The 57,671-nt window shown below is 36.0% G+C and carries 29 protein-coding genes (1 of these 29 running past the window's edge); 1 reads left to right on the forward strand and 28 read right to left on the reverse strand.

The annotated features are described in order from the left end of the window. Positions 1 to 144: 144 nt before the first annotated feature. The 18 genes from PL77_RS22710 to PL77_RS22800 all read right to left on the reverse strand — a co-directional run bounded on the left by PL77_RS22710 (position 145) and on the right by PL77_RS22800 (position 35,400). Positions 145 to 990, reverse strand: coding sequence for a DUF4437 domain-containing protein (locus PL77_RS22710; protein WP_044210656.1), 846 nt, complete (start codon positions 988 to 990; stop codon positions 145 to 147). A gap of 497 nt (positions 991 to 1,487) precedes the next feature. Then, positions 1,488 to 2,501 (reverse strand): L-glyceraldehyde 3-phosphate reductase, encoded by a 1,014-nt coding sequence (mgrA, locus tag PL77_RS22715; protein ID WP_044210707.1) that lies wholly within the window; start codon positions 2,499 to 2,501, stop codon positions 1,488 to 1,490. A gap of 200 nt (positions 2,502 to 2,701) precedes the next feature. Beyond that, a complete protein-coding gene (locus PL77_RS22720; RefSeq protein ID WP_156152498.1) occupies positions 2,702 to 6,751 on the reverse strand; it encodes a hypothetical protein in 4,050 nt (1,349 codons plus the stop codon). 234 nt (positions 6,752 to 6,985) lie between these two features. Then, entirely contained in the window at positions 6,986 to 8,320 is a 1,335-nt protein-coding gene (locus PL77_RS22725) for a hypothetical protein (RefSeq protein ID WP_044210658.1), read from the reverse strand. Positions 8,321 to 8,403: 83 nt separating this feature from the next. Continuing rightward, positions 8,404 to 10,056 carry an Ig domain-containing protein gene (locus tag PL77_RS22730; protein ID WP_044210660.1) on the reverse strand — a complete coding sequence of 551 codons (1,653 nt, stop codon included), beginning with the start codon at positions 10,054 to 10,056 and terminating at the stop codon, positions 8,404 to 8,406. After that, the gene (locus tag PL77_RS22735; RefSeq protein ID WP_044210662.1) at positions 10,046 to 11,824 is read right to left on the reverse strand and encodes a RagB/SusD family nutrient uptake outer membrane protein; all 1,779 of its coding nucleotides are present in this window, start codon (positions 11,822 to 11,824) and stop codon (positions 10,046 to 10,048) included. The genes PL77_RS22730 and PL77_RS22735 overlap by 11 nt, the downstream gene beginning before the upstream one ends. A gap of 4 nt (positions 11,825 to 11,828) precedes the next feature. Then, a complete protein-coding gene (locus tag PL77_RS22740; protein ID WP_044210665.1) occupies positions 11,829 to 15,038 on the reverse strand; it encodes a TonB-dependent receptor in 3,210 nt (1,069 codons plus the stop codon). A gap of 395 nt (positions 15,039 to 15,433) precedes the next feature. Next, on the reverse strand, positions 15,434 to 15,886 hold the full coding sequence (locus tag PL77_RS22745) for a hypothetical protein (protein ID WP_156152499.1): 453 nt from the start codon (positions 15,884 to 15,886) through the stop codon (positions 15,434 to 15,436). Positions 15,887 to 16,204: 318 nt separating this feature from the next. Continuing rightward, positions 16,205 to 17,113, reverse strand: a complete 909-nt coding sequence (locus PL77_RS22750) for a T9SS type A sorting domain-containing protein (protein ID WP_044210669.1) — start codon at positions 17,111 to 17,113, stop codon at positions 16,205 to 16,207. Between the two features lie 20 nt (positions 17,114 to 17,133). After that, positions 17,134 to 18,627, reverse strand: a complete 1,494-nt coding sequence (locus PL77_RS22755) for an SUMF1/EgtB/PvdO family nonheme iron enzyme (RefSeq protein WP_044210670.1) — start codon at positions 18,625 to 18,627, stop codon at positions 17,134 to 17,136. A gap of 294 nt (positions 18,628 to 18,921) precedes the next feature. Continuing rightward, positions 18,922 to 19,749: a T9SS type A sorting domain-containing protein gene (locus tag PL77_RS22760; RefSeq protein ID WP_044210672.1), complete on the reverse strand. Its 828-nt coding sequence runs from the start codon at positions 19,747 to 19,749 to the stop codon at positions 18,922 to 18,924. 94 nt (positions 19,750 to 19,843) lie between these two features. Further along, positions 19,844 to 21,364 (reverse strand): SUMF1/EgtB/PvdO family nonheme iron enzyme, encoded by a 1,521-nt coding sequence (locus PL77_RS22765; protein ID WP_052444654.1) that lies wholly within the window; start codon positions 21,362 to 21,364, stop codon positions 19,844 to 19,846. Positions 21,365 to 21,996: 632 nt separating this feature from the next. Further along, the gene (locus PL77_RS22770; RefSeq protein ID WP_044210674.1) at positions 21,997 to 24,420 is read right to left on the reverse strand and encodes a hypothetical protein; all 2,424 of its coding nucleotides are present in this window, start codon (positions 24,418 to 24,420) and stop codon (positions 21,997 to 21,999) included. A gap of 106 nt (positions 24,421 to 24,526) precedes the next feature. Further along, entirely contained in the window at positions 24,527 to 26,356 is a 1,830-nt protein-coding gene (locus PL77_RS22775; protein WP_044210676.1) for an alpha-L-fucosidase, read from the reverse strand. 288 nt (positions 26,357 to 26,644) lie between these two features. Then, the gene (locus PL77_RS22780) at positions 26,645 to 28,168 is read right to left on the reverse strand and encodes a T9SS type A sorting domain-containing protein (RefSeq protein ID WP_044210677.1); all 1,524 of its coding nucleotides are present in this window, start codon (positions 28,166 to 28,168) and stop codon (positions 26,645 to 26,647) included. A 527-nt stretch (positions 28,169 to 28,695) separates the two neighbouring features. Next, positions 28,696 to 29,937, reverse strand: a complete 1,242-nt coding sequence (locus PL77_RS22790) for a glycosyl hydrolase family 28-related protein (RefSeq protein WP_052444655.1) — start codon at positions 29,935 to 29,937, stop codon at positions 28,696 to 28,698. A gap of 63 nt (positions 29,938 to 30,000) precedes the next feature. Next, positions 30,001 to 33,033, reverse strand: a complete 3,033-nt coding sequence (locus PL77_RS22795) for a glycoside hydrolase family 2 TIM barrel-domain containing protein (protein WP_044210681.1) — start codon at positions 33,031 to 33,033, stop codon at positions 30,001 to 30,003. Positions 33,034 to 33,993: 960 nt separating this feature from the next. Beyond that, entirely contained in the window at positions 33,994 to 35,400 is a 1,407-nt protein-coding gene (locus PL77_RS22800) for a sulfatase (RefSeq protein ID WP_082026694.1), read from the reverse strand. 817 nt (positions 35,401 to 36,217) lie between these two features. On the opposite strand from PL77_RS22800, the gene PL77_RS22805 reads away from it, so the two are divergent. After that, positions 36,218 to 38,437, forward strand: coding sequence for a TonB-dependent receptor domain-containing protein (locus tag PL77_RS22805; protein WP_044210683.1), 2,220 nt, complete (start codon positions 36,218 to 36,220; stop codon positions 38,435 to 38,437). Between the two features lie 127 nt (positions 38,438 to 38,564). On the opposite strand, the gene PL77_RS22810 is transcribed toward PL77_RS22805, so the two are convergent. The 10 genes from PL77_RS22810 to PL77_RS22855 all read right to left on the reverse strand — a co-directional run. Continuing rightward, complete coding sequence (locus PL77_RS22810; RefSeq protein ID WP_052444656.1) at positions 38,565 to 39,272, reverse strand: SGNH/GDSL hydrolase family protein; 708 nt, start codon at positions 39,270 to 39,272, stop codon at positions 38,565 to 38,567. 12 nt (positions 39,273 to 39,284) lie between these two features. Further along, positions 39,285 to 40,889, reverse strand: coding sequence for a sulfatase (locus tag PL77_RS22815; RefSeq protein ID WP_052444657.1), 1,605 nt, complete (start codon positions 40,887 to 40,889; stop codon positions 39,285 to 39,287). A 65-nt stretch (positions 40,890 to 40,954) separates the two neighbouring features. Beyond that, positions 40,955 to 43,696, reverse strand: coding sequence for a sugar-binding domain-containing protein (locus tag PL77_RS22820; RefSeq protein WP_044210684.1), 2,742 nt, complete (start codon positions 43,694 to 43,696; stop codon positions 40,955 to 40,957). Between the two features lie 11 nt (positions 43,697 to 43,707). After that, complete coding sequence (locus PL77_RS22825; protein ID WP_044210686.1) at positions 43,708 to 47,025, reverse strand: DUF5107 domain-containing protein; 3,318 nt, start codon at positions 47,023 to 47,025, stop codon at positions 43,708 to 43,710. A gap of 442 nt (positions 47,026 to 47,467) precedes the next feature. Continuing rightward, the gene (locus PL77_RS22830; RefSeq protein WP_044210695.1) at positions 47,468 to 48,733 is read right to left on the reverse strand and encodes an MFS transporter; all 1,266 of its coding nucleotides are present in this window, start codon (positions 48,731 to 48,733) and stop codon (positions 47,468 to 47,470) included. A 1-nt stretch (position 48,734) separates the two neighbouring features. Continuing rightward, entirely contained in the window at positions 48,735 to 50,276 is a 1,542-nt protein-coding gene (locus PL77_RS22835; protein WP_052444658.1) for a glycoside hydrolase, read from the reverse strand. Between the two features lie 6 nt (positions 50,277 to 50,282). Beyond that, positions 50,283 to 51,863: a glycoside hydrolase gene (locus PL77_RS22840; RefSeq protein WP_044210718.1), complete on the reverse strand. Its 1,581-nt coding sequence runs from the start codon at positions 51,861 to 51,863 to the stop codon at positions 50,283 to 50,285. 5 nt (positions 51,864 to 51,868) lie between these two features. Beyond that, entirely contained in the window at positions 51,869 to 53,446 is a 1,578-nt protein-coding gene (locus PL77_RS22845) for a RagB/SusD family nutrient uptake outer membrane protein (protein WP_044210697.1), read from the reverse strand. A gap of 12 nt (positions 53,447 to 53,458) precedes the next feature. Next, positions 53,459 to 56,485: a TonB-dependent receptor gene (locus PL77_RS22850; RefSeq protein WP_156152500.1), complete on the reverse strand. Its 3,027-nt coding sequence runs from the start codon at positions 56,483 to 56,485 to the stop codon at positions 53,459 to 53,461. Between the two features lie 15 nt (positions 56,486 to 56,500). Next, on the reverse strand, positions 56,501 to 57,671 hold the 3' portion of the coding sequence (locus PL77_RS22855) for a hypothetical protein (protein WP_156152501.1). The gene runs 257 nt beyond the window's last position; 1,171 of the gene's 1,428 nt are visible here — the last part of the coding sequence; its start codon lies beyond the right edge, outside the window — the gene reads right to left on this strand; the stop codon is at positions 56,501 to 56,503.

Raw genomic sequence — 57,671 nt, forward strand, 5'->3', positions numbered from 1 at the left:
CTGAAAGTAGATCCTATAATTGCTTGTAGAAATACCGATTGAAAGTTGACGATAATATTTAGTTTACAATGTAAAAAGATTATATCAAAATAAAATAGACATGTTGCCGAGTTTTGATTGTTCCCACTCGACAACATGTGTTGGTTACTTTATTTCAAATTCACTATTCGTACGGATATAGATCGTTGTTTCTTTATTAGTTGAAATTTGATGAACTCCAACTCCTTCTGAACCAAAGTAACTACCCGTTTCCAACGTTTTATTGGATGTCTCTTTAGTAGTTTTATATTGTAAATCACCAGAAATTACAATTCCCTTAAAACTATTATTACTCATGATTTGCCCCTTGAAATGAGCAGGGAGTTTGAGCATGGATCCACTAAATTGGCTGTCTTTTTCATCCCATAAAAAAGCCATTTTCACGTTTTGACCTGTAGTTACCCAAGTTATATCTGTAGCATCAAGCCACACTACATTTGATTCTTCGATATTGACAGGGTGTTCTCCACTTTCAAATGCCTCATCAGCGGGGTGAACAAGGTATGGGCCTTCTTCAATTTCAATGTATGCGAAAGTATCTGTTCCTTTTGCAGAAGTGATATGTACATCTCCTTTTGGTTGTGTCCAGAAAGATCCAGTTGGCATCCACATATTTTCGGCATTTGGATCATCATTATGGATCAAACCACTAATCACTACACCTCTGTAAGATACATTGTGAATATGCGGTGGAGATTGGAAACCGTCTGATGGTTTTAATAAAAACCCAGTGGCACTTTTACTATTTCTATCTCCCCAAAGTGTACCGGCTTTAGGAGCCAAATCTCCTCTTTTGGGATTTAAATGGGTCCATTCCACTTCCGATGCCAAGACTAACTCATAGGTTGCATTCGATTTAACTTCTTTTTTTTGAGCGTCAGTTGAATTGTTGTTGGTGCAAGAGATAATAGTTAATAAACCAATAATTGCACTTAGACCTAGTGTCCTCATTTTTTATTTAATTATTTAATTGAAAGTAAGTACCTCCACAAAAATAGATAGAACTAACTAGGTCTATTTCTGATTTGGCACTTGTAATAAGTAGATCAACGAAACTAAATAGTACAAAACGGTTTTACAATAACGGGCAAAAAGGATAGTATATTGAAATACATAAAAAAGAATGAATTTATATATTTTTAACGATAAATTTCATTTCAGATAACACTGCTTAACATTGATCACAACGCTTATAAAAAAAACTATATCGACATAAAAACAATCAATTTTACATCTTATCAATCATAGAGTATGTTTGTAATGTAATCAGGAAATAAAATTGAAATACTGAATTACAAAAATTTACACCTAAGCTTAAAAAAATTGTAATTAGTTATATAAAATAGTTTGCTTTAGCCTAATAATCCATTATCATCAAAATAAAATCCCACCATGTTCTGGTGGGATTTTTTCACCTTTAAAATAAGCTCTGATATAAAAATTGAGGCTTATTTCAATATTTGTGCTATGGTCTGCTTTTCTTCTGCTGAAAAAGCCAACTGATCTAAAGCCTTTACATTTTCCTCCAATTGACCTGGAGAACTTGCTCCTACTAATACTGTAGTTACTGCCGGATGATTTAATAACCAAGCAATGGCCATTTGAGATAACTTCTGACCTCTTTGTTCTGCTATTTGGTGTAGTGCTTTAATTTGATCCAACTTAGACTCCACTGCTTCCAAATTGAGATAGGTATTGTCCTTTTTAGCCCTTGAATTTTCAGGAATACCATTGACATATTTATTGGTCAACATGCCTTGTGCCAAAGGAGAAAATACAATTGAACCAACATTCAATTCTTCTAACTTTGGTAAAACCTCTGTTTCTACTTCTCTTTCAAACATTGAATATTTAGACTGATGAATCAGCAATGGCACTCCCATGTCTTTCAATAATTCTGATGCTTTTTGAGTCTCTTCAGCACTGTATCTTGAAAGTCCTACATATAAGGCTTTACCTTGTTTTACAACTTGTGCCAATGCACTCATCGTTTCTTCCAAAGGTGTTGCTGGATCTGGTCTATGATGGTAGAAAACGTCTACATAATCCAATCCCATTCTCTTCAGACTTTGATCAAGGCTTGCAATCAAGTATTTCTTCGAGCCCCAATTTCCATACGGGCCGGGCCACATATCATACCCTGCCTTTGAAGCAATAAAAAGTTCGTCGCGGTAAGGGAGGAAATCCTTTTGAAGAATTCTGCCAAAATTCTCTTCTGCTGAACCATAAGGAGGTCCATAATTATTTGCTAAATCAAGATGGGTAATTCCAAGATCAAATGCCTTTCGAAGAATATTTCGAGCATTGCCAAAATCATCATTAAAACCGAAGTTATGCCAAAGCCCTAATGAAATTCGAGGGAGTAAAACACCACTTCTACCACATCTTTGGTATTGCATTGTTTCATACCTTTCCTCTTTTGGAAAATAAGGTGCTACAGGAGCTTTATCAAATATGTTCATTTCACTATCATTTTTGTTTTGCATGAATATACAAACAGGCAACCAATTATTAATTGAGCGTAGTGAATTATAGAAAAAATTATGAAACGCTAACCTATATTAGAGCAATATCACCCCTATCGATCATCAATAATGGAAAGCTCTTAAAAAAACATTTCCCAAAAAACGCCACATCTCTTTTTAGAAATGTGGCGAACTTTTTAAAGCTTTATTTTCTTAAACCATTGCCCTTCATTATTTATTATCCTTATGATAAGGATGGTATCAGGAAGTTGATTTATAGTTTTTTGATAACCATTCATCTTTCCTCCATAAATCACTTTCCCTTGAATATCATTGATCATTAATGTACAATCAGACAAGAATTTTTCTGAAGAAATCTGTAGAGAATGATTTGCAATTCTACGTAATGAAATGTCAGAGAAAATAGCTGGAACAACAGCCGTAGGTGTTTCTGTTCTTGCAAATAAGAAAGTGTAAATTTCTTCTGAAATACCATCCTCAGCAGTAACAGTAATGATGGCTGGTGCACCTAATCGAGAAGCTTGCAGGACATTTAGATTACTTCTTTCATCTTCTAAAGTCACTTCTACGACTGGAGCCTCAGCGTATCCTTCTAATATGTAATCAGTTGAATCCGTCTTGAACACTTCCAATGGTGTTCCATCAATCATAACTGAAGCAAGGTTTGTATTAGTGGATGGAAGACGTACAGTGAGATGAACCGTATATACCGACTCCGGTGCATAAGGATCTTCAGGTTGTACCCTGATGATCGTCTTACCATAAACTGACGTTGCTTTCTCAATGATCATTGTAGCTTTACTATCGTTGACCTCGGCGGTAAACTCAGGTACTTCTGTGGTTCCTAATTCCAAAACTACATCATAACTGAATACTTCAGGGTCGAAGTTTTCTAATTCCACTCCATTCAAAGCAATGGAACGAAGACTCCCATCTTCTGATTGTTTCGGTAAGATCTCAAAAGAGAAATTGATCACTGTTTTAGCGATACCGTCTTGAGCAATAATTTCAATAGTGGTCACATCCGTAAGGTCAGTCGCATGCGTGATATTTAGCTCGGCTAAATCAGATGATTTCACTACCTCAATCGTTGGTACATCAACAGTTCCAAATCTTAAACCGATCGTATAATTTTCTTCTCCTTCTACATATTCTGTAAACTCTAGCCCATTAATAGTAATACTTTTGAAAGAAGCATCGGTAGACGGAGGGTCAATTACAAACTGTACAGTATAGGTTACCTCTGTACCATCTTGAGCTGTCACTACCACTTTTGCTTCTCCTGGTAATTCAGTGGCCTGAGTGGTCATCATTGTCGCTGACTCATCTTCCTTTTCAGCAGAAACTTGAGGAATTATTACCGAACCAAATGGTAAATTAACAGTATACGATAATTGCTCTTTATCAAAGTCCGTGATTAATCCTTCTGCATCCAATGTACTTAAAGTCGCAATATTTGAAGGTGTAGACCAATCTAATTTTAAGTTATATACCTCTTTAGTCGTACCATCCTGAGCAGTAATTTCTATTTTCATATCACCTGGTAAGGCGACTGGAGGAGTAATCACAACCGTTGAGTTGGGATCTGTCTTATCAACCTCTACGGTAGGAACTACATCAGTACCAAATAAGTAAGTCAAAGTATATTCTTTTTGAGCAGGATCAAAATTAGTTAATGGATAGCCATTCACTTTGATACCTTCAATTGAAGTTACAGTAGAAGGTGCCAACTCTTTATAAGTCACATTGTATGTTTCTGTGGTTATCGCATCAGCCGCTGTCACTGTAACTGTAGTTGTTTCAGTAGTCAAGTCCGCTTGATTAATTGATAGTACGGACGCATCATGATTTGCAATCGCGGTAATTTTAGGAGCTACAGTAGTGCCAAATGGTACCATAATTTCGACCTCTGTCATATCTGCTGTAAAACCTTCTACAAGTTTATCATCAGATAGTAATGCAAGTAATGAAGCATCGGTATCAGCCACTGCTTCTGGCCCCTCTAAATTAGTAATATAATAAATGGCTTCATCTACCGGTCCTGCCCCACCTCCTGGAGGAATATCTTCACCAAATGTAAGTTCAAATCTGTTGTAAGAGGTATCTATAATTTTTTGTGTATTTGGACTATCATTAAATTCTTTTGCTGTAAAATCAAAACTATACTCTACCCATTGGTCCACATTGGTTTCATCCAATTTTAACCTAATGGTAGTCCACTCTCCATTGTTACCAAATAATCTTAACTGCAACACGTTTTGTGTCACCATGGGTGTTGTTGCTACTTGATAAACCTTAAACTTGAATTTCAAATTTCTGTCACCATATAAAACACTTTTATCTCCATTCAAGCTAAAAGCAGAAATACCTCTATGAGCGTTCGCTCTAGTTAACTTTGTCACTTTTGCCTCTGTAACTTCAGCAGTTATGAATGGATTATCCACCACTTCCAAAGTATTTGTTCTTGGTGCAATAGATATATTTGGATTATCTGTCCCATCAAAATAATAAGTTACGCCATTTTCAAAATCAGGCAACTCAACATCTATAGATGGTAGTTCTACATTTTCATCCGTAAAAGAAACTAAAGTTAAACCATCTTCATCTTCGATAGTAGCTTGAGTATCGTCATAAGATAAAGTCACTGATTTTGATAAATCTAATGCCGTATTCATCTCAATTATGATTTGCTTCGCTGTATTGGAAACATTGGCAATAGTTTGTTCAACACCCTCAACCTTCACTGTAAAACCTGTTGTTTCTACTAATTGAAGTTCACCAAACGACTGAATATCCAAGTAAATATTTTTAGCTTCATTATCTGTCGCTACTGTAGTTAGTATCTGATCAGCAATAATTTTTGGTCCTCTAAGATTATCTACATAACCTGTCATCCCTGTTGCTTTGTATTCCACATCAGCAGGGGCCAAGTAAATCATTACATCCTTAATTGAGCTTAAGTATTCAGTGGTATTTTCTGAAAGATCAAAAGTATATGTTGCCCATTGACCAAAGCAGGTCACTGTTCTATTTACTTCTCTAAATTCATCAATTAAGTCTCCATTTTCATCGTATCTCCTGAAACCAAGTGTAATATTTTTGTTCATCTGCTCTATCCCAACATCTTCCAAATACAAATCAAAAGAAAATGTTTTTGTCTCTGAAAAATCAAAAGCATACGTTGTCGGCAAATTCCATTCTAGATTTACCCAATGCGATTGTGCTCTTACAAACTTTCCTACTTGATCTTCAGGATCATTCGGATTTACAGCGTTTTTATCTAAAGTGTAATTTCGAGGATCTGGTAATGTTAGCAATGAATTTTCTCCAAATTGATAAAGCGTATATAAACTAGTTACCTTATTTGAGTTATTCAGAACTTCTTTTCCTTCAAATGGAGCTAAAGCAATACCACTTGCATTTGTAATTGTACCACTTTCAAAGCTGTACGTAATTAATTCGCCATACATAATTGGTGACTCCAAATACAAATCAATGCTTGTTCCATTAATCAACGTCTGATTTACGGCAAGTTCTTGTTGTGCTTCATTAAATACCTTAAATAGTGGGTTAAAAAATTGATCAATGGCTTCATGACCATTGAAGTCAATCGTTACAATATTACCCTCTAGTGATGTCTTTGCAGTTGTCGATATAAAATCTTGTTTTACCTTAGGTCCCTTTACCTCATTGATGTAAAATTCTACCTTATCTGCTTCCTTGTTTTGTGTATCAGGAATTAAATAAAAGATGACTTGATTGAATTCAGCAGAAGGATCTACCTCCGAAAAATCGAAAATATAATCTACCCACTCATTGACTTGAGTGATTTCTGTGGTTGCCGTAACCTGAGTTGCTTCATCGCCATTATTTCTCAAAGCACACATTAAAGTAGTAGCTGCTAGTGCTTCTTCTGTAGGAGGTGATACTAACATATTTAGAACCACTTCTTGAGAGGATGATAAGTCGATATTTCCTTCCAAAGCTACTCCAAATGTGGCATTGATTTGGTCATTTCTAATATGCTTAAATAATTTATGACATATTTCCCCGTTTGGGTCTCCCGACTCAGTGGTAAAAGATCCACCGTTGATCGCCGTAAGAGTACCAAGGCTTTGACCTGAGGATTGTAGATATGGATAGTTTGTCTGCGCTTGCACTTGTATCCCCAACGCTATACTAAGTGTTAAGCATAGTATCTTGATATAAGTAAAAAAATCTTTCATCCTTTGTTTCATATTTCGTTTTATAAAAAAACTAGAGTAGAAGCAGGATACTACGCCTACTCTAGTTAAAGTATACTTATTAAATTATCGTTCACTTTCAATCGACCCTTCTGCAAGTTTGATAAGATCGTCGTTCAAACCTCCTTCCAATAGCACGAATGTTAAACGTTAGCATCATCCGTGTTCTGGAGATCTTCAGAAATCACCCGATTTCTAAATACCATATTTGAAAACTTAGTTAATCAATTTTTCAGGCCCCATAAAGTCTTTCAAAAAGAATTCCTTCCCATTGATATTTTTTGCATTAAATGAGGGTCTTAAAATCATAGCAATTGAATTAAAATATTTCATTTGTGGTTTGTCACCTCTAAAATCAAAAGTTAATTCCTGCCACTGATCGGAAGTTGATAGCACTACGGTTTTTGATAATTGTTTAAGACTTTGTTGATCTTTCCTCAAACAGAACTCTAGTTTTACCTTTCCTTCGTTTTTTAAATTTTGAGGAATAAATACTTTCAATTTGTATACTTGTTCCTTGGTAATATCAATATCTGATTTCAAACTAAACAAGACTCCGCCCCAACCATTTTCTTTTAAGGTTACTCTCATGCCCATATCTTCCACATTACCCGGTAATGTAGCCCCTTTAGACAATGCGGTTCTTTGACCATGGAAATTATCTCTAACGTATTTATGGTTAAAATTTAGGTCACTGTACACTTCAAAGTCAATTGGCACATTATTTCTTACTACTCGATGCTTAAATGACTTCAATTCATTTTCCATATTATCCATGACTTTTCCTTTTTCATAAGATAATCTGATATCATCATTGGCACTTAAGCTCTTTTCCATATAAAGAATAATTTGACGACTGTAAGTTTCAGCTTTTCTGATGGAAAGCTCTTTATAACCATTCTTGATCACTTTAAAAGGTGATTTTTTTGTTTTTCCTTTTAAGTCACTGTGTGATAGAACATCTAGAATGATTTGTTTCCCTGATCTATCAGTAGATATATCTACCAAAACCTCATCAACAATAAAACCTGGAACGGTTACATTTGTCAGGAACATTTCCAAACCTTCGGCTTCTTTTTGATAGCTGCTAGGTTGAATAATAATAATGACCGACTTGTAATCAATTTCTTCTTGAGGATTAATCTCTACATGATAATCGTCCCACTTATCAAATGATTTTATTGGAATTTTTTTCAACTCCTGAAAATCTGTTTCCTTTCCATTCTTCCTTACTCCCACCAATAATGAATACTCATCTAAAGTGTTATGTGGTTTGGGGTTATAGGCAGAAAAGGTAATTGTCTTAGATTTTGAAAAATCCAAACTATAATTGAGATCAAACATAACTCCTCCAAAAGGTGAAGTACCTCTTTCAATGTAGATAACATTATTCTTTCCTTTGAAGGAAGTCAACTTATCCATTTGAGCACCCCATGCCTCAGGTTCTTTTACAATTCCTTTTTCTCCAAATATCTCTATTTGGGCATAACTTGCTCCACTCTTTAAAACTAAAATGAAGGCCAGTAGTAAAAAATGCAGTTGTATTTTCATTGAGTTATTGAACAAAAGTTTAAAGCTGTAGATCTAATTTAGTAGAGGGAGGTGCGTCAAAACACACCTCCTGTTATATCATTTTAGTCTCTTAGATAAGGACCTCTTAAACCTTCGATTTGGAACTTAATGCCCTTCGTTTCTTCTCCAAAAACACCATGAGCAAAAACAAGTTCTATGACCTGAATATCCACTCCATCTAAATAGACATCGTTGAAATCAAAAGTATATTCCTTCCACTCGTCAAATACCACATTCTCATTTGGTATTAATTTTAAATACCTCTTTGATTTATCTGCGGTATATAACGCCATACTCAAATCATATTTCTCAACCGTTACCGCTGCAGAAGGAATATTCAACCATAGCTTAAACTCTACATTATAATCCGTATTGACAGGCTTTGTCATTCTAATATCTATCAATGACCAACCTTCACCTGTTTTGGTTACTTCATAAATTGTAGCGTCCTCTCCCAAGTGGTTTTTACCTGATTTTGATTCTAGCGTAATGTCTCTTACTGAGTAAGTAATGTTTGGAATAACATCATCCTCTTGAGGTGTGAAGTAATAGAAAACCGTATTGACCTCTATAGTCTCCGTATCTATAAATCCTCCATCTTCCGCCACAAAAGTGATTGTCGCTTCTCCATTGCCTATTGCAGTCACTAAACCTTTATCATCAACCGTCACCACTGATTCATCCGATGATGTCCATGTTCCATTCTTATTGAAAGTATCTTCTGGCGTAAATACAGCCTCTAACTGAGCGGTTTGCGAAATAAATTGTAGAGGTCCAGTTAAAGGATTTCTTAATTGCATTCCTTCTGCCAAAATAGGATCTACAATTTTAACTTTAACCGCCTTTGATAACAATTTGTCATTAGAAACATAAACGTATGATTCTCCAATTGCTTTCCCTACTATTTTACCATTTTCAGGGTTGATACCCAACACTGTAGTATCTGACACAAAGTAGCTAAAGGTCGTATCATTAGCATCAGCCGGTAAATAGGTAAAGTCCAATGTAAACTCTTCCGTAAGTGTCTTTTCAAAAAGGTCTTGCTCAAAATTAATGGCATCAACAGGTTTGACAGGATGTACATTTAAACGGATAGCTGCTGAAATCGCCTCTTGGTCTTCCGTTCTAATCACATATCCAAATACATCGGTTGTATCTACTACTGTTGGTGTAGCCCATCCATCTTTTGTTACTTTTACCTTTGAAGGATCAAACGCTTCATACCAGAAAATGTCTAATTCATTTACATCATACGGAGTAGTATAATACTCTAATTTCACGGGTCTACCTACCACCACTTCTACCTCCAAAGTTTTAGGTCTGATAAGCTCAATTGTAGGATTTTCCTCTCCTATAATCACATAGGAAGTATCTGATAGATTAGATATTGTTGATGTGGCAATTACTTTTCCCCAACCTCTTTTCATTCCTGTTACCATACCAGTCGTTTCATCTACATGAACTGCACCGTCAGGAGATTCTACCGACCATACGATATCAGTTGCTTCGTCATATTCTGGAGCTTTATAAGCTACAAACTGCATTGACTCATTCAACGCCATTGCCGTAGGAACTTCCCAAGGGCTAACACTAATAGCCTCTTCTTTCTGAATTTGCTCTACTTTCTCTTCCTTACAGCCCACTACAAAGAAGAGTAATAAAATGCTTATTATATTGATTTTCTTCATCATTCTATCTCTTTTTCTAGTAACCATAGTTTTGTTTCCAATTTGGATGTAAAGCCATTTCTGGACGAGGAATTGGCCATATGTATTCATGAATTGGGTAAGGTAAAGGGATATATGTGACTTGCATATCTTCTTTAGGAGATGACGCTTTCCATTCAGGATTGTCACTAGAAGAATAATAAAAGTCCGTCGCATCAGCTAATTGCTTCAATCTATTGGTACGAACCAAATCAAACTTTCTTTTACCTTCGGCATTGAATTCTGCTCTTCTCTCTTTCCAGATTTGCTTACGGAATTCATCTTTCGTCATGCCTGTAGGTAGATCTGCCAATCCTGCACGTCTTCTCAATTGATTCACTTGATCGTACGCTTTAATTGTTGGTCCATTGACCTCATTGGAAGCTTCTGCATAAATCAACATTGCGTCGGCTACTCTATATAAAATAATGTTGATGTTACCATCTGCACGTTGGAAACCGGGTTGACCTTTATAGATTACAGGGTCTAAGAGCTTGTGAAATAATGGAATATTATAACACGAATCACCACTTGCATCCACTCCTTTGGTTAGCATACTAAACTCACGTCGTAGGTCCCCCTCTTCAAAAGACTTATATAAGTCTGGTGTAGGTATAAAAGTACCTGCTCCACCACCATGGAAACTCTTCAGGTTTACTCCCCAGAAATTCACGGTTTGATTCATCATTGCCTCAGAAGTTACAATTAAGCCTTCACCATTCGCTCCATTTCCAAATCCTGATAAATTACCGAACTCAACTAATGATTCTTTAGAGAAGAATTGTCGCCAAGGCTGCTCAAAAGGATTATCATAGGTCTCACTCTGAGTGAATATCTCATAGCCCGCTCTATTTTGTAAAACACTATCTGCAGCAGCCATTGCTAATGAATAATATTTGTGTTCACCTCTTAAAAGTTGACCATTAGAGGTGTATCTCCAACCTGCCATTGTCAAATACACATCTGCTAAAATGACAAATGCAGATGTTCTAGTGAATCTTCCTTTATAAGCTGAGCTATAAGTTTCAGGTAAATACTCTATCGCTTCTGTTAAGTCTCTAACAATGATATCCTCATACACTTCCATTACATCAGCTCTATCAACCGTTTCAAGTGCACTGAATTGGTTCATTGGAAGCGTAATCTTTGGAACATCTCCAAACATCCTCACCAAATGATAATAGTACAATGCTCTTAATACTTTCAATTCTGCAATAATCTCTTTCTTCTCAGTATCAGTCACCATTCCTTCCACTTTCAGAAGTAGTTTAAATATTCTTTTTTCTTCAAGAATCTGTATTTGCTCTTCCGTTAAACCATCATAATTGGGTGGATCTTTTTCGTCTTCCTCTTTTAGTAATTGTACCAACTCCTCTTCAAGCGTTTGCATCTGATGGATCACTTCTATGGAATTGTTGCAATCTGCCACACCTTTCCACAGAGGTGCCCAAATACCGGTATAGTAAAAAGGCTCATCAGGATTGGCTTTATGCAACAAGTAAGTATCCATTGGCCGTGCTAAATTATCTCTTGTGGATTGATCATCTGTACCCGTTTCCCACATCAAAAACCATCTACCATAGAGATTACTTCTTGATACCCAGTTTTCATAAGGTGCGGCAACTAAAGACACTGCCCCTTCATAAGTATTGGGGATGTCTGATTCTAAAACAAATCCTTTTGGATCTTCCTCCAAAAAAGAATCACAACTGATTATTCCGAGCGAAAAGAAGAGGAATAATAATGTCTTATAATATAGTAATGTATCTTTTCTCATGAGTTTATTTAATCGTTAGGTTTACGCCAATAGTATAAGTGATCGGTAAAGGATAGATACCATAATCATGTCCCATTTGAAGTGCATTGTGACCACCAAGTGAAACATCCGGATTATAACCACTATAATTTGTCCAAGTATAAATATCACTTGCCGAAAGGGTCACGTTACCACTGATTTTTGGTAAGTTGAATCGGTACATTAGGTCAATTCTTTTTAATCGAATAAAAGACGCATCCTCAATAAGCACATCACTAAACGGCAATGTAATTTGGTTATTACTGAATAGTGCCATGTGAGTGTTATTGTTTGGATTTTCAGGAGTCCATCTATTGTCAAATAACGCTTGCGTTGTATTATGATTTCCGCCCAAGAATCCTAATTGCCACATGGTAAGGTTGGCCATCTTTCTACCTTGCTCACCCATGATAAAAATTGCCAATGAAAAATTTCTGTATTCAAACTTGTTCTCAATAGACCAAACAAAATCAGGTTGTGCATTTCCAATTACTGTTTTATCGTTAATTGTCAATCTACCATCGCCATCAACATCTTTGTACTTTTGCTGTCCTGGGTGAATTGCCTGTCCTGCTTCATTCTCTTTCCAAGGCGTATACATATCCTGTAGATTTTTATAATTGTAATTGGCTTGTATCAAGTCAGATCTGTATTTACGAGCAGCTTCCTCATTGGTCATTCCTCTAAATTCTTTAAAGTCCTCGTATTGATAAATTCCGTCTGTTTGGTATCCCCAGAATGTTCCTAACTCTTGTCCTACAATCAAGCGTTGAGTATGTCCACCTGTAATCCAAGGATTACTATATCCAACACTCAATGTATCTACTCTCAGAGAGGTAATTGATGTTTTGGCTTGTGTGTATATAATACTCGATGACCACGTAAAATCACCAGCTTCAACGTTTGTAGTATTCAATGCGATTTCTAGACCTTCATTTCGAATAGATCCAATATTTACTAGACCAAACGTATGTCCAGTGTAACCCGGAACGTTGGTATCAATTAATAAATCATCTGTATCCTTAACATAATAATCTGCATTAAGTGAAATACGTGATTTGAATAGGTCTATATCAATACCAAAGTTTGTTTCCTTTGTTAGCTCCCATCTCAGTTCGTCATTTGTAAAAGTAGCTTCTCGTAATGCGTTGTACCTTGCTTTATCTTCACCGAAAATCGCATAACCATTACTGTAAACATCCAATGATTGACCAATACGTCTTGCTTGATTACCATTGGTACCATAACTGGCTCTAAGTTTTAGTAAGTTGATTTCCTCTACGTTTTTAAGAAAACCTTCATTATTCAGTTTCCAAGAAGCCGAAACAGCGGGGAAGTTTGCCCACTTATTCCCTTTGGCAAATTGTGATGCCCCATCTCTACGAATTGAAGTCGTTAAGAAATAACGATTATCATAACTCAAAATCGTTCTTGCTGTAAAACTTAGCATGGTACGTTTTCCATATCCACTTTCATTTGAAAGTTGATCTCTACCTGCACCCATATTATGGAATAGTAAAGCATCAGATGGAAAGTTTTGAGCCTCTTGTGAAGACCAGTTATCATGTGAACTTCTCACTGATGTCATCAATAGTCCATTAATATTGAACTTACCCAATCGATTATTATACCTTAATTGCCCGTCAGCATTCCAAGATGTAAAGCTTGAAAAACGTCTTTTTGCCCAACCGTTGATGTCATCAATTGAATTTCGCCCCTGTCCTCTATAAAAGTTGTTTTCACGATTACCGTTGTTGATACCATATCTTAATGTAGTTGAGAAACCTTTCCCTATATTATAATCCAATGAAAGGTTACCGACTAAGATATTTGTCAAATTTTGCATCGTATTTAAATCGACAAGTTCTAAAGGAGTAGTTCTAAATTCAATTAGATCACCATTCTCAATAAAATTATAACCTTCTTCATCCATCGTTGGCTGCATTCTTAAAGCTTGCATTACCACACTACCTTGCCCTCTAGAGGCATCAAATCCAGTACCTGTGTTTACTTGTCCTGCATCTGAATTGGCCATATAAAGACTTGATGAAATTCTTACTTTATTTGATAATTGAGAGTTAATATTTGCTCTGAATGTCATTCTTTCATAACCAGACTTTGGGATAATACCATGAGATTGATAATAATTTGCTGATCCCATGAAATTAAACTTTTTAGTACCCCCAGAGACACTTGCATTCATATCATAGATATAACCTGTTTTATACATAAGCTTTTGCCAATCTGTAGTAGGTAAGGCGTCATTTCCATAGTAAAGTGCAGAATCAGTATCTGATAATCTACCCGACTCATTTCTTAAAGTTATGAAATCCTTAGTATTAAGTACATCAATAAACATACTTTCGGGTAGTTTTTGAGCACTATATTTTGCATTGACTGTTGTTTTTATATCGCCTAGTTCTCCTTGTTTTGTGGTAATTAAAATTACTCCGTTTGAACCCATTGCACCGTACATTGCTGTCGACGATGCATCCTTTAATACTTCAATTGATTTAATATCAGCAGGGTTGATATCGGCTAAAGCACTTTGACCTCCGCCTCCATTTTGAGCAAACCCCATGTTATCATCTGAATTCATGATCACACCATCAATCACATATAAAGGAGCTGAATTACCACCTAAAGAGTTAAAACCACGAATACTAACAGAAGATGAGGCTCCAGGTTGACCACTGTTGGTCACTACTCTTACACCTGACATTCTACCCTGTAAAGAGTTTTCAAAAGAGGCATTGGTATTCCCTTCCAAATCCTTCGAACTTACTCTGCTGACTACACCGGTTAAGTCTTCTTTTTTGACTTCACCGTAGCCAATTACAATAACTTCGTCTAGTTCGCTTATTTTTTCTTTGAGGTAAATCTTCACCTCTTCTTTCATACTTTCTTTGATGATTTCTTTATGTTCCTCATAACCTATAAAAGTTATAACTAACACATCTCCCACTTTCAAACCTGAAAGGGAAAATTTACCGTCCATGTCAGTAATTGAACCGCCAATAATTTCAGTTCGACCTTCACTTACGACAGCAATTGATGCTCCCGGGATACTTACTCCATCTGTGTCATAAACAATACCATTAATAGAAATATCTTGAGCGTTAGCGAAGCTAGATATAAATAATGTTAATATTAATGGTAGTAAAAAATTAGTAAGTAGTTTTTTCTCTTTCACCATACTTTAAAAAACTTGAATAGATTTTGCTAATCGTTTAGCCAAAATTAGGTAACTCTATGGTAATTTTATTTGCTCTAATATATCATTTGTTTGCAAAAATAGGGTTTTGCAAAGTTTAAACATAATTAAACAATGTTTATTAATACGGCATTAACAATATAATTTGTTTCATAATTTCACTTTATGCTCAAAGTAAAGCATTAAATATTTTAAGACTTCACTATGAGTTTCTCTTAAATTATATTAAATACACGAACCAAAAAAGTTTCGACTAATGTTGGAAATAAAACACTGAAAAGTGTTATGCGACTGGTTTTACATGTTAATTTCATATAATCAGCCTTACGAAAGAAGGAACAAAAAACTGCTTCCTTGTTCCTTACTGCTTTTATCTTTTACCTCATATTATTGATGTTCTCATGAAACTTCACTTTCCATTTTATTTCAGAATTAGTAGTGGATTGAATCACTACCTTTGCTATATCTTTATCGATGTCGACCCATTTTGCCTGTCCTGACGAAGCTTCAATGCTTAAAACACTATAGTCATTTTTAGCAATAACCACTTCATAGCGATCATTACCAATTACAGCTGATGTACCTGACAAAGAAGTCTCTTTTTCATTCCATACACAATCTTTTAGGTCTAACATTCCTTGCATAACATGTCGGTTGGTAGAAATGAATTGTGGATGATTTTGCACGGTGTGAATACTCATCATTCTTGATTCTCCAGGTCTTAATACTTGAGTTAACTGAGAATTCCCTTTTTGTTTACCGATATACTTATCGTTCCAGAAATCATAAATATGATATTCTTTATTGGCTATTAAGTCTATGTTTTTCATAAGTTTAGTAATATTGAAAACTGCTTTTTTGAACAAGCTCCCAACTAGTATGTTATAATACAATACAAATAAGTGCACTGCTTTGTAAACTAAATTATCGTTTACTTTCAAACTTCCTTCTTCTTCATTTTATCTTGAAGCAAAAAATTCAAGGTTTAGAATTCAAAAGCTAAAGGCAAGAGTTTAGTAATTATCTTCTAAAATGCCGTTTATGTTGGGAAATTGCATTGCAACGTCCTCGCGAACCACAATACACTACCATTTATCCTTCATAAAAGGAATTAGAATAATTGATAAAAATTTAGTTTACAGTGTGATTCATTTCATTAAAACTAAAGATCCTACATTGGCTACTTTTAAAATATACATCCCTCTTTCTAAAAAAGGTAATGCGATTGTCATGCTTCCTTCTTTACTTTCAATGCTATCAAAATGGACGATCTGACCCGTAATCGTAAAAAGCTGAACTCTTGAATGATACACTTGGTCTACAAGAATAGTCAATTGTTCTTCTAAAGGATTGGGGTAAGCTACTAATTCTATTTCAAATGTCTTGCTTGTGGAAAAAGTCTTCATTTCTGAATAGCTTGTTGTTCCATCAAAATCAACTTGTTTTAATCGATAGTAAGACAAACCATTCAAAGGATATTCATCTTCTGTTTGATAAGCAATAGATGCATTAGAATTACCAACCCCTTTTACCTTCTTTACTACTTTCCAACTTCTCCGATTCAAAGACCTTTCTACCTCAAAATAATCATTATTGATTTCCCAAAGCGTTTGCCATTTTATAACGGCCTTTCCTTGAATATTTAGCACCTCAAAAGTTCCTAATTCAACAGGCAAGTCTCCAAAGTCATCGACCATTGTAGAGGCACTTGCATCACCTTTTGCATTTCCTCCATAGAATACACTCATTACGGTTACTCCAGGAAGGTGAAGATCTTCGTACGTATCAGACCCTGCCCCGGTGGCATTTCCACCGCCAAAGATGTCATGCTCGGTGGTGTTCTCCGTAAATGAAGGGCTATCATTTGTAGCTCCAATTCCATTGCCCCCATTAAATATGTCAACTGATGGTGAGCTTCCCATGTCTGCATATGAACCAGTATCGGTTCCATTTCCATTTCCTCCAGAAAAAATATCTTGAGAAAAACCAATCGCTATATTACAATTAACTAGTATAAATATACTCACCAATTGTAAAATTACTTTATAAGTCCTCATGGCTATCACTTTCAATAACCTTAATTTTTAGGAGCTGTTCTTACACCTCTACCTCCTACAAAATCTCTTGAACTAGTCGCAGTATCATAACTTTCTCCCATCAATTTTCTGACTGAAACTATCCCATGATCTTCAGTAGTATTAAAACTACCTCCTCTTAATCCTCCAACATCACCGACTGTCATCTGAGGCCAGCCACTTTGAGAGTAGTATCCAAAGTTATCCAATAAACCATCACCGTGAGAACCATCAAAATTTCTTCCTTCTTCTAATGATATACCTACAACCACTTCATAAGCACTACCTGTCAAATCCATAATACCATAATAGGATGCACCTGATTGGGCTCTACCCGAAGTACTTGTAGCATGAATACCTACACGAGTAGGTCCAGTTATAGCCCCGTTGCTTTCTGAGATTGTACAATTCCCTTCAGCGGCATATGTAGCTGATGTAATGTTCTCATTTTCAAGTGTACCTTCTGTAGCGTAAGCAGTTGTATTAATGGTTGTTGTTCCCCATGCATATTCATTGTTTACAGGGTCTAATGTTCCTCTACATGCCTTTTCATATTCTAACTCTGACATTGGTCTTAAACAGGCCCAATCCAAATAGTTATAAATATGAAAATGACTAGAATAAATAAGCGGTAAGTTAGGATTATCAGCACTATAAGTTCCGCCACTTTCACTAATTGTGTTTCTATTTGTACCGTACCACGCCGTCACACGGTTGTTATTCCCTACCTGATCAGAGGTCAAGCTATTCAAAAAGTCTACATATTGACCTTGTGTTATTTCATACTTCATGCAATAGAATCCTTGATAACCTTTAGGAAACGATGCATTCAAATCACCATCCCTGTAGGTACCTGCATTTGAAGAAGTATTGACATAGCATAAGTTTCCATATTCAGTACCCACTGTAATGGCATCTTCTGAAGTCACAACATAAGGTTTGTTTCTTATATTTATATCTCCATAATACATAAAGAAAGAGAAACTCTCATTACCTCCTGTTCCTAAAGAATACCTTCCCTGAGGTACATAAACCATTTCTATTCCATAAACAATTACTTCAAAAGTATCATCATCTCCTTGAGCATCTTCTCCGTATTGCCATTCCAATAAAACATTATAATTGGCTGTACTTTGTGTTTTGGCTGCATTACTATAAACAAATACTCCTTTAGAAAAGCCTGTTCCTGTATCATCATCACTCTCTGCCGTACCTCCACCAGTAACAGTGTGGCCATTCCCATAGCTTAAAGTAGCATGTTGCCAATAATCATTATTTGTATTTCTAAATTTGACAAACAGCCAAACAGCATCCCAATTATTTTGAGCACTTGAAACTCTCCATGAATTGTCCCAGGTCACATCAACATCAATCTGTACCGTTTTGTTAGAAGTAGATTTATTCGTTAAACCATTTACAGTAATCTGTAAATTATTTGCTTCTGTTATATAGGGTAGAAATAGTACTAAAAAATAAAAAGTAGTGTTTTTGTTCATAACGTTAATAAGTAATTAATTCATATAAATTGACTATTGAGCACTTATACATTATCATTTTATAATGTTTGTCAATAGCAATATCCTAAAACCTTTATTAATTGTAACTTATACATCTTTCAAAAAATTGCCCGCATCTTACTTATCAAAAAAGTGTCACTTTTTTAGCAAAAAATGCTAATAATTCTTTGGTAAAAAGGTACAATTCATAAAAGTCATTGCACTTGTATCAATACATATATCCTTGTTGGTCAAAGACTTCAGATAAAATATGTACTTGTATATGTGTTTTGATTATTTCATCAATACTAAAGAACCAATAGGTTGTACTCTTAATACATACATTCCTTTTTGTAATGAAGGCAAAGCAATCTTCACTTTATCCTTCTCACTCTCTATCATTTTAAAGTCAATCATTTGTCCTGTTATTGTAAAGAGTTGGATTCTGGAATGATAAATTTGATCGACAATAATGGTGAGTTGTTCTTGTAATGGATTAGGGTAAGCCAACAATTCTAGTTCACCTGATGAATTGGTAGAGAATACCTCTATTTCAGAGTAACTTGTTGTTCCATTATAATCAACCTGCCTCAGTCTATAATATGAAATTCCACTAAGTGGCGCCTTATCTTGGGTTTGATAACGAATTGTTGCATTTGAGTTACCGTATCCTTTCACCCTTTCGACGGCTTCCCAAGTTCTTCGATTGAAAGACCTTTCCACCACAAAATAATCATTATCAATTTCCCAAAGCGTCTCCCATTTTATAATGGCTTTCCCTCCTTTGTTTGCCACTTCAAAACTACCCAACTCAACAGGTAAATCAGCAAAATCATCTATCATCGCAGCCCCACTAGCATCTCCTCTTGAACCTCCTCCTCCAAAAATTAAGTTTTCAAAAGCAGATGCCGATTCTGAATAAGATCCTTCTGAATAACCTAACGAAGCCCCTCCAATAAATATATCTTCGGGGTCCGTGACTACTACCGAGGAAAGACTGGCCGAAGCTGTTCCCTCACTTTCACCTCCAGCGAAAATACTTACACTTGAAGGTGCACTTTCAGAGAAGCTGGAGAAAGAAATTCCTTCTCCGCTACCTCCTCCATAAATATTTTGGGCCATCACAACATCTATATTGCAATTAACTATATTATATATACATATAAATTGTATAAAGATCTTACCTATTCTCATCGTCATCACTTTAAGAATAATATTAATTACTTGGAGCTGTTCTTACACCTCTACCGCCACATTCTCTATCTCTAGAATCATCATCAAATAATTTAGCCGCATAATTCCTTGTGGAAACTAAACAAAATGTTTTGTTAAAAACATAGGCACCGCCTCTAGTACCATATCCATAATCTGTTCCGTCATCTCCTCCAGTATTTGGCCATGATGAGGTTGAATAATTACCTATATTATCTAATGCACCCGTACCATGTGTTCCATCAAAGTCTCTTGCTTTCTCCAATGACACGGGAACTACTAACTCTAATACATTATCCGACATGTTCATAATACCATAGTAGGTTGCTCCTGAAGAAACTCTATCGGAAGTAGAAGTTGCAAACACTCCCACTCTAAAAGGTTTTGGTGATGCTTCTGTTGTAGCACTAATGGCTACATTACCTGATGTAGTAGAGTAGTCTGAATCCGTCACTGTTACGTTTTCTGTACCGGCATTATCAAAACTATATTCACCAGCATCATTGATATCTGTTGTTCCCCAAGCATATTCACCTTGAACAGGTGTCTGAGTTCCTCTACATGCTTTTTCATACTCCAATTCCGTCATCGGTCTTAAACATGCCCACTCCAAATAGTTGAGTATCTTTCTGATGTTCATTTGTACCTGAGGAAAATAAGGAGTAGAAGAGGAATATGTTGATCCATCAGTGGTGAGGTTATTTCCATAACTTGAAGTTGCATTAATCAAATTGACATCCACTTGTGTACTTCTTAGCATATTTAAGAAATCAGCATATTGCCCTTGTGTGATCTCATATTTCATACAGTAAAATGCTGCATATCCTTTTGGAAAATCTGCAGGAATATCACCAATGATCAAACTTCCTGAATTACCCCCTTCGGTGTGATACAAACTACCATTCTCAGCGGAAACGGTGATTACACCTTCTGAATCTACAAAATATGGATTACTTTTATCATTTACATTATCGTTCGCATACATATAGAATGCTTGAGATTCAGTACTGCCACCAGTTCCCAAATAATAGGCTCCGCTAGGTACATATACCATTTCAATACCGTAGACTTTTATTTCAAAAGTATCATCATCACCTTGTCCATCTTCACCATATTGCCACTCCAACTGCACTTGATATTCTGCTTTACTTTGAGATTTATTGGCTGCACTATAAATAAAAGCCCCCTTAGAAAAACCTGTTCCAGTATCATCATCACTATCAATTGACGCAGTTGTGGCACCTATTGATGAATGACCACTACCATAACTTAATGTAGCATGTTGCCAATAATCTGTCGTAGTGTTTTTAAACTTAACAAATACCCAAACTGCATCCCAATTGTTTTGTGCACTAGAAACCCTCCATGAGTTTTCCCAAGATATATCAAATTGAATCTTAGCAGTCTTGTTGGAAGCATTTGCACTTTCTATAGACACATTCTCTATGAGTAAATCATTTGCATTTGTAAAAAATGGAAAAAGCAGTAAAAATATTAGAAAATAAAAAGTATTTGTCTTGTTCATGTTATTAAGTAATAAATCCAATTTTTGAAATGATCTCTAGTACTTTTAAATCATCATTTAACCCTGATTATGATGGCAATATCCAAAAACAAATATTAACTGTAAATTATACATCTTTCAAAAGTTTGTCCTCATCTTACACCTTTCAAAAAGACCTTTGGTGAATGAAATAGAGTGATTTTGCTTTTTTTAAATGTTTTAAGAATCAATTTTCTGCTAAAAAATAATTGAGCATAATAAAGTTTAACCCATGATAATTTTGAGGTAACGCTCAAATATTTCAATCAACCCACTCTACGTTTTGTTATGTGATGCAATTCTTGACGGAAACATAGATTCAAGCCAAAATAAAATGAGATAGGATTAGGATTTGTGAAATGAAAAATATGAATTAAATTAAATTGACTGACCAATTAATGTGACAAGCGTAAAATAGAACTTTTCATTGTTGGTATTTATAGTGCTCATAACTTAATATACAACCTTTAGCAAAGGATATTTTGTTTAACTTTCAAACAAAAAAACACGAGTCAAACATCTGTCTAACTCGTGCAATAAATAAGGCCGCAACACCAAATTTTAAATATGTAAAGGATTACGAAGAGCTATTACCTTTGTATGTTGAAATCAATTTAATTTGGCAATAACTTATCTGTGGGAACAGAAAATGTTGCTTCCCATGTTTGAGTTTCCGCATTATAGTCCACCTGATAATAGTCATTACCAAACCTTTCTTGATCAAATTCTATAACTTTACCTTCATGTTTAAACGTAATTTTAAAGTCTTTATAGTTGGTGAGGTTCGACACTGTTATGGGTACGTAAGCCAAACCGCTATTGATATTGGCCACTACTTCATTGTCTTTTGCCTCAATTTTTAAAGGATATTGTCTTACCAATTTCCCTTTTTCTACTTCTACCTTCACCCTATTTTGATCCGCTTCTCTGTGCATCAACTTCCAAGTATCTTCACCAGCAAACAAAGCCTTTCTAAACGGTTCGTTCCATCCATAGTAACTTTTTGCTTCTTGAGGAAAAATACACAATTGAATCACCATTTTGATCTTATCACCTTTGTTCAATTGCTTTATTTTTGATGGTAAATTCACCTCCACAAGCGTAACAGGTTCACGTGCTCTTGTTTTACTAGAAGAGAAAGTAGAGAAATGAGGTTTAATCTTTTTGCCTCCTACAGTCGCAGACCACTCTTTCAACACCACACCTTTATTTCCCCAAACACCGTAATTCTTGCTTTCCATGTTTTTGGCTTGATGCATACTGAACCAAGGATTTTCACCCTCTATCACAATATCTTGGTTGGTGTATTGTCCTTCTTTGTGTACATTATCCATTTCATTGATCATGCCATCAGCATTACCCCAAGCTATTTTTCTTTCTACAGAATAAGAGTACGTTTCAGAGCCAAACTGTGCCAATGCAAGACGTTCAAAATCCAATGTTTTATGCACTTCCACTTCCATTGTGAAAATCACTCTTAAATAGTCATCATTTCTCATGATATTGGAAGTCAAGCTATAAGAAGCCTCATCTTTGCTTGTGTAACCTGTATATGTTACTTCAGTTAAGTTCGGACAGTTACGAGTGTAATGTGTTTTGATTCTTTTGATCTTTAGTTTTTGACCTTTCTCATCATAAACACGCATAAAGTCACCTCCTCCCACATTAGGCGTCCAACTCCACTTTTTAGGACCTACTTTACTACCCTCTTCCGTTTTAATTAAAAAGGGTCTTACATCCGTGATTAAAGTATTAGCTTGTCCGCAATCAGGCTCATAACAAATGCTTTCTCCAAAAGCACCCATTGCTGTTTGTTCCCAAAGTTGATGATTACCTACCAGCTTTTTACCCCATCCTGTTAAGGATAGTTGATTGTGGGAAACAGCAGGCAGTTTGCCCCAGAAACCTGAAACTCTTGAAAACTCCAAGTCAACCTTTGTATTTGGAGGCAAACAAACAATGGTATACGCTCTCATCCAAGGACCATGATACTTGAACGTTTTGCCGTTGTGCCAGTTTTTAGAAATTTGTATCGGAATACCTGTAGGGTTTCCATTCTTGTCTCTCAATAAAACTGAAATACCTGTAATATCCCTTACGCCTTTTAATTGTTCAAAAATTAGACGTTGTACTTGTGGCTTATTCGTAGTGTTTTCCAACTGAAGTGCCACCCTTTCCATACCGTCTACGGTTTTCATGGAGTTGTTCAATGAAACGATTGTAGCTTGTTGTTCCGCACTCTTGTTTACTTTTACTGCCCAATTTGGGCGAATCAGATCTTTTGCAGTAATCTTAAAACCATCTTGGTGAAAAACAGACTGAGCAATACGCATCGTTAGGTTAACATCTTTGTTAGAAATTGGTGCTTTTGCGGTAATAACACCTTTTTCTACCTTAATTTTATCTGTATTCTCATTGCTTACAATTTCCCAAGCTTTACCATTTTTTGCTTTTGCAGTGAAATGTCCTTTTTTGTTTTTCACTGAATATTGTTCTTTTGGAAGGTTTAATTCGATTAGTAATTCATATTCCTCTTCATTTACCGTTCCTTCTTCAAACACTAATCTAAAGCCTAAAGCATCTGTCCATGAAGCAATTTCAAAAGACAATTTAACTTCAGGACCATTCTCTAATAATAAATCTGGATAATTTCTTCTTTGGTAAAATTGACCACCCTCAATTAATTCTCCCGCATATTTCAGATCACTCTTCATACGAACTACTTTATACTTTTGCCCTTTGTGTAAGACATAAAGTGATAAAATATCAAAAGGTGTTTCCTGAATTTTGTCTAAATAATCCTTTCCTATTTCTTTTTGATCAATGAGTCTTAATTGCTCTAATTTAAAGTCTTTGTAATTGAAGCTTAAAAAATGATGGTCTGTTTGAAGATGAAAATGAGTATTTTTTTTAATGTCATTTTCGAGATACATAAAAATATTTGTGCCTGCATATTCCCACAACTCCTTTGGTAATTGTGCTAAAGAAGTCAGTGTGGTACATACAAATAAGCAAAATAGAGCTATAATTCTTTTCATTTCAATTTTGATTTGGTATAAAAAATCAACAAATGCTACCTATTAATACTATAAAATATAAGCCCATAGCTAATACTATGAGCTTATATACTAATCCTTTAAAAAACTAGTTCGAGATTGAATTTGAATCTACTGGAATAATCGGTTCGAATGAGATGGATGCTAAATTGATCCAACCTGCAGCGTCATCGCTGTTCAATCTTACTGAAATTGTTTGTTTTCCAGTTTTATCAAAGTTCACGACTCCAATCTTACGATCTTTAAACACACGAATGGTTCTCTTTTCGAATTTATTTTGAATTTGCTTTTTATCACCACTGTAAGTAGGGACAAAATAGTATTCTTTACCGTTGATATTTAATATGCCTTCCTGCATATCTGCCTCTTCATTACATGCGTAGTTCAACGTCACGATGTACATCCCTTCTTGTGGAATATTCACTTCCCACTCTGCTTTACTTCCTTTTTGCGACCAATTTTGAATCGAAGGAACTGCATGCCAATCACCAAAGATTTCCATCCATCTGATTTTATCAGAAGTACAAGCTGTTAATTTTGCTTCGTGAGGTAATAACTTGGTCACTAAACCAGTATTAAATACTTTGTCATCATTCAACTTTGGCTTACCATCAAATTCTACAACAATGACAGAAGCTACTGGATCGGGCATTCTCAATGGGAATGTAACTACAGTTGATGACGATAAATCTGTAGCTGTTACCGCTGATTTATCATCCAAGAAATAAGCAGCCTTCACTTGAGACTGGAATTTAGGCAAATAGATTTTATTATCTTTTGGCCACTCTTTGATAAATAAATACATCTTATTCCCTTTTTGAGTAGCTGCAAATTGTGTCTGACCACCCAAGTACATGGCATCTGTACCATAAATAGCTTCCTTGTATTTTGCAATCCATTTTCCAGTTTCTCTTAAAATCATAGCTGAAACCTCAGGAACTGAACCGTCACCTTTAGGACCAATATTGAACAAGTAGTTACCACCTTTTGAAATCACATCAATTAAACGGTGTGAAATTTCTTTGGGTGTTTTCCAGTTGAAATCAAAGTCACTATATGCCCAAGTATTGTTATGGGTATCACAAGTTTCCCATAACCCTTCTACGGGTTCTGATGGAATCTCATTATCGCCTAACGTTTTGAAGTCACCTAAACCTCTACCAATTCTACTGTTAATTAGACAGTTCGGTTGATACTTATCAACTAAAGCTTTTAATTCTAAAACTTGCTCATGTTTGATCGGACCAGGGGTATCAAAGAAGATACAACCAATATCACCATAATTGGTCACCAACTCTTTCACTTGAGGTAGTGCTTTTTCTTCCATGTATTTTTGAACATTGGCTTCATCTGGGTTAAACTCCCAAGTATTACCAAAGCCGTCTTTCTCATTCCAATCCTGCATTTGTGAATAGTAGAAGCCAAAACGAATCCCTTTTTTCTTACACGCTTTTGCTAATTGCTTTACAATATCTTTTTTATAAGGCGTGTTTGAGATGTTATAGTCACTTGCTTTTGAATCAAACAAAGCAAAGCCATCATGATGTTTTGCAGTCAATACAACGTATTTCATACCAGCATCTACTGCTAATTGAGCCACTTCATCAGCATCCCATTTTACAGGGTTAAAATTGTCGGCCAATTTACGGTATTCTCCAGTCTTGATGGCCGCTCTACGCATAATCCATTCATTAATACCGTAATAGTGTTTACCGTTATGTTCACCCGCTAATTCTGAATATAAACCCCAGTGAATAAACATAGCAAATTTTGCCTCTTTATACCATTGATAATCTTTATCCGTATAATTTGCTTTTTCATCTTCACCCCAAAGCTCATCCATACCCTTCTCTTTTTTCTGACCAATAGCCAAAAAAGAGACAAGAATAAGAGAACTTATTAATAATAATTTTTTCATACTTCGATTGACTTAATGCCTTTAAAAAATAATCACAGTACAATTTTAATTATTTCATTTCTTTCACCTTTGCTTAAATCTTGCATTCGTTTGTACAATTGACATTCAGCAACAAAATACCCCTCAATCTGAAAATAATTATATCACAGCATAGTGCACTGAATTTATCAACCTTAAATAATGAAAGAACTTATGGAGTTACAATTCTTAAAGTTTAGTCGTAATGCCAATGTGACTAAAAAACCTTAAACTAAAAAAAGGAAGAGCTTTCACCCTTCCTTCCTAAAATTATTGTTTCAGTATTCTAAAGCTATCTCCATCTACATTTACCACATATATACCGGGAGGGTAAGAAGTAATGTCGACTTTAATTCTTTGAGACCTTTTCAAAAGTGTGGGATTAATTTCTTGTCCGTAAAGAGTATAAACTTTTAGAATGGTTGCACTTGTAATTTTTGTGCTTTTCACATTGAACATACCATCAGAAGGATTGGGATATACTTGGTAACCCATCTCCAATAAATCATATTTAGAGGTCGGATCTGAAGAGGTTGGAGGATCAATAGGTTCATCAGGAACATTGGAGCAGTCATCAATCCAATTATCCTCACCAATAATTGCTTCTTGATATTGAAACCCTATTGATTCTACGTCTGAAACAGCTACTTTATAATATCCATCTGCATTGTTTTGATTTCCGGCTCTATATAAAACAGTAGCTACCGCCGGAGCAGGGTAACTTTCTCCATCGGGATTATATTCCGACCCAATAAGATTACGAATTTGACACGGTATATAACCAAAGTGCTTTGATTTGACCTGTGCTGTTTCACCATAATAACCCTTCACATTTTTGACAACGCTAGTATTCGCATAATAGCCGGGAGTAATACCTAATGAATCCTCTTTTTTTCTTACATATCCTCTATCAATTCTTGCTGCAAAACCAGTATTTACAGCCTCTATTCCATCTATTTCGATATGTCCGTTTTTGGTAGCATGAGGAGAAATCATCACACTGGCGTTACCATTTTGACAGTACACATTTTTAGCATAAATATCATGATTACCACCTACTTGTAGTTCATTCATCTTCTTCAGCCCTGTTTCTAAACGTAATGTTACGCCACCATCTCCCCAAATATCTTTAAAGAATACATGCCTCAATGCTTGTGATTGGATCAAGCCATATCCGTAATGTGCTTTCTCAATTCTACAATTTCTAATGACCCCATCTTGTGACATTACATACTCTCCATTGTATTTAGAATACCCCATTGTAATGGCTGAAAACTTTGTATTATCATCAATTACACTTGCATCTGCTACGAGGAAATTTCGAGTATTGTACAATGAGATTACTCTTACATTAGGATTTCTTGAGGTACTGATATCAACAGTGAATTGTTCACTCTTTGCACGTATACTAACGTTTTGGGTGAGTTCTCCATCTTTTCCAATATTGAAAATACCAAAATTCTTGTCATCGCCGGGATCCGTAGGGTAGATTGTCGCATTACGGTGAATGACCAAATGAATGTTGGATTTGATATGAATGTTTTTGAAGAAATAATCTCCAACAGGAATGTTAATCCTACCGCCATTTTCAAGCTTGGTCAAGTCATCAATAGCCTGTTGAAGTTTTTCACTATCGTCTTCTGCATCGGTGTTGTTGACATTGTAATCTGCCACCAGGTCTACGGTTCGGCTTACATCGCCGATGTGATCTGTGTAGAAGTCCGTTTCGTTTTGTGCAGAAAGTGTAGCCCATGAGAATAAGGCCACAAAAATTGTGAGTAAAATTCGTTTCATTTCATTTTTTAATTTATGGTGTTAATTAATAATAAGAACTCTGTAAACTGAATTATCACCAACTTCCAATCTTCCTTCTTCTTCATTTTTCCATTGCTGAAAAATGAAGCAAAAAATTTAGGCTTTGAAGTCAAAAGCTAAATTCCATTTCTATCACCAAAATGATTTTAAACTTGCTTTGCTCAAACAAGAAAATCATTTTAACGACTCAATACATGATATTCTTAACGCTTTTTCCCTTCAAGGCCTGTGGGAGTACTACCAAACTAAAAATGGTAGAAAGCTCACTGATGTGAATGTTAAAGGTTAGTGTCATTCGTGTCTTTCAGATCATCAGAAATCTGCTGATTTCTGAATGCTACTAATATTCGAATACTTCGTTTACAATGAACTTAATGGTTTGTGAAGCAATAAAGCACCACTTCCCATCATTCGTCCATGTGTTAATCCATGGGCGAATGATGGGTTGAAAATTATTTATATGAATTGTAGTGTGGGTAGTTTAAAGATTGTATTACAATTTCAAACTATTGTTCGCAGTTTGCTACTTCATCACTTTCATTAATGACTGCTTTCTTTTGATGCGGGAATCCTATTGCTTCCACATTTGATATTTTTACATTATAATAACCATTTGCATTATCTGCATTTCCATCTGCTCTGTATAAAATTGCAGCAACAGCAGGTGCTGGGTAGCTTTCACCGTCAGGATGTGCTTTTGAATGGATCAATGGTTTAGCATCACAAGTGATGTATTTGAAATGCTTCGGTTTCACTTGAGCATTTTCACCGTAAGTCGCTTTTACATTTTTGACAATAGAAGTATTGGCATAATACCCCGGCTTTAAGTTGAGTTTCTTTTGGTCTTTACTTGTATATCCTTTGTCAATTCTCAATGCAAAACCAGTATTTACCGTCTCCACTCCATCTACTTCAATGTGTCCATTTCTGATAGCATGAGGAGAAATCATCACACCTGCATTACCATTTTGGCAGTAAATATTTTTCGCATAAATATCATGATTACCACCTGTTTGAGCGTTGTTCATTTTCTTTAAACCTGTCTCTAAACGAAGTGTTACACCACCATCACCCCAAAGGTCTTTAAAGAAAACATTTTTAAGTGCTTGAGATTGCACTAAACCGTAACCATAATGTGCTTTCTCAATTCTACAGTTTTTCACTACGCCATTATCAGACATCACAAACTTACCATTGACTTTAGCATAACCCATCGTAATAGAAGAGAATTTTGTATTATCATCAATACAATTCATGTCTGCAATCAAAAAGTTATGGGCATTTGTCATGCTGAATACTCTTACGTTTTTATTAGCTACTTTACTGATATCTACCTTGTATTGCCCTTTATCACCTCTCACACTTACATTTTCAACATAGTTGCCTTTTGTTCCGAAATCAAAAACTCCATAATTTTTATTTTTCGGAGGAATAACTGGGTAAATCACGGCATCTTTTGAAATCACGATATGTACATTTGACTTTACTTCAATGCTTCCGAAATAATATTTACCAGCAGTAATGTTGATACGTCCACCTTTCTTCAAAGCCGTCATATCATCAATTGCTTTTTGCAACTGTGCACTATCGTCTCTATCGTCTTTATTGTTCACCTTATAATCTTTTACAAGGTCAACAGTCTTTGAGACTTGATTGATTTTGTCTTGGTAAAAATTGCTTTCTTTTTGTGCAAAAGTGAAGCTGGCACTTACAAGCAAAGCACCTAATGTTACGATAAGTCTTTTCATTTCACGAAAATTTATTTGATTCTAATGAATTGAGCAAAAATGAAGGGCTCAATACAAAAAAAATTAAAGGGCCTTTAGCTCATCAATACATAAGCCGTTGGCATTTAAAGTAGTCACACGAATGGTATTCGCACCTGATTGTAATGTCACATTGATTTCATATTCATTCCAATCTTTTCTATATTTCTCTACTGCCTTCAGGGTCAATTCCTGACTTTCGCCATTGATGGTCAACAGTACTTTATGTTCTTGAATGTCTCTTTTGGATGCAGAGTATCTGATTTTCAATGTATATTCTCCCTCGCTTCCATCATTTTCTTGATACCACTCTATGTAGCCTCCTTGGTTTTTACCGAAATCGATATATCCTTTTCCATTAAAATTAGCGCCTTCAGAAGAGATGGTCACCTGATCAAAAGCGGCATCTTCTGCTTGATCACCACCTGGATTGATGGCTGTGACTACAGGGGCCATTTCAAACCCTTCATCTTCAGCAAAACGCTCATACATACGGAGCACTTCTTTGTTATTAAATAAGACTAATGCTTTAACGGTCGTTCCTAATTCAATATCAAATGACTGATCATATTTTGTAGAAGCAGTTGTGGGTTCGCTTCCGTCAGTAGTATAGAAAACACTAAAATCACCTTCTACACCATTTCCTCTTAATGTCATTTTCTCTACATCAATACTCACCTTCTTTGAGGTCAACAATCTTTTATCTCCCAAGATGGAACCTACAATTACATTCACATCTCCAGAGGCTTCCAAAGATTCAATATAAGCTCTTGTTAAACCATAAAAACCAATACGGTCAGTCGCTAAATAGTGCTTTTCCACATCTACAGGGCTACCATTATCCAATGCTTTTACACGCCCTGCCCCTAATACTTTAAAGAAACTGCGGTTTTCGCCATAAGGGTAAAATTCCCCTTTCTCATCCGTTGTTGTTATTCTCAACTGTACTATATCTTCCTTGGTGTTGCTTAGTGATTCACCATCAATAGACAGTTTTATTTTAGCTGGCTGATCTGCTGTCGCAATGCTTTCTTCTGTTACCACTTTATTGTTTTTATACCCTACTGCTTTCAAGGTTCCTCTTTGATAACCAACCATCCATTGACATTGCATTTTATCCCATGATTTACCCGGCTTTTGTTTTCCTAAAGATTGCCCATTGAAAAACAATTCTACTTCATCACAATTAGAATACACCCAAACTGGAATTTCTACTCCTTTCTCTAACATGGGGTGTGTCCAATGAGGAAGAATGTGTACCATCGGTTCGTCCGTCCATTGTGATTGGTATAAATAGTAAAGGTCTTTTTCAAAATTGGCCATATCAATAGCTCCACCCATAAAGGATTTGAAAGGCCATCCGCCGTGTACAAAAGTAGCTTCACCAATATAGTCGTGACCCGTCCAACGGAATGATCCTGCATAATTTGGCATGTCTCTTAACTGCTCAATATTTTGTCTTGAAGTCAAACGTACCATAGCGTTATCATAACTTGAATTGAAAAGCTGTTTGTAATTCGCTTTCTTAGCAGAAGTGGTCCAATCATATGTAAAAACCTCTTCTTCTGTCAAGTCGGGATATTCATAAGGTTGATGACGCACACACGGATAACCATCTCTGTACCATGTCAATGTTCTGTAAAAACCTCTCACTTGGAAAGTGTGCGTATTTTCTGTACCGATAAATACTCTGTCCTTTTTTAAGTGATCAAAGAAACCTTTTCGTTCACTGTGGCCATTCACGCCAAAAACATCCATATAATCTGAACCTGAGTGCCCTGAAGTAACAGGTCTTGTATTATCCAATTCATGACATCTTGCCACCAATGCTTTTGCCGCTTCATCCCCTCTTGTTTCATTTCCTACGGAATAAATAATAATGGACGGGTGATTTCTGTCTCTCTTGATCCAATCCGTCACATCCTTGTTCCACCATTCCTCAAAATAATGTGCTCCATAATCGTTCATGGCTTTTTTATGCCAGCCATCAAAGATCTCGTCCATCACAATCAAACCCATCTCATCACACATATCATAAAACTGAGGAGTCTGAGGGTTGTGGGCTGTTCTGATGGCATTGACACCCATCTTTTTTAATTGCTCTAAACGAAAACGTAAAATCTTATCCGGCACCGCCGCTCCCAAGGCTCCTGCATCTTGGTGATTACACACACCTTGTAATTTTATATTTTCACCATTGATCCAAACACCCGTTTCCGGTTTCCATTCCACATCCCTAACTCCAAACTTAGTCGTATAAACTTCTTCCGACTTCTTTAATTTAACTTTTGATACTGCTTTGTATAAATAAGGATTTGATGTAGACCAAAGCTCAGGAGCATCAATTTGCATTTCCTGTTCCAAAGTCACCAGCTCATTTTCCATTAAAGAGAACTTTTTGGATGCACTCGCCACTACATTTCCTTCTTGATCCACAATGTCAGTCGTCAATGTTCCTTTGGCCTTCTTTAAAGTTTCATTCTTGATTTCTGTGGCAATATTTATTGTATTTTCGGCTGTTTTAATAAAAATACCGCTCGTAGGAATATTCACTTTTTCTTTAATATCAATCCACGTATTAGCATAAATACCCGAGCCTGTATACCACCTTGCAGAAGGCTGAGCATCATTGTCTACACGAACGGTAAAAGTGATGGTTTTAGCATTTTCTACTTCTTCAGAAATATCATAATCAAAGGAAATCCATCCATAAGGGCGGTTTCCTAATTTACGTCCATTGGCCCAAACAGTGCTGTTCATAAATACACCATCAAATGCAATACGAACTGCTTTTCCTTTCCACTCTTCCGGTACTTCAATAGTTTTTCTATACCAACCAATTCCGGCAGGAAGATAACCACATTGTCCACCCATAGGGTGCTTTTCATTATATTCTCCTTCTATACTCCAATCATGAGGCAGATTGAGTTCTCTCCAATCTTTATCATTGTAGTCTGAGAATTCTGCTCCTCTATGTTCCTCCAGTTTAAACTTCCAATCTTTATTAAAATTAAGTCTTTGCTGTGCTGTTAATTGCAGGGCTGAAAAAAGTAACCCCAGTATAAGTAAATACTTCATTTGAATTTCATTTTTATGTAATTGAAGTTAGGGTTCGTGCAACATACTTTCACCATTGCTATATAACCGATAAGTGAGCATGATGCACGAAATACTAAATGCCCTCAATTACTACCGCCTTAGTACCAACACAAAAGTCTTTTTCTTTTCATAAAAAATTGAACCTCTGTGTATATAATGTGTACCTACAGAGATAAAACACTGAAATAGTGATCATTAACACCCTGTCAATTTTCTTTCATAGTTGTTTCAAAAAACGTATTGAGACACTCTGAAAACCAATGTTTTTGAGGAGGGAAGAATGAAGAGGGCATGTGGTTTTCAGGTTGGTTCACTTGGGCTTTGCAATACATCCTCTTTTCGTATTTTTTCATTCACAATTACGTGCACCTCGACTAAAGTCTTGGGCTAGTGATATTGACTCCAACAACACTGAAGTATTGTTTACATTTTTCAACCTTCAAGGTTTCAGTCTTGACAAGGTTGAGCTATCACCTGCCAAGGTTTTAAATATAGTGTACAAAAGAAAAGAGATGATAAGAAAACCTATCACCTCTCGAATACTTATTGTTGAATATTAACTGTGTTTTGAAGTTTTTTTATATGAAAATGGTTTTTATGATGGAACGTAAGACACAAAGCATTGCGTTTCTACATTGGTTACCTATCCTATCAATTGAATTGAGAAGATAAAATTGAAAGGATACTGCTCTTTAGAGCCACAATGCCTTGTGGCTTACGAAACACTTATGCCTTTTAGACTATACCCTTTCTTCGTAGACCCATAATTGAAATTATGGGCTTTTGGGAGGCTACCTCATTTTACATACGTTACCGTTAAATTTGATCTGATAATTAATTAGAATAACTATATCGTCTAATTTTTTGATAACAACCATCAATTAAGAGAGCTACCCAAAAGCCCATGACTTCAGTCGTGGGTATTAAGAATTGTAGTTTTTATTTAATTCCTTTAGCCTTTGCCTTCTTTTTATTCACTTGAAATAGGTGGCTATTTTTTGGCGTTACCTCTTTCCATCCGGCATACACTTCATTTTCCCATTCCAATAACGCTTCCTTCATTTTTGATGCTCTTTTCGTTTCAACATCAATTTGATTGTGCTCTTCGGAGATGTCCTCTACAACATTGAACAACTCAAATTTTCCAGAATGATATTTCACCAATTTCCAATCCTCTTGCATGATGGCTGCATACTGATCTTCGTAGCTTCTCATAAAATAAAGGTTTCTCTTCTTCATGCTTTTTCCTTTTAAAGCAGGCATCAAACTCTTTCCTTGAATGTTGTTGTCTTTGTAAGTTTGCCCCGAAGCGATTTCCATTAGTGTTGGAAAAATGTCTATCGTTTGAATGGGTTTTGAGTATTCTGTTCCTGCTTTAGTAACGGATGGATATTTGATCATCATCGGTACTCTAGCCCCACCTTCTCCTAAGGTATTATGTCTTTTTCCTCCTGCTAGTGGTGTATTTTCAAAGAAGCTCCCTTGATCTGAAGTGATGATGACTACTGTATTTTCGTCCATCTTCAAACGTTTTAAGGTCTTCAAAATAGTACCTACCGATTTATCCATGCTTTCTACCATAGCGTGATATTCTGCATATTTTGGCGACATTCCTTGATCAATATATTTCTGTACCAATTCCTTTTTTCCAATATGAGGACCGTGTACAGTATAGTACCAAAGGGTCATCATAAAAGGTTGTGGTTTATTATAATTTTCCAAGAAATGTACTGCCGTGTCAGTCATAACTTCCGTAAGGTAAACATCTGGCTGATCATTGAACTCTTGGTAAGCATTTTTGTCTTTGAAGAATGGAGCATAATAGCTTTTCGGGTGACCGAAATTACTGACGCCAATTTGCTCATCGAACCCTTGGTGAATAGGGTGAAAAGTTTCATGTCCCAGATGCCATTTTCCTAAAAAGGCGTTGTAGTAGCCATACTCTTTCAACTTCTCTGCATAAGTCACCTCTTCTAATGGCAACCAGTTTCTTGATCCTCTTTTGGCAGGGTCAATCGACCATAAACCAAACTCTTTTGTATTACTTCCATCAGGCATTTCGTGCCCAATATGACGAGGCATTTGTAAGCGTGCCGCTTCCTTTCCAGTCAATAATGAGGCTCTACTCGGACTACATGTAGGAGTAGGAATATACGCTCTTGTAAACTCCAAGCTTTCTTTTTTGAATTGATCCAAATGAGGAGTAACAAATGATTCATTTCTATAGCCCACATCTGACCATCCGTAATCATCCACAAATAAAAGTACAATATTAGGTTTCTCTTGTGCCATTACTGATGACATCGCTCCTATGCATAGAAGTAAAAGTAATCTGATTTTTTTCATTACCATTTCAGTTTATTATTTCCTTACAAAATTGAGGACAAACTGTTGTTTTAGATGTGTATCAGCATGTAAATAGTGTATCTACAAGTGTATTTCCAAAAGTTTTTGAGATATCATTTCTACCCAATATGTATCCATCAAACCAAAGACTTTAATTCTAATCCTTTTTAGGGCTTACTTTCAAGCTTCTTTCTTCTTCGTTTTTTTGAAACAAAAAGAAACAAAAAATTTAAGTCTTTGAAGTCAAAAGCTAAATTATTCTCTAATTACAGAGACAAACTGTTTTAAAAAGCAAATTTATATTTAGAATGTATTACACACATCATTTTCTATTCTCAAAGAATTCACTATTTTCGCCACCAAACTAATAACAGTGTACTCGATCCGTATTTTTATACCCTATCAACTGCACTGATTGTATCTAACTTAAAACTTCTTTTCATCTATTTAAATTAAAAATTTATATGTTACAAAATCAAATCAGTCAATAAAAACTATACTTTTTAATAACAGCTTTCACAAATAGTAGGTATTTCGTGAAAGCATATCAGCAAGAAACTACAACAAACAAAGTTTATCGTCTCCATTCAAATTAAATAATCGTATTACATTAATCATTATTTCGTTACTCAATGGTAATTGGTTATTAATATTCATTTTTTTAAGTGAAAGAGCTCAATGAACTTATTTCTTGTTACCATTTTGTTGATTAACTAAATACACAAACAATAAGTAAAGTGTCATACGATATTTCACTACAACTAAGTCATAGATCGTTGACATCATTCTACTACAAAAACTTCAACAACAAAATCAAATGAAAATACATTATTTCACTTGCATTTTATTGCTATTCAGTAGCTCTCTAATTGCACAAACCATTACGGGTAAAATTGTCGGAGCTAAAAAAAATGGTATTTCAGGTGCCAATATTGTCAATAAAAGTACTGGTTATCATTCCCACTCAGATCAAAACGGGGAATTCCAATCCAAAGATTGTACGCTTGGTGATACTCTTCAAGTGTCTATGGTGGGGTATTTTACACGTCAAGTAGTTTTGGAGGACTTGAATCAATCACTTACAATCCTTCTAAAAGAACAAGTATTGAGTTTAGAAGAAGTAAGTATTTCATCTAAGGTCGATGCTCACCATATCTTAACTGATGTGGATATTCAAACGACTCCTGTTAATTCCTCTCAAGATATTTTAAGAAAAGTCCCAGGGATTATTATTGGTCAACATGCTGGAGGCGGTAAAGCCGAACAAATCTTTTTGAGAGGTTTTGACCTAGATCATGGTACGGATATTAACATTACTGTTGATGGTATGCCCGTCAATATGGTCTCTCATGCACATGGTCAAGGGTATGCTGATCTTCATTTTGTGATTCCGGAAACCGTAGAAAAAATTGACTTTGGAAAAGGTCCTTATTACCAAAAAAGAGGAAATTTCACTACGGCAGGCTATGTAGACTTCAGAACTAAACAAAGATTGGACAACAGCACTTTGAAGGTAGAAGCTGGACAGTTTGAGACGTACAGGCTTCTAGGGATGTTTAATCTGATGGAAAGCGAAAAACAAAATGCTTATGTTGCTACAGAATTCCTTTCTACGGATGGATTTTTCGAAAGCCCTCAAAACTTTAACAGGATCAATGTTTTGGGTAAATATACCAGTCAACCCACAAGTAATGATCTTTTAGGCGTCACGTTTTCTTATTTTGACAGTAAATGGGATGCATCAGGACAAATACCTCAACGTGCAGTAGATTCGGGCTTAATTACTCGTTTTGGAGCGATTGATGATACAGAGGGTGGAGCCACTTCAAGAAGTAATATCCTTGTAGATCATAGCAAGATTATTGACGAAAATTCATCACTAACAAGTAAAGTGTATTTCAGCAAATATGATTTTGAGCTGTACTCCAATTTTACCTTCTTCCTTGATGACCCTGTCAATGGTGATCAAATTAAGCAAAAAGAAAGTAGAAATATTTTTGGGGTAAGCAGTGAATACAATAAGTCTTTTACTACCAATGCATTTAGCGGAAGTTGGCAAGCAGGCATTACATTGCGTAATGATCAGAGCATTGACAACGAGCTTTCACATACTGCCAATAGAACAGAAACTTTAGAATATAAGAAACTTGGAGACATTAACGAAACCAATGTTGGTGCCTATGTAGGAACATTTATTGACATCAACAAATGGACTTTCAACCCTTCAGTCAGAGTGGATTATTTCAATTTCCAATACAATGATAAACTCGTAACGGCTTACCAAACATTAGCTGAGAAAAAGGCCATTGTCAGTCCAAAATTAAATGTTTTTTATAATGCTACCAACGAACTTCAACTGTACCTAAAATCAGGAAAAGGATTCCATTCTAACGATAGTAGAGTTGTTGTAGCCGAACAAGGTTCAGAGATTTTGCCTGCTGCTTATGGTTTTGATGTGGGATATATCTGGAAACCTACTCCTAAGATGCTGTTGAGCATGGCCTATTGGTATTTGTATATGGAGCAAGAATTTGTATATGTGGGTGATGCAGGTGTTGTTGAACCAAGCGGAAAAACAAAGCGTCAAGGTGTGGAATTAAGTTATCGCTATCAGCCATTATCGTGGTTATTTTGGAATGTAGATGTCAACTATACACATGCCCGTGCCATTGATGAGCCAGAAGGAGCCAATTATATTCCTTTAGCGCCTGATTTCACATTTATCACTGGTCTGAATTTTCAATTTAAATCAGGGGTATATGGTGGTATTAATGTCCGTCATATTAATGATCGTCCAGCAAATGAGGACAATTCAATTACAGCTCATGGGTATACCGTAACCGATATGAACTTGGGGTATAAAATGAAGAAAATGAGCTTCGGAATTCAGATTCAGAACCTGTTTGATGTTGAGTGGAATGAAACACAATTTGCCACTGAATCCAGATTACAACATGAAACAGCACCTGTAGAAGAAATACATTTCACGCCAGGTAATCCTTTCTACTTAAAAGGGATGATTCAATACAATTTCTAAGACAGTTTATTGATTTCACATTGTTAAATAATAGCGTTCTGATCATCATTTAGAGGAGTTGGAACGCTATTATTTCATATCATCAATTTTTCGATTCTTTTATTGTGATTACTTGACACATTAAAGCTTAAAAAAACTTCAATATGGCATCTGCCACTAATGGATGTCCAAATTCATTGGGATGATTCACTTGTGACATCAATGCATCCAATGCTGTTCCTTGTTTCACTTTCTTTCTGAAAGCATCATAACTGTCCACTAACCCTACTTTATGTTTTGACGCTAAATCAATAATCTGTTGTCTATGTTGAGCCAATACCGTTTCGTCAGATTGTAAATCATAACGTTTATCTGGTGTTGGTGTCAATAATATGACTTTGATATTTCTTTCCTTCGCTTTGATTATCATTGATTCCCACGCTTTATAGGTCGCTTTCATATCTAAAGAAAGGTCGTTTAGCGCGTAATCAATAAACAAAACATCAGGTTTGTGTATTAATACATCGTCTTCAAAACGCTTTGCACCACGAACGGAGTTTTCACCGCCAATACAGGTTTTGATGACATTTACCACTGCATAAGGATACTTTTCTTTTACCTTTCCCAATACCAAATTCGGATAAGCTTCCATGGTTCTGACACTAGGAGTATTAAAATAGCCGGCCGGAACGGAATGCCCATGAAAAACCAAATTAATAGCTCTGTTGTTAGGCCAGGTTTTTACTAACTCTTCTTTGACGTCATCAATGTAGTTTTTCTCATCAACCAAATGTGGTTCACCTATAAAGGTGAACCAACTTAGAAGAGTAAAGGATAATAGTTTAGTTAAATACATTTCTTCAATTATTTAATCAATGATTCTTTGACTTCCCCACCAATTATTATTAGGGTCAAAATCATCACTCAACATTTCTAATCTTTTTTCTTCGAGAATAACTTTTCGATCTACCCCCACTCTTTTCAAATACTTCTGAGCATCCGCTTCTGAATATTCAGGGTCTACTGTTGGGTATTTTGCATTGTGTTGTTTTAGATAATCAAAAAGTTCTTTGTTAAGCGATTGCCCTACTTTTTCATTAGAGGCGTAAATGTCATTGCTTTCTCCTGCATCTTTTGAAAGGTCATAAAGTTCGTCATGACTATCTTCATAGAAGTGAATCAATTTCCAGTTCCCTTTTCGAATTACTGATACAGGTTTCCCTCCTTGATTTCCATAGTGTGGGTAATGCCAAATTAGAGGACGTTCTTCAATTTCTTTTCCTTCCATTAATGGTACTAAACTCACCCCATCAGAATGTTCTTCCGGTAGTAGATCCAACCCTGCTAAATCTAAAAGTGTTGGATAAAAATCTGTACTAATTACTGGAGTATCATTTTTCTTACCTTTTTGATTCATCCAAGGAACTTTCATTAGGAATGGAACTCTTAGACCACCTTCATATTGGTAGCCTTTACCACCTCTTAGAGGTAAATTTGAAGTGGACCAAGAATCTCCAGAAACTACACCTCCATTATCTCCTGTAAATACGATAATGGTATTTTCTGCTAATCCTAATTCATCTAAAGAGGATAATACATTACCAATCGCTTCATCCATCGATTCTAAAAGTCCTGCATAAACAGGGTTGTCTTGTTGTTGACGCATAGGAAGTACTTCTCCCATTTTGTATCCTTCTTCGGCAACGCCCGCTTCAACAGCTTTATCTTTGTATTTTTTCCATTTTTCTTCAGTGGTTTGTATAGGGCTATGCACTGCATAGAAAGATAAACAAGCAAAGAAAGGCTTCTCTTTGTTTCCTTTCATAAATTGAATCGTTTCATTGGCAAGTCGCATGGATAAGTTTTCACCTTGAGGGCCGTCTTCTAACTTAGGGTTATTGTAAGGAGAAAAATAACCGCCATGTGGACTACCCACATCGTATCCTCCAATATTGGTATTGAAACCATGATCTTCGGGTAATGAACCTTCTCCACCTACATGCCATTTTCCTGCAAAAAATGTTTCATAACCTTGATCACGAAATGCTTCAGGCATGGTAACAAAAGATGTATCTAGTTTATGTTCATATTCTGGAGGTAACAATTTTGTAAACTGTTTTGCTCTTCGCCAACGTTCTCCTGACGCTGCACCAATCCAATCGGTCACCCCATGGTTCGCAGTAAATTTACCGGACATAATACTTGCTCTCGATGGACTACACACCTGACAAGAAGCATACCCTTGATCGAATTGGAAACCTTCTGACGCTATTTGATCAATATTTGGCGTTTCGTAATATTTTGAATTGGTTGTTGATAAATCATGTGCACCTAAATCGTCTGCAATAATTACAAGTACATTAGGTCGTTTTGACTCTTGATGTGTTTCTTTTGTCAACCCTGCTTTGCATGAAAAAAATACAACAGGTAAAAAGAAATACGCTAATATTTTAGTGTAATAAGATAACTTCATAATTTTTCATTTCAGAAAAGTGACTAATCAAATTATATTGATTAACCACTTTGTTAGTTTAGTTATTATTGTGCCTTGAACGATTTTTTGAAATCGTTGAATGACATTTCAAAAGTTGGATTGAACTTAGAATTATCGCTCATGTAATCTAACAAACTTGTTCTTAGCGCTTGAGCTACAGGTCGCTTTCCTAAATTCGTATGAAGGTCAATTGATGAGAAAATTAATTTTCCTTTCCCTACCTTCATTTCAATCACATTGCCCATGTGTCGGTTTTTATAGAAGTTATCTACAACCGTTACAATTGGAGTGATTGTATTGTCTCCTAAATCCAATGATTTCGATTGTTTACACAAGTCCCACCATTGCCAATTGGTATGAAAATCCGTTGGAAAGTGATTGAACGCATCATGTTCAGGATCCATTAAAAGTCCCATTGTACCAGGCTGATCAGGGAAGTGAACGGGGCTCCAGAACACAGAAACGAATTTTCCTTCTATACCATTGATAGTTTTAATGGAAGGAGTAAAAAGTACTTTCTTTCCTTTAGCTAATGCTTGTTGAGCTCGTCCCCAATCTGAAGTAACAATTGCATCTGTTTTAGGATCTTGTTGTTTTGTTGGATACACCCAAATCGACCAATTATTGCGGTATTGTGTACCTTTTAAAGCTACTTCAATTTTTAACTCTGTAGGCTCATTAATTTCACTTAAAGAGAATTCGATATCACCTAAAGTATTAAATGTACCTTGACTAATATTGTCCTTTGTAACAGTACCATTTTTAACCACTTTTTTTGTTGTCTTGTTTATTGCTTTCCATTCAAAAACAGGGTTTTTCACCTCTTTCCAGTAGTTGGCTACTTCCACTTTCCCTTTAAAGTTTTCGCCATTTGTATAAACTGCTTTTGGGAAAGAAAGTAATGGTACTAACTCAGAGCAGAATTGTCTAAATTCAGCACCCGAAATAATTCCTTTAGAATCCCAGAATGCATCCAATAAACCAACCAATGCTGTACCTTGACCAGGGAAATCGTGTAAATCCAATAATTGGAAACCTGTAATTGCAGGGGTCTTAATTGCTCTTTCGATTTCTTCTTTATATAAGATTTTGGCTAAATGTCCTGAAGCTTCTAAATACTTTTGAGCTAAATCTAATCTCCCTTTTTTCTCAAGATCATTTTTTACAATACTGAAGTTATTAGGAACTAAATTACCAGTATATTTTTTGATTTCCTCCATATTAGGATATACAGAATATTGACCGATCTCATGTTGGATTACTGGAACCTCAATAAAGTCCATATTCGCTTGATAGTTCTTATCAAAAGTTGGTGCATATTTATCAAAAACACCTTGACCTCTAATCCAACCTTTCTTGGTCCATTGAGAAATCCAGAAGTCATCTACTTTCTCAGGTTCAGTACCATGTGGTTGTTCAAATGAGAAACTTGAAGTTGTAAATAACCTTCTTTGATCCGTATTTTTTAGGTCTTGAACTAATGTAGTTAGAGATTCAAAATCACCTTCTAACTCATTACCCATGGACATAAAGCAGAAAGAGGGGTGGTTACCAAATTCTTTCAACATTTTAAAAGCTTCTTCTCTTTCCCACTTCACCATTTCCGGGAATTTTCCATAATCTAAACTCCAGTTTGGTAATTCTACTTGAATATAGAAGCCCATGCTATCAGCCACATTAAATGCTTCTTCAGGAGGACACCATGAATGGAATCTTAAGTGGTTCAATCCATATTCTTTTGAAGTATTGAATACTTTGGCCCAACCCGCTTTGTCCATTGGAGGATGACCTGTCAATGGGAAGATAGCACACTCTAAAGTACCTCTTAGGAAAATACGGTGCCCATTAAGCATCAAATTATTGTTATTTGTTGAGATTTCTCTAATTCCAAAATTAGTCGTATACAATAATTCATCTCCTTTTACAGCTTGTAAAGTATAAACATTCGGATCAAATTCATCCCAAGTTTTAAAGTCTCCTGTTACCTCTACTATCTCTTTATCTGTTCCTGTAAACTCACCTTTTTTAATGGTTTGTCCTTGAGCATCTGTAATAATATATTCTAATTCATCTTTATTTATTCCATTACTACTAACTTCAAAAGTGATACTCTTATTATTTACATTTGGAACAACAGTAATATTTTCTAATTCATATTCACCTACAGGTATTAATTTAAAATCTCCTAGGATTCCATTCCATATAATTTGTGTTGTATTGGTATAAGCATGGGCAAAATCAGGTACTTCTTTCTCATCTGAGAATAAATGATGCAATCTGCTATTATCAATGCAAATTGTAATCTGATGCTTGCCTGGCGTTAATTTTCCTAGATCAATTTTGTGCTCACCAATTAAGCTATTTTTCGACCCTTTTAATTTTCCATCTACATATACATCTGAAGTCCAAATCACTCTTTCCATTAGAATTGAGACTGATTTTCCTTTCCAATCCGATGGAACTTCAATTTCTTTTTGATACCAAGCCGGTCCTATATAAGAGCGTTCTCTCGACAGCTGATATAAATTTTCTTGATTGACTTCGTCTCCTAATTCTGTTTTTTCACCAATTCCTGCATCATCCAAAGTGGAAGGCAGGTTTATATTTTTTGTATTCTTAAGGTCCGTTAAAAACCATTTTTGATCTTTCCCTACCTTGTCATAATCTAATGCCACTTTCCAGTCTCCCGCCAGAGAAAGTGTCTCCTGCTTGTATTGCTTATTGCCATCACAACTAAAAAGTTGTAATGACAATAGAGCAATAATTAAATAATTGATTGGTCTCATTTTCTATCTAATTAAACACTTTCTTCTACTTGTTCTCCATTCATTTGAGCATGAAGACGAGCTCCGTAATGATAAGCATCTGTATCCAAAATAGTCTTGAATGAAGCCTCTGCTTGTTCACCTTTTGCTAATCCTAAATTACCCAAAGCAATTAGGTAGTGACAGTGTAATTCATGTCGAATTTGTAAGTCTTCTTCAAAGATCAATAAATCTGGAAGAGATACCGCGAAGTAATCCATTTTGAACGGCACTTGTAATTGCTCCTCACCATAGTTCACCAACTTATTGAAGCGTTTTTCTGCCTCAGCTGTATTATTTAGCTTGATTAACGCCATTGCTTGATAGAAGATCTTATCTGGCTGTTGATCATTATAATACATTGCAATTACCGGCTCACTTAATCCAATTGAAGCAAGTGTCCAGAATTTTTTAGCATTATCAAGATCACCTAAACCTTCGTAAGCACAACCCATCCAATAGTTAATGTCGTTTTCTTGTGTACCGAATAATTTACCTTCTCCTAAGTTTTCAGGATATTTTTCAGTGGCTTTTAAGAACTCAATTGCTTCTGCAAATTTACCTTCTTTAATGGCTACTTTAGCTAATTCAATGTTCGAAATCAGATATTGACCAGTCACTTTACCTTCACCACCTTCCCATGGATGGAACTGTCTGTTCATGATCAATTCAAGTGCTTCAGCATATCTACCAAGCACGTTTAGAATCGTCAATCTTTCTAAGTAAAGATCATCTCTTTGCTCTACAAGGCTAAGGTTTTCTTCAAGTTTCTGTAATCTGAATTCAGGTGTATGGTTGAGTTTTTTATACAATTGATCCAATTCCATAAATACTCTTGCATCGGTCTTATCTAATTCAAAAGCAGTTTCTAAAGATTGAAGTGCTTTCTTAGACTCGTTTAATTTATTGAAATAACCTAACGACAAGTTTCTATGTACTGTTGGGAAATTGAAATCGATATCTCTTGATTTTTCTAAGCAAGTCATAGCATCATCATACTGACGGAATGAATACCAGATATTGCCTAAGTAGTACCATGCTTTAGCATCAGAAGTATTCCACTTTTGAGTAACTTCCTGAAGAACAACCAATTCCTCTAATTTGTTAGGGAAACAATAATCAGCAGGCTGTTGTGATGCTTTTTCAAGTAAAGTTTGAGCTAACTCTGTATTACCCAAAGCCATATGGTATGAAGCTTCAAAATACAATGCCATAGGGTAAATTGCTCCCTCTTTATTCGTGTGGATTGAAGTTAAAGTACATGCATTCTTGTAGAAACCAGCATTTGCATAATCCAATGAGATTTCGATAAAGTTATGTACATTATCTCTCATCAAATCGACCAATTGATTCTTCACTGCTACATCGAAAGTCAACAAGTACTTTTCGTATAAAGCACCGAAGTTGAAACGGTCCATTCTAAGAGATTCTTCTACTAAAGCTAAAGCCTCATTCGTACGCCCCACCTCTCTCAATAACATGATTTTTAGGTGACGTGCTTTATGGTTTAACCAGTTTTTCCAAAGTGATCTATCCACTAAATCTAAAGCTTTGTCTAAATCTCCTCTTTTCGCATCGATTTGAGCACATTGGAAGAAACCACTGTCTTGCCAAGCACCATTCCAAGTGGCTTTAAAGAAAGAACCGTAAGCTTCATCTTCTTTTCCTTGGAACCTCTGACTTAGACCCAAGTTGAATAATGGTTCACCATCATATGGGTTAGGATTTCTTTCCGTAAGTGTCTCAACCGCAATTTTTAAATACTTTTCTGCCTCTGCAAACTTACCTTTACGGATTAAGTACAAGCCCATAGCATTGTTATTTTGAACACTTGACGGCTCTCTTCTTAATGCTTCTAAGTAATAATCTGTAGGATTATAAGTGGCGTGACGGTATTGCTCTAAGTGCAAACCTCTTAAGTAAAGTTGTTCGATAGAATCAATATCTTCTGGATCTTTTGCTGGGTTGGCTGATTCAGGTACTTCTCTATCTGCTGCGCTTCCATCCAATTCGAAGTTGACTAGCTCAATGCCTTTTTCAGTAAGTACTTCTACTTTGATATCTTCTAACGCGATTAACTCCCCAATAGACTCTTCAAAGCTCATTTCAGGAGAAAGGTCTAAAGTATACTCTTTCACTACCTTGTCTTTGCTACTTACAATGATCTTCGCATTATTGTACACTGAAGTAACATATACTCTTACCTTCGTTTTACCGTCTTCTTCTTCCACATTGATCATTGCCTCCTTAGTCGCATTTTTCACTACGCCAAGGTCACGGTATGGCATAAAATACTGTTTGAAGCTCTTCTCCTCATATGGTTGTAACCAAGTAAAATCAGGTTGATTGTCTGTATATACACCACACATTAATTCGATGTATGGACCATCTGTATCTGTCAAGTTTCTATCCCATGCTCTACCGAAATCACTATGTCCCCAAGTCCATTGTTTCTTACCTGGTGATTGGTGATGGTCTGCCACGTGAAGCATACCGCCTTTCGAATCGTTTTCATAGCCACCTACAAAGTCATACTTTGAGTTTACTGCCATGTAACTTGTTGGAACAGGAATGTTTTTATATTTGGAAATATCTACTCCCGCAGAGTAATCTACTTTGTAATAAGTTCCTTTTGCAATTGGGTATTCAGATACATCTCTCTTACCGTGATCAAATACTGCATTTACATCTGGTGGGAATACCGATTGATAATCGTCGTTTACTTTTACGGCTGGATTGGCCCACCATAAAAATGTTTGCGGTTGAGATGTTCTATTATAAAGTTTAGCATGAATCTCTAAGTAAGCCTTATCAGGATGTAACGTAAACCCTGCCATACCTTTAGTACGGAACATTCTTTCAATCTCACTACACCATACTGTCACACTTCCGTCTTCGTTTTCTTCGATTAAAGAGTCTACTTTATCATAAGTAGTTGGACGGTGATGTTGCGGCCAGTTGAACTCAATACCTCCAGAAATCCAAGGTCCTGTAAGTCCAACTAAAGCAGGTTTAATTACTGAATTATAATATACAAAGTGACGCTCTTTTACTTTGTCATACGCCATTTGTACTCTACCTCCAAGCTCAGGAAGGATCATGATTTTGATATACTTGTTCTCAATGTAAACAGCATTCCAATCTTTGTCTTTCTTCTCGTCCTCAATCTTCTCAATTACAGGGTAAGGATACACTACTCCACTACTTCCTTGGTAAACTCTTTTCTCTAAGAAAATAGGGTTCTTTTCTGGTTTTCCAATCTCATACGTAGGTATACTCACTACCTCTCTCCAAGCTTTTACTTTTTCCATGATATATATTAAAAAGGATTTTTTGAATCTGTTTTAGAATGATCTTTTGAATAGCTATTTCATCAATTATTACATTTCAAAAGTAGTAGGATCTACACTTCTTTGACATAGGCGTTTTTATTTCTTTATGGACAATTCTTGCATACCATTTTATCCATTATCAAAAAGTCACAATACCGCCTCAATATCAGGTATTTACAAAAACGAAAAACCTATTTCAAATGAATGAAACAGGCTTTAAAATGGCTTTTTCTAGCATAAAAAGTGTTAACTATACATATACATTGAAATTGCCTCTCATTTTACATTGGTTTTGCTTTAGCTAATAATGATTTGTCATTGAAACACTCTTCTTGTAAGTGAGTCACATCTAATCTATTATTCTACATTATAAACCATCTATTATTTTTCTATCTAAGTACCAATACAAAAGCAATTAAGATTATTCCTCGCTTTGCACCTTGCTTCCATTTAAAGCATAGAATAATAAATATGCTTCTGAAAGCACTACAATGATCCATGTCCATTGCCAATTACCACCAAGAGCATCTGCCATTATGCCTTGTACCCAAGGTAAAATGGCTCCTCCGGCAACACCAATCATTAAGACTCCCGAACCTTTTGCGGTATAAGAACCCAATTTATGGATGGCTAATGTGAAAATAGCTCCCCACATCACAGAATGAAGTAAACCAATACCTGCAATCAACCATAGTTGCTCTGTTAACATTGCTCCTAATGATAATGCTACTGCTATTCCCGATGTAACTGCTAACTGAACATTACCAGAAATATTTTTTAAGAAAGACCCTAAGAACCTTCCGGCCAACATTCCACTCCAAATTAATGTCACCATTACGGCATACACTTCTTTTTCAATCTGAAGACTTTGGGCATGCAATACGATATTAGAACCAATACAAACTTCTGCTCCTACGTATACAAAAATGGCAATTACTCCCAATCTCAAATGTCTAAAACTCCAAATGCTTCTATCCCCCGCGTATTCTTCTTGTTCAGCATCCTCCGATGGATCAGGTAAATGAAGCATTTTTAAACCAAATGCGATCAATACTACAATACCTGCAAATACACAAAGTGGAATGATAATATCTGATACTTGAGGAATACTACCACCAAAAACAATTGATGCAACAAATAATGGTGCTATTGCAGTACCAACGGAATTAACCGCTCCAGCAATAGTAAGTCGGGTAACAGCACTTGTACCAGAAACTTCACAAGCTGCAATAAATGGATTGCTAACCGCTTGTAATATTGAAATTCCACACCCTTGTAGGAATGCTCCGACTAGAAATATGATGTATGCTACAGGGATCGTCGCATCTGAAATTTGCATGGTGCCTAGCCCTTCATTTAAAACGGCGGAAGTTGCTTCAATCAATAATGAAAAAGCTGCAATACCCAGCCCAATCATCAACGTTACCTTGTGTTTGTATTTTTCAATAAGGAACGCTGATAAATTACCTGTTGCGGGGTATCCCATAAAAAAGGCAAATACTATTAATGTGGTTAAGGTATTTTTTAAACTATTGGATTCAGATAAAAAGGCTTGTTGCAATGGTGCTAAAAACTGTTGGTTGACTACTGTTAGAAAACCAATCAGGAAAAACAAACCTACCATAATTAACAATGGTACAGTGTAGTTTTTCTTCTCTTTTGATGTTGCTTGTGCTATAGCTGACATATTATTTCTTATAAATAAATGTGGTTACTGATCTTTTTGGAATGGTGTTGACTTTTGCTGATGCTTTTAAATCGTTCTCCGCATTGGTTACATAAACTTCTTTCAACTGAAATGAAGGATCACTTATTGAAGGTGTAAAGGCAATATTTTCTTCTGATAAATTGGTATACACCACCACTAATTCATCTTGTTTTGGGGAAAGGAATGAAGTCCCAACCACTGGTAGTTCTGATGTTATATTTATCTCCACTCTTTCATAATTAGGGCGGATAAAACGGCTGTAATTTCCCAACGCCCAAAGCGTTTTGTGAGCGATATGTGTTCCGCTTTTTCGGATATCGGCTTCACTTCCTCCTTCAGGAATTACTTCCACCAAACAGAATCTATTCTTATGATTCCATCTGATCAAATCCATCGCTGTCCAATACGACCATGAAGTGACATTGGCATAGTTTAGATCATGATTAATTACATTGGACATCACCAAAGCAATATCCATGGTTGTTGCTTCTTTATAACCCGGAAAGTAATCATATTCTTTGCTCAGCATACTCCATTCTGTCTGACACAACTCGATATTATTTCTTTGAGCAACTTCCAAAGCTAAACTTCTTGACTCTTCCATCTCTTTAAAATTTCTATCCAGCCAATAGCTATGTGCACTAAAAATGGGTTGAACGGTTGGTAAATTTTTGATGGAAATGGAAGACGTATCGCTAAAGAAATCCTCTATCTGATTACTTCTTTCTCTTTCACCTTTTACTTTATATAGATATTCCCAATCTGCTGCTTCACCCAACATTATCTTAGAATTGATTCCTCTGCTTACAAACACACTGTCTATGTTTTTGACAAAGTGAAAGATCTCTTCATTGTGTGCAGGTGTTCCTTCTTGCCCTTTGGTGTCCCAATTGTATTGTGGCTCATTGACGGGGCTTAGTAAATTAAAATTGATACCTTCTTTTTGAAAGTGTTCAATGACATTAGCAATGTAAATTGAATAATCTCGGTAGCCGTCTGACTTGATATTAAAATTGGTTCCTCCAGGAGAATACCCTTTACCATTGTTGGTATAAGTTACCTCCGGTGTGATGCTGAACAATACAAAATTGTCAACTCCTTGTTTTACTGCTTTCTTTGCGAAAAACTGTTGGCCTAATTCTTTGTTCCAATTGTATGAACCGTCCTTTTCTAAAAAACTTTCGCTTCTTCTTGTAGGGTCTTTTATGTCACTTTCCTCACCCAACTCTGTTGTTCCTCCACCAAGATTAAAACGCCAACCTGATAATCCGATGCCTTGAGGTTGTCCTTTCTTGATTTTTTTAGAGAAAAATAAATCTGCAATCTGCTCTTTTTCTTTTTTATCCCAGTAAGTACCAACCCAGTTTCCTGCCCAACAATCTGAAGCAGAGAAAAACGCTAATTTTTGAAACTTCTTATCCGTATTAATCTCAATTTTAGTTGAAGAATCAGCTGGAGGATTGTTCCCCCAGCTGAATTGGTTTAGGATAAAAAGTATACTTATCAACAATAAGTGTCTCATACTTTTTTATTTATAGATTACCGTAGTTACTGAACGTGGTAATAATTGAATTTTTCGCTCATCCTCCTTGATATCTTCTTTATAAAGATCTAAGTCATTGCTTGTTATATAAGACGTTACAGGAGTCATATTATTTTCCATTTTAGCTTCGATTCCAATATATTGAGGGCTCAAATTGGTATATACTACCACCACTTCATCTGAGGCAGGAGAGACAAATGCCGATGCCAAAATGTTTGCATCACCATCAATATCCATTTCAACTCTTTGGTAATCGGGACGTACAAAACGGCTAAAGTTACCAAGTGCCCAAAGTGATTTTGTGGCTGTATGAGAACCTGAATTTTTGATATCACCATATTCTCCATCTGAAGGGGTTACTGAAATTAATAGGAATCTATTTTTATGTCCCCATCTTTCTTGGTCCAAGGCCGTCCAGAATGACCATGATTTTACATTGGCATAGTTCAAATCATGGTGAATCACTTTCGCAACTTGGAGGGCTACATCATTATAAGAGGCTGAACCATGACCAGGGTGATCTTCAAAACCTTCACCTAACAAACTGTACTCTGTCTGGAATAAACTCAAACCATATTGAGAGGCTTTAGTTAAAGCAGATGATCTTGTATCTCTCATCTGCTCTGCAGTTTTATCAACCCAATAACTATGTGCTGTAACAATTGGAGCAACATGAGTGAAGTTTTTAATACTAATATCAGACTTATCACCAAATAAAATCTCGATCTGATTACTAATATTCTCATTACCTTTCACCTTATAAAGGTATTCCCATGACCCTGCTTCACCTACTAATAATTTAGTATCAATATTATTTTCTGTAAATGACTGATCTAGAGCTTCTACTATAGTATATATTTCTCTATTTGTTGCAGGAGTACCTTCTTGTTTTCCTTCATTCCAAGCATACTGAGGCTCATTTATAGGACTAAGATATTTAAAAGAAATCCCTTCGCTCTTGAAATGTGTAATAACATCAGAAATGTAATTAACGAAATCAGGTAGTTTACCTTCTGCTAGGTTGAAATTCACTCCACCTGGAGAATAACCTTTTCCATTTTTTGTAAAAGACACATCAGGAGTAACACTAAACATCACAAAATCTTCTACACCATATTCCTTCGCTTTTCTTAGGAAATATTGTTGTCCAACTACTTTGTTATAATCTGGAGTACCATTCACAAGAAAAGATTCACTTCTTCTTGTTGGGTCTTCGATACCACTGTCTTCTCCTTGATCAGCTGAACCACCACCTAAATTAAATCTCCATCCACTCAAACCGATACCTTTCGGTGAGTTACCTTCCATTTCTTGAGAGAAAAGAAGTTCTGCAATTTCAGCCTTTTCGCTTTCATCCCAATAAGTACCTACCCAGTTTCCTGCCCAACAATCAGATGCCATGAAGCTTTCTATTTTTTGTTGTTTAGCACCTAACTTGATATTTGCTGAAAGCTCTCTATCATTAGGCATTTTTGGTAGATCATGGTTCGGTTCAAAAACATACTTCTCTGTACAAGCTCCAAAGCCAAACAATGATGCTAAAATCGCTATTTTAATCTTTTTCATTTTCATTAGAAATTAGGGTTTTGGTCAATTGCTCCATTTGATAATTGTACCTCGATGTATGGAATCGGGAAGAGTAAATCTCTGTTTTCTTGGAAATAATACCCTTTATTACTTGCCTCTGCTTGGTTAGCCAGCTCATACTCATCTGTAGAAACTTCCGTATTGTATTTTACAAATGAACCATTAGGTCCAAATAGATTACAAATTACCTTCTTGCCGTTGTCAGCATCCCATCTTCTGATATCATCAAGGCGATGGAACTCCCCTGCCAATTCTAATCTTCTTTCCTTACGGATTGCATCTCTAAGCGCTGTACCCGATACACTCACTGCCTCAAGGTTCACTCTCTGTCTTACTCTATTTAATTGAGTTTTAGCAGTACCTTCATCACCAGCATGATAAGATGCTTCAGCATGCATTAATAGCACATCCGCAAATCGCATTAGTCTATGATTCAATGACTGAGTGGCGTTGTTGTAAGGTGAAATTCTTTGATTAACTGGAATGTAGAATTTTCTATTGATTCTTCCTGACTTGTGCTTTGCAGAGCTAATTACAATCGCAGATTGATCATCATCTCCGGGTACATCATCACCGTCTTTGGTAATGGTCCACTTCAGACGTACATCATCGCCTTCATCTAAAAAGGCATTTTCTAAATCACTGGTTGGTAAACACCATGACCACCCTGAGTCATCACGAGAACCTGTCAATACCGAAATTTGAGAACCTAATCCAAATTGAGTATCCGCCATAAATTGTGCTTCAAATACGCCTTCAACACTGTTATCATGATCTACATGCCACACTTGACTAAAGTCCGGTAACAAATCATACTCTCCAGAATTGACTAATTGACCTAAAATATCCTTCGCTTCAGCATATTTTTGTTGGAAAAGGTATACTTTACCCAAGTAACCCATCGCTGATCCTTTGGTTGCTTTTCCTCTTTTATCCATGCTGTATTCACTTCTCAATGGTAAATCTTCGATGGCATCTAAAAGATCTTGCTCAATGAATGCATAAACATCAGCTACTTGATCTCTCTTCTTTCCAACCACTTCTTCAGGAAGCATTACACGGTCCATAATTGGAATACCACCGAAATCTTTTACTAAATCAAAATGGAAAAATGCTCTTAAGAATTTTGCTTCTGCAATCATTCTTTTCTTATCCTCTTCATTTCGAATAGGAGCCCCTTCAATACCTGCAAGGGTACTATTACATCTTTGAATACCTTTGTATCTATGCTCCCAGAATTCCTCCAAAAGAATGTCATATTTAGGATTCATATAATGAGAAACTCTTAGGAAACGTACTGGGTCACCAGTGGTATTTCCCATCCAGAAATCATCACTTGCCATATCTCTGGCCGTGTAAAAACCTGCTACAGGCCACCATCCGCCAGTGAATAAACTTTGATAACAACCATTGACGGCCATCTCACATTCTTCAGCTGTTTTGTAATAGTTGTCTTGCGTTTGAGTTCCTAATACATCTTGGTCTAGGAACCTTGAACATGAAGTTACACTCGTTAATGCCAATGCAACTAAAGCAACTTTTAATATATTTTTGATTTTCATTTTTAAACAATTCTAGAAGTTAGCATTAATACCAATTAGGAAAGTTCTAGGAACCGGGTATGATAAGTAATCAATACCGTATGCTGTCGCACTACCTGCTGATGCTGTTTCAGGATCTAAACCTGAGTAGTTTGAAATCGTAAACAGGTTTTGTGCAGATAAAGAAACTCTCACTCTGTTATCACCCGTTACTTTCTTTGGCAGTGTGTATCCTACTTGTAAGAGTTGTAATCTTAAATACGATCCGTCTTCTACATAGAATGATGAAATCGTGTTGTAGTTTTGGTTAGGATCACCCATCGATAATCTAGGATGAGTGTTAGACGTTCCTGGTCCATGCCAAGCCGAATTATAAGTCCCTGCCCAAACGTTTTGGTCTTTTGTACCAGACATGTAATTAAACTTGGTAGTGTTGAATACATCGTGACCAAACTTACCATAGAAATTAGCTGTTATATCAAACCCTTTGTATTCAAGGCCTAGATTAAGACCTAACATAATTTTTGGGGCTGGGTTACCAATAAATGTTTGGTCATCTCCATCAATTACACCATCGCCATTGAGGTCTACAAATCGGATATCTCCAGGTCTAGCATTAGGTTGCATCAGTTGACCATTTTCATTGGTATAAGAGTAAACTTCCTCCCAAGTTTGGAAAATACCATCCATTCTATGACCATAGAATAAACTCACTGGTCTTCCCTCTTCAGTTCTTGTAATTGGAATTCCTGCTAACGAACCATCAAGATATGGTGCACCTTCTACTAACTCTAGTGCTTTTGACTCTACTTGTGTTAAGTTTAAACCAATGTTATATGTCAAATCTCCTTTTGTCTCTCTCCAGTTTACAGTAAATTCAAAACCTTGTGATTGCATACTACCAATGTTGGCCCACAATCTTGAATTGGTGTTCGGGTAACCTAGGTACAATGGATTATCCTTTTGCATCAACATATCATGTGATGTTTTTCTAAAGATATCAGCAACAAATGTTAAACGGTCATCGAAGAAACCAACATCTACACCAAGGTTAAAATCTTCTACTGTTTCCCATCTTAAATTATTATTCCCTACAGATTTCAAAGCTGTACCTGGTACTCTTTCACCATTAAAAGTATAATCAGCATAACCGATCAAACTTAAGAAAGCAGAATTTGAGATTGATTGATTACCCACTTGTCCCCAACCTGCTCTGATCTTTAAGTTAGATAATGTCTCACTGTTTTTCAAGAAGTCTTCCTCGCTGACTCTCCATGAAGCAGAGACTGACGGGAATACACCAAATTGTTGATTGGTTGGGAATTTTGAGGAACCATCTGCTCTTAGTGATGCAGTAAGGTAATACTTGCTATCATAGTTGTATTGGAAACGACCCAAGAAGGAAACTAATGTAGCGATTTCTGCATTACCCGAACCGAATTGATCACCAATACCTGCACTTACATAATGGAAGTTAGGATCGTTAGAAGGTACATTTGTTCTACCAGCTTGCGACCAATCACTTACAAATTTCTCCATAGTAAAACCACCCAAAGCATTGATGCTATGTTTCCCAAATTCCTTAGAATAGTTGACTGTGTTGGTCCAGTTCCATGAATAATTTAATCTACTCGTTCTGTAGATTGAACTGATTTCGCTTTGTTCAAAATTATCAATAAAGAATTCCGGTGTAAAAGCATTTGTTTGTTGGTAATGACCATTGATACCGTATTGCGTTTTGAACTGTAAGCCCTGAGCTAAATCATAAGTCAAGTAAGAGTTTAATAAACCTCCAATAGCTTTACTATTGTTATTGTCTTTCGCTCTACTTACTACGCCTGCAGGGTTCCAAACTTGGCTATTGTAAGAACGTTGGTAATTATTGTAGGGGTTATCATCCCATTCTTCTTCAGGTCTATATACAGGTGTTGTGGGATCCATTGTCATTGCTGATTGTAATGCATTCGGTGAATTTTCCCAGCTTTCTACCCTTGGTGCGAAATCAACTCCAAAACTTACCTTCTCATTTACTTTGTAGATGGTATTAAATCTTGCTGTGATTCTATCATAGTACCCTGCATCAAACTGAGAATTTTGCTTGTAATAAGATACACTTCCTGAATATTGTACTTTCTCTGCTCCTCCTTGAAAACCTAAATTGTAGTTTTCTGTTACAGCAAAATCATTGACCACTTCATCCCACCAATCTGTACCTTCTGATAAATCACTCAATGGGTTCCAGCCTGGCTGAATTCCATCATTTAATCTATTGGCTTTATACACCATTTCATATTCTTCAGCTCCGGCCATTTGTGGTTTTTGCATTTGTTGTAAACCCATTGTGGCTTTGAAATTAAACTTCATTGGGCCTTCCTTACCTTTCTTCGTGGTAATTAGGACTACACCATTAGAACCACGTGTACCATAAATTGCTGTAGCTGAAGCATCTTTTAAGATCTCCATACTTGCAATATCATCTTGGTTTAAGAAATTGATATTGTCTCCGACAGGCATACCATCTACAACAAATAATGGATTGGAACCATTGATAGTCGTCATACCACGAATGATGATACTTGGAGCGGAACCTGGATTACCAGTTGAATTGGTAATCTGAACACCGGCCGCCTTACCTTGTAAAGATTGTAATGCGTTGTTGGTTGTATTGGTTTGTAGATCTTCTGCATCTACTGAACTGATCGAACTGGTTAAGTCTGATTTTTTGGCTGTACCATAACCAATTACGACTAGTTCTTCTAGCTCTTCTGCACTAACTTCTAATGAGACATCAAAGAATCTTAAACTACCAACTGTTATTTCTTTTTGCTGATAACCAATATAAGAAAACACTAATACAGCACCTTCCTCAACAGTCAATGTAAATTCTCCATCAAAGTCAGTAGTACTACCATAAGTAGTTCCTTTAATCAAAACATTTACACCAGGTAATGACTCACCCATTTCATCTTTTACTATACCCTTGATCACCTCTTGTGCGAACAGAGTGTTAGTGGTCAGTACTACTATGAGTACTGACACTAATAATTTTATTCTTTGCATGATTCTTAGCTTGTCTTAGTTGATTAGATAGAATTGAGATTTTTTCAGATGGGAATCAAACACATATCTATATTTCCCTGATGTAGAAATAGTCATGTTGGATGGGTCTTCTCCACCACCCTGAACGTTGTAGATAGGGTTTGTACCACTGTTCCATTTCCAGTATCCTTTAGGGTACCACCATCCCCAAGGATGATAAGAACATAAGAACGGTGCAATTGTATTTCCTGCGGTGAGGTTCATCTCAACTGACCAACGATATTTATTTTCAGCATCTCTAGTCATTTTGGCCCCTTGTCTTGGTGTCCAATCATCATAACCAGGAATGTTTCTACCAATCACCATCAACTCTATGGCAAAACTTCCATAATCTTCTGTCATGTGCGTTCCCATCGGATCTTCCTCTGTTGGAGTGTACTTATCCACTTGATAAGTCATCTCTTGAATATTGATGGTGATATCGTAATACCCCACTTCTGGAAGTACTATTGGTAAAGAAGATAAAGTACCATTTTCATCCATCATAAGGCTACCTGTATGATCTGGGTCCACTCCATAAGCATAAGGTGCAAATGAATTTTGAGGAGCGAACCTCAATTCAGTATTTTCTTTTTCTGCGTAATAAGCCACTTGATACGTATAGTCCATTGGTTTGTTCATCAACATAGGACGGCCCAATATGGCTTGTCTGAATTGTGCCTCATTAGAGAAGTCCACAAGGTACATCGATGGGAAGTTTGGAGTTTCCTGTACTTCCAAAGTCCCTTCTGCTATCACTGTGTTTTCTCCATGATCCATCACTGTAATGGTGATTGGGTGTACACCAATTCTATTACCTACTAAGATCTCTTTGTTATACACATATGATTTAGGGTCTTCAAAATCTGAAATTTGTTCGGCATAGAAATCTCCAATTTCAATATCAATTGAAGCCAGTGACATATTATCAGCCACTTCAAAATACAAATTCAAAGAAGCTGTACTAGAACCAATCAGTACATTTTCTTGAGGAGGTGTCACTGTAAATTCTGGAGGTGTGAAATCAGCATCCATCGTTACAAGTACCTCTGTTTCTGTCATTCTGTTCCCTAGATCATAAACTTGTATGGCAATAGGATATGCCATTCCAGTTAGTGTATCTTTTGAGAAGATTTCATAGAATAAATCATATTCATAAACGACAGTA

Origin of the sequence: Flammeovirga sp. OC4, assembly GCF_000812565.1 — a bacterium.
GTDB lineage: Bacteria > Bacteroidota > Bacteroidia > Cytophagales > Flammeovirgaceae > Flammeovirga.

Excerpts from the sequence above, each read along its gene's own strand:
- PL77_RS22710 (WP_044210656.1), bottom strand. The coding sequence starts at position 990 with ATGAGGACACTAGGTCTAAGTGCAATTATTGGTTTATTAACTATTATC.
- mgrA (WP_044210707.1), bottom strand. The coding sequence starts at position 2,501 with ATGAACATATTTGATAAAGCTCCTGTAGCACCTTATTTTCCAAAAGAG.
- PL77_RS22720 (WP_156152498.1), bottom strand. The coding sequence starts at position 6,751 with ATGAAAGATTTTTTTACTTATATCAAGATACTATGCTTAACACTTAGT.
- PL77_RS22725 (WP_044210658.1), bottom strand. The coding sequence starts at position 8,320 with ATGAAAATACAACTGCATTTTTTACTACTGGCCTTCATTTTAGTTTTA.
- PL77_RS22730 (WP_044210660.1), bottom strand. The coding sequence starts at position 10,056 with ATGGTTACTAGAAAAAGAGATAGAATGATGAAGAAAATCAATATAATA.
- PL77_RS22735 (WP_044210662.1), bottom strand. The coding sequence starts at position 11,824 with ATGAGAAAAGATACATTACTATATTATAAGACATTATTATTCCTCTTC.
- PL77_RS22740 (WP_044210665.1), bottom strand. The coding sequence starts at position 15,038 with ATGGTGAAAGAGAAAAAACTACTTACTAATTTTTTACTACCATTAATA.
- PL77_RS22745 (WP_156152499.1), bottom strand. The coding sequence starts at position 15,886 with ATGAAAAACATAGACTTAATAGCCAATAAAGAATATCATATTTATGAT.
- PL77_RS22750 (WP_044210669.1), bottom strand. The coding sequence starts at position 17,113 with ATGAGGACTTATAAAGTAATTTTACAATTGGTGAGTATATTTATACTA.
- PL77_RS22755 (WP_044210670.1), bottom strand. The coding sequence starts at position 18,627 with ATGAACAAAAACACTACTTTTTATTTTTTAGTACTATTTCTACCCTAT.
- PL77_RS22760 (WP_044210672.1), bottom strand. The coding sequence starts at position 19,749 with ATGGCCCAAAATATTTATGGAGGAGGTAGCGGAGAAGGAATTTCTTTC.
- PL77_RS22765 (WP_052444654.1), bottom strand. The coding sequence starts at position 21,364 with ATGAACAAGACAAATACTTTTTATTTTCTAATATTTTTACTGCTTTTT.
- PL77_RS22770 (WP_044210674.1), bottom strand. The coding sequence starts at position 24,420 with ATGAAAAGAATTATAGCTCTATTTTGCTTATTTGTATGTACCACACTG.
- PL77_RS22775 (WP_044210676.1), bottom strand. The coding sequence starts at position 26,356 with ATGAAAAAATTATTATTAATAAGTTCTCTTATTCTTGTCTCTTTTTTG.
- PL77_RS22780 (WP_044210677.1), bottom strand. The coding sequence starts at position 28,168 with ATGAAACGAATTTTACTCACAATTTTTGTGGCCTTATTCTCATGGGCT.
- PL77_RS22790 (WP_052444655.1), bottom strand. The coding sequence starts at position 29,937 with ATGAAAAGACTTATCGTAACATTAGGTGCTTTGCTTGTAAGTGCCAGC.
- PL77_RS22795 (WP_044210681.1), bottom strand. The coding sequence starts at position 33,033 with ATGAAGTATTTACTTATACTGGGGTTACTTTTTTCAGCCCTGCAATTA.
- PL77_RS22800 (WP_082026694.1), bottom strand. The coding sequence starts at position 35,400 with ATGAAAAAAATCAGATTACTTTTACTTCTATGCATAGGAGCGATGTCA.
- PL77_RS22805 (WP_044210683.1), top strand. The coding sequence starts at position 36,218 with ATGAAAATACATTATTTCACTTGCATTTTATTGCTATTCAGTAGCTCT.
- PL77_RS22810 (WP_052444656.1), bottom strand. The coding sequence starts at position 39,272 with ATGTATTTAACTAAACTATTATCCTTTACTCTTCTAAGTTGGTTCACC.
- PL77_RS22815 (WP_052444657.1), bottom strand. The coding sequence starts at position 40,889 with ATGAAGTTATCTTATTACACTAAAATATTAGCGTATTTCTTTTTACCT.
- PL77_RS22820 (WP_044210684.1), bottom strand. The coding sequence starts at position 43,696 with ATGAGACCAATCAATTATTTAATTATTGCTCTATTGTCATTACAACTT.
- PL77_RS22825 (WP_044210686.1), bottom strand. The coding sequence starts at position 47,025 with ATGGAAAAAGTAAAAGCTTGGAGAGAGGTAGTGAGTATACCTACGTAT.
- PL77_RS22830 (WP_044210695.1), bottom strand. The coding sequence starts at position 48,733 with ATGTCAGCTATAGCACAAGCAACATCAAAAGAGAAGAAAAACTACACT.
- PL77_RS22835 (WP_052444658.1), bottom strand. The coding sequence starts at position 50,276 with ATGAGACACTTATTGTTGATAAGTATACTTTTTATCCTAAACCAATTC.
- PL77_RS22840 (WP_044210718.1), bottom strand. The coding sequence starts at position 51,863 with ATGAAAAAGATTAAAATAGCGATTTTAGCATCATTGTTTGGCTTTGGA.
- PL77_RS22845 (WP_044210697.1), bottom strand. The coding sequence starts at position 53,446 with ATGAAAATCAAAAATATATTAAAAGTTGCTTTAGTTGCATTGGCATTA.
- PL77_RS22850 (WP_156152500.1), bottom strand. The coding sequence starts at position 56,485 with ATGCAAAGAATAAAATTATTAGTGTCAGTACTCATAGTAGTACTGACC.